General features: G+C 36.8%; 41 protein-coding genes, 1 pseudogene and 1 riboswitch. Of the genes and pseudogenes, 36 read left to right on the forward strand and 6 right to left on the reverse strand.

All coding sequences use genetic code 11. From position 1 onward, the window contains the following. The first annotated feature begins 304 nt into the window (after positions 1-304). The 6 genes from AMS59_RS11850 to AMS59_RS11875 all read left to right on the forward strand — a co-directional run bounded on the left by AMS59_RS11850 (position 305) and on the right by AMS59_RS11875 (position 8,278). Positions 305-1,240, forward strand: coding sequence for an LCP family protein (locus tag AMS59_RS11850; protein WP_053483947.1), 936 nt, complete (start codon positions 305-307; stop codon positions 1,238-1,240). A 334-nt stretch (positions 1,241-1,574) separates the two neighbouring features. Further along, entirely contained in the window at positions 1,575-1,685 is a 111-nt protein-coding gene (locus AMS59_RS11855) for a hypothetical protein (RefSeq protein WP_053483948.1), read from the forward strand. A 414-nt stretch (positions 1,686-2,099) separates the two neighbouring features. Beyond that, a complete protein-coding gene (gene lepB, locus AMS59_RS11860; RefSeq protein ID WP_053483949.1) occupies positions 2,100-2,657 on the forward strand; it encodes a signal peptidase I in 558 nt (185 codons plus the stop codon). Between the two features lie 482 nt (positions 2,658-3,139). Then, a riboswitch (purine riboswitch) is annotated at positions 3,140-3,239 on the forward strand. Positions 3,240-3,305: 66 nt separating this feature from the next. Further along, entirely contained in the window at positions 3,306-4,496 is a 1,191-nt protein-coding gene (locus AMS59_RS11865) for an MFS transporter (RefSeq protein ID WP_053483950.1), read from the forward strand. Between the two features lie 182 nt (positions 4,497-4,678). Continuing rightward, positions 4,679-4,960, forward strand: a complete 282-nt coding sequence (locus AMS59_RS11870; protein ID WP_053483951.1) for a hypothetical protein — start codon at positions 4,679-4,681, stop codon at positions 4,958-4,960. A 711-nt stretch (positions 4,961-5,671) separates the two neighbouring features. Further along, a complete protein-coding gene (locus AMS59_RS11875; RefSeq protein ID WP_053483952.1) occupies positions 5,672-8,278 on the forward strand; it encodes a cation-translocating P-type ATPase in 2,607 nt (868 codons plus the stop codon). Between the two features lie 55 nt (positions 8,279-8,333). On the opposite strand, the gene AMS59_RS11880 is transcribed toward AMS59_RS11875, so the two are convergent. The 3 genes from AMS59_RS11880 to AMS59_RS11890 form a co-directional block, all read right to left on the reverse strand. Then, positions 8,334-8,819 carry a DUF3231 family protein gene (locus AMS59_RS11880; protein ID WP_053483953.1) on the reverse strand — a complete coding sequence of 162 codons (486 nt, stop codon included), beginning with the start codon at positions 8,817-8,819 and terminating at the stop codon, positions 8,334-8,336. Between the two features lie 395 nt (positions 8,820-9,214). Beyond that, the gene (locus AMS59_RS11885) at positions 9,215-9,502 is read right to left on the reverse strand and encodes a hypothetical protein (RefSeq protein WP_053483954.1); all 288 of its coding nucleotides are present in this window, start codon (positions 9,500-9,502) and stop codon (positions 9,215-9,217) included. Between the two features lie 153 nt (positions 9,503-9,655). Continuing rightward, on the reverse strand, positions 9,656-10,351 hold the full coding sequence (locus AMS59_RS11890) for a cupin domain-containing protein (RefSeq protein ID WP_053483955.1): 696 nt from the start codon (positions 10,349-10,351) through the stop codon (positions 9,656-9,658). Positions 10,352-10,669: 318 nt separating this feature from the next. On the opposite strand from AMS59_RS11890, the gene AMS59_RS11895 reads away from it, so the two are divergent. The 3 genes from AMS59_RS11895 to AMS59_RS26990 all read left to right on the forward strand — a co-directional run bounded on the left by AMS59_RS11895 (position 10,670) and on the right by AMS59_RS26990 (position 11,341). After that, a complete protein-coding gene (locus tag AMS59_RS11895; RefSeq protein ID WP_053483956.1) occupies positions 10,670-10,891 on the forward strand; it encodes a transcriptional regulator in 222 nt (73 codons plus the stop codon). Positions 10,892-10,982: 91 nt separating this feature from the next. Continuing rightward, a complete protein-coding gene (locus AMS59_RS25830; RefSeq protein WP_234007750.1) occupies positions 10,983-11,120 on the forward strand; it encodes a hypothetical protein in 138 nt (45 codons plus the stop codon). Between the two features lie 92 nt (positions 11,121-11,212). After that, complete coding sequence (locus tag AMS59_RS26990; protein WP_369814325.1) at positions 11,213-11,341, forward strand: hypothetical protein; 129 nt, start codon at positions 11,213-11,215, stop codon at positions 11,339-11,341. Here AMS59_RS26990 and AMS59_RS26290 read toward each other — a convergent pair. Beyond that, positions 11,340-11,494: pseudogene (locus AMS59_RS26290) on the reverse strand (transposase); the annotation flags it as partial. The gene AMS59_RS26990 and the pseudogene AMS59_RS26290 sit on opposite strands and share 2 nt — an antisense overlap. Before the next feature lie 309 nt (positions 11,495-11,803). Here AMS59_RS26290 and AMS59_RS11900 point away from each other — a divergent pair. The 7 genes from AMS59_RS11900 to AMS59_RS26680 all read left to right on the forward strand — a co-directional run bounded on the left by AMS59_RS11900 (position 11,804) and on the right by AMS59_RS26680 (position 17,108). After that, positions 11,804-12,163 carry a BlaI/MecI/CopY family transcriptional regulator gene (locus tag AMS59_RS11900; RefSeq protein WP_049664645.1) on the forward strand — a complete coding sequence of 120 codons (360 nt, stop codon included), beginning with the start codon at positions 11,804-11,806 and terminating at the stop codon, positions 12,161-12,163. Positions 12,164-12,174: 11 nt separating this feature from the next. Continuing rightward, positions 12,175-13,392, forward strand: a complete 1,218-nt coding sequence (locus AMS59_RS11905; protein WP_053483957.1) for a M56 family metallopeptidase — start codon at positions 12,175-12,177, stop codon at positions 13,390-13,392. A 418-nt stretch (positions 13,393-13,810) separates the two neighbouring features. Continuing rightward, positions 13,811-14,032, forward strand: a complete 222-nt coding sequence (locus tag AMS59_RS11910; RefSeq protein ID WP_053483958.1) for a transcriptional regulator — start codon at positions 13,811-13,813, stop codon at positions 14,030-14,032. 39 nt (positions 14,033-14,071) lie between these two features. Further along, a complete protein-coding gene (locus AMS59_RS11915) occupies positions 14,072-14,269 on the forward strand; it encodes a hypothetical protein (protein ID WP_053483959.1) in 198 nt (65 codons plus the stop codon). An 895-nt stretch (positions 14,270-15,164) separates the two neighbouring features. Then, on the forward strand, positions 15,165-16,376 hold the full coding sequence (locus AMS59_RS11920) for a benzoate/H(+) symporter BenE family transporter (RefSeq protein WP_234007751.1): 1,212 nt from the start codon (positions 15,165-15,167) through the stop codon (positions 16,374-16,376). Between the two features lie 19 nt (positions 16,377-16,395). Beyond that, positions 16,396-16,671 (forward strand): FAD-dependent oxidoreductase, encoded by a 276-nt coding sequence (locus AMS59_RS26675; protein WP_053483960.1) that lies wholly within the window; start codon positions 16,396-16,398, stop codon positions 16,669-16,671. A 17-nt stretch (positions 16,672-16,688) separates the two neighbouring features. Continuing rightward, positions 16,689-17,108, forward strand: a complete 420-nt coding sequence (locus AMS59_RS26680; RefSeq protein WP_255350015.1) for an FAD-binding oxidoreductase — start codon at positions 16,689-16,691, stop codon at positions 17,106-17,108. A 776-nt stretch (positions 17,109-17,884) separates the two neighbouring features. Here the strand turns inward: AMS59_RS26680 and AMS59_RS11935 are convergent. Next, positions 17,885-19,939 (reverse strand): sigma-54-dependent Fis family transcriptional regulator, encoded by a 2,055-nt coding sequence (locus AMS59_RS11935; protein WP_053483962.1) that lies wholly within the window; start codon positions 19,937-19,939, stop codon positions 17,885-17,887. A 282-nt stretch (positions 19,940-20,221) separates the two neighbouring features. Between AMS59_RS11935 and AMS59_RS11940 the strand changes: the two genes are divergently transcribed. The 20 genes from AMS59_RS11940 (at position 20,222) to AMS59_RS12030 (ending at position 41,338) form a co-directional block, all read left to right on the forward strand. Continuing rightward, positions 20,222-21,751, forward strand: coding sequence for an acyl-CoA carboxylase subunit beta (locus AMS59_RS11940; protein WP_053483963.1), 1,530 nt, complete (start codon positions 20,222-20,224; stop codon positions 21,749-21,751). Positions 21,752-21,762: 11 nt separating this feature from the next. After that, the gene (locus AMS59_RS11945) at positions 21,763-22,548 is read left to right on the forward strand and encodes an enoyl-CoA hydratase/isomerase family protein (RefSeq protein WP_053483964.1); all 786 of its coding nucleotides are present in this window, start codon (positions 21,763-21,765) and stop codon (positions 22,546-22,548) included. Positions 22,549-22,720: 172 nt separating this feature from the next. Then, positions 22,721-24,085: an acyclic terpene utilization AtuA family protein gene (locus AMS59_RS11950; RefSeq protein ID WP_053483965.1), complete on the forward strand. Its 1,365-nt coding sequence runs from the start codon at positions 22,721-22,723 to the stop codon at positions 24,083-24,085. Then, on the forward strand, positions 24,082-24,396 hold the full coding sequence (locus tag AMS59_RS11955) for a hypothetical protein (protein ID WP_053483966.1): 315 nt from the start codon (positions 24,082-24,084) through the stop codon (positions 24,394-24,396). The genes AMS59_RS11950 and AMS59_RS11955 overlap by 4 nt, the downstream gene beginning before the upstream one ends. A 260-nt stretch (positions 24,397-24,656) precedes the next feature. Continuing rightward, on the forward strand, positions 24,657-24,869 hold the full coding sequence (locus AMS59_RS11960; RefSeq protein WP_053483967.1) for an acetyl-CoA carboxylase biotin carboxyl carrier protein subunit: 213 nt from the start codon (positions 24,657-24,659) through the stop codon (positions 24,867-24,869). Between the two features lie 212 nt (positions 24,870-25,081). Beyond that, a complete protein-coding gene (locus tag AMS59_RS11965; protein ID WP_053483968.1) occupies positions 25,082-26,230 on the forward strand; it encodes an acyl-CoA dehydrogenase family protein in 1,149 nt (382 codons plus the stop codon). A gap of 23 nt (positions 26,231-26,253) precedes the next feature. After that, positions 26,254-27,408: an acyl-CoA dehydrogenase family protein gene (locus AMS59_RS11970; RefSeq protein WP_053483969.1), complete on the forward strand. Its 1,155-nt coding sequence runs from the start codon at positions 26,254-26,256 to the stop codon at positions 27,406-27,408. A 211-nt stretch (positions 27,409-27,619) separates the two neighbouring features. Next, positions 27,620-29,131, forward strand: a complete 1,512-nt coding sequence (locus tag AMS59_RS11975) for a long-chain fatty acid--CoA ligase (RefSeq protein WP_053483970.1) — start codon at positions 27,620-27,622, stop codon at positions 29,129-29,131. A 36-nt stretch (positions 29,132-29,167) separates the two neighbouring features. Further along, entirely contained in the window at positions 29,168-29,605 is a 438-nt protein-coding gene (locus AMS59_RS11980) for a MaoC/PaaZ C-terminal domain-containing protein (protein ID WP_053483971.1), read from the forward strand. A gap of 936 nt (positions 29,606-30,541) precedes the next feature. Beyond that, positions 30,542-30,922 (forward strand): hypothetical protein, encoded by a 381-nt coding sequence (locus tag AMS59_RS11985; RefSeq protein ID WP_053483972.1) that lies wholly within the window; start codon positions 30,542-30,544, stop codon positions 30,920-30,922. Positions 30,923-30,965: 43 nt separating this feature from the next. Beyond that, positions 30,966-32,432 (forward strand): hypothetical protein, encoded by a 1,467-nt coding sequence (locus AMS59_RS11990; protein WP_053483973.1) that lies wholly within the window; start codon positions 30,966-30,968, stop codon positions 32,430-32,432. Positions 32,433-32,453: 21 nt separating this feature from the next. Next, positions 32,454-33,140 carry an AMP-binding protein gene (locus AMS59_RS26685; RefSeq protein WP_255350010.1) on the forward strand — a complete coding sequence of 229 codons (687 nt, stop codon included), beginning with the start codon at positions 32,454-32,456 and terminating at the stop codon, positions 33,138-33,140. Continuing rightward, entirely contained in the window at positions 33,038-33,997 is a 960-nt protein-coding gene (locus AMS59_RS26690) for a class I adenylate-forming enzyme family protein (protein WP_255350011.1), read from the forward strand. The genes AMS59_RS26685 and AMS59_RS26690 overlap by 103 nt, the downstream gene beginning before the upstream one ends. A 124-nt stretch (positions 33,998-34,121) precedes the next feature. After that, positions 34,122-35,681: an AMP-binding protein gene (locus tag AMS59_RS12000; protein ID WP_053483974.1), complete on the forward strand. Its 1,560-nt coding sequence runs from the start codon at positions 34,122-34,124 to the stop codon at positions 35,679-35,681. After that, a complete protein-coding gene (locus AMS59_RS12005) occupies positions 35,681-36,454 on the forward strand; it encodes an enoyl-CoA hydratase/isomerase family protein (protein ID WP_053483975.1) in 774 nt (257 codons plus the stop codon). The genes AMS59_RS12000 and AMS59_RS12005 overlap by 1 nt, the downstream gene beginning before the upstream one ends. A 65-nt stretch (positions 36,455-36,519) precedes the next feature. Continuing rightward, positions 36,520-36,891: an acyl-CoA dehydrogenase family protein gene (locus tag AMS59_RS12010; protein ID WP_199777734.1), complete on the forward strand. Its 372-nt coding sequence runs from the start codon at positions 36,520-36,522 to the stop codon at positions 36,889-36,891. A gap of 244 nt (positions 36,892-37,135) precedes the next feature. Continuing rightward, positions 37,136-38,680 carry a class I adenylate-forming enzyme family protein gene (locus tag AMS59_RS12015; protein WP_053483977.1) on the forward strand — a complete coding sequence of 515 codons (1,545 nt, stop codon included), beginning with the start codon at positions 37,136-37,138 and terminating at the stop codon, positions 38,678-38,680. Positions 38,681-39,345: 665 nt separating this feature from the next. Continuing rightward, a complete protein-coding gene (locus tag AMS59_RS12020; protein ID WP_053483978.1) occupies positions 39,346-40,602 on the forward strand; it encodes a UV damage repair protein UvrX in 1,257 nt (418 codons plus the stop codon). A gap of 57 nt (positions 40,603-40,659) precedes the next feature. Next, complete coding sequence (locus AMS59_RS12025; RefSeq protein ID WP_053483979.1) at positions 40,660-40,998, forward strand: YolD-like family protein; 339 nt, start codon at positions 40,660-40,662, stop codon at positions 40,996-40,998. Beyond that, positions 40,991-41,338, forward strand: a complete 348-nt coding sequence (locus tag AMS59_RS12030) for a hypothetical protein (protein WP_053483980.1) — start codon at positions 40,991-40,993, stop codon at positions 41,336-41,338. Before AMS59_RS12025 ends, AMS59_RS12030 begins: the two co-directional genes overlap by 8 nt. A 101-nt stretch (positions 41,339-41,439) precedes the next feature. Here AMS59_RS12030 and AMS59_RS12035 read toward each other — a convergent pair whose 3' ends face one another. Beyond that, the gene (locus tag AMS59_RS12035) at positions 41,440-42,336 is read right to left on the reverse strand and encodes a PhzF family phenazine biosynthesis protein (protein ID WP_053483981.1); all 897 of its coding nucleotides are present in this window, start codon (positions 42,334-42,336) and stop codon (positions 41,440-41,442) included. Between the last annotated feature and the right edge of the window lie 262 nt (positions 42,337-42,598).

Below are 42,598 nucleotides of genomic sequence, written 5' to 3' on the forward strand. Positions count from 1 at the left end.
TTTTCACTTTTTTTCTATACTTTAATGGAAATTTATTGAATTTTTTTATGGTCAACCCCAAGTTATGGTGATGAGCCGAATTTCGTACAAACATAGTGGAATTATGGAAGTCGCTTTTTCATAAATTTAGCTGACACTAATAAATGTGGGATTATTTACATATCAAGGAATACTTTATCGTACATTGAGTAAATACTAGTGTACGTCTTTTTTTCGTCCAATATGCATATAATTAGACATATTAACTTTTTTCCAACTTAAAACGTCAAAAAGAGGGGTAAATTTTGCAAGAGAGGACTTATGTATGGAAAAAAATACGAAACGCTCTAAGGAAAAAAAGAGCAAGAAGAAAATTTGGCTTTGGATAGTAAGTAGCTTATTAACAATTTTTTTAATTTTTATAGGTACTGCTTATTACACTATCCAAAAAACGATGAATAAAATAAATACACCATTACTTGAAACGACAGGTGATGACAATAAAGAACAAAAAGTAGTTACGAAGAAAGACCCGTTTTCTGTGTTAATGCTTGGAGTGGATGAACGTAAAAATGACATTGGGCGTTCAGACACGATGATTGTTATTACGGTGAACCCTGAAAAACACACGATGAAGATGCTCAGTATACCTCGAGATACACGTACAGAAATTATTGGTCATAATTCCGTCGATAAAATCAACCATGCCTATGCATTTGGGGGCGTCCCAATGGCGGTGAACACGGTGAAGCATTTTTTAGATATACCAATTGATTATTATGTGTATGTTAATATGGAGGGATTCCTGCAAATTATCGACACGATTGGTGGGGTAACAATTGATAATGACATGGATTTAACTTATGACTCCTACCATTATCCGAAGGGTGAGATAACTTTAAACGGTGATAAGGCACTGATTTTTTCACGTATTCGCTATGAAGATCCCCGTGGTGATTTTGGTCGTCAAATTCGTCAACGACAAATTATTGAAGCGGTTCTGAAAAAAGCCTCTTCAACACCTTCTATATTATTAAAGGCTACAGATATGCTTGATGTAGTAGGAGATAATGTCCGTATGAATTTTACGATGAAGGACTTAATCCAACTACAAAGTATTTATAAAAAAATGGATGGTAATATTGAGCAGTTGTCGTTTAAAGAGGGAAATGGCAAAAAGATTGACCGAATATGGTATTTCATCCCTGAAGAGACAGAGCTAGAAAAAATCAAATCGGAATTAAAAGCCAGTTTGCAATAAATACTAAAGAGTAACAATTTGAGTGATAGCTGTAAATATTTTGACAATGAAGGGAGGAAGAAAAATGAATGGGAGGACCCAGGTGCTTAGGTATACAGCTCTAAATAATTGCATGCAAAGCTATGTGCCTAAGCGTAAAGTTCAAAAAAAACCAGTCAGTTCAGCTATACGTCATTTACAACTATTTTGCTTAAAAATTTTCATGTAAAACATAAAAAATCATTCAGGTAGGGTGCATGCCTAGTTGAATGATTTTTTTATTTTATTCAACTGTTTGAAATATCAGAAAATTTAGTGTATAATTGCATTAGAAATGGTTGAGGGAGTGATTGTGATGATCATAGGCACATTTTTATTAGCAGTTGCATTACATATCGGTATTGTTTTAGCAGTAGACTTAATGAATGAGCAGCAACACTCTACTACGCAAAGTAACCATTTATAATTTAAAAACAAAAGAATAGAATACATCTAGGCAAAGCTATTAAGTAGCTTTGTCTATTTTTTTGTGGCTCGTCACCTAAAATTGGGGATGGCATTTATCTGCGGATTTTAGCCAGACCGGACCAGTTTTCTTTCGGACCTGAGCGTTTCTTTGGCTAATGGTTTTCACATGGACTCCAGCGTAGCAGATGAGACCTTGGAGCGAAGAGAGTAGGGGAATCGCCTTCGTAACCAACATCCTTTTGGCTCAAGCGCCTCATCCGACGCCCCCAGAAAAGCGCCTAGTCGGAACGGAAATCAACCTGACATTTTGGTGATGAGCTATTTTGGTAAACTTGAAACAATTTATGTGATTAATTCGTCAATATACTGTAGAAAATGTTATACTATAAAAAAACAGTATCGGGGAATGAGCATGCAACAAGAGAGAACAAGTTTCAAAAAAGAATTAATATCCTATCTTAAAATTATTGTGATTACAGCTATTATTGTTTTAGGCTGTAAGCAATTTTTATTTGCACCGATTAAAGTGCAAGGGGCTTCTATGTACCCAACTTATCATGATAAGGATCTTATTATTGTAAGTAAAATGAGTAAAATTGACCGCTTTGATCAAATTGTCTTTCAATCACCAACAGAAGATGAACTATATATTAAACGAGTAATTGGTCTGCCAGGTGATACAGTTGAAATGAAAGATGATGTTTTGTATGTAAATGGCAAAGCTTATAAAGAAGATTATGTGAATCGCCAAACGGATGATCCTAATCAATTACGTATTACAGAAAATTTCACATTAGAGCAATTAGTAAATGAAAAAAAGGTTCCTGAAGGTAAGTATTTTGTACTTGGGGACAACCGTTTAAAAAGTTCTGATAGCCGTCATTATGGCTTAATTTCTAAAGATGCCATCTATGGTGAAGCTAAATTAACAATATATCCGTTTAGTCGTTTCCATATCGGTCCAAAATAAAATAAATTGGGACTTTCAGTAAAAAAAGAGGCACTAGTGTCCTCTTTTTTTACTTTTTTAGTTTGGTGAGAATGCTTTGCAAACTTTATAAGTGGGGTAATAGACACAAACTGTTGAATTTTCAACAGTTTCTTTTATGGGGACTTGCTGTTTGCTCAGACTAGGAGAAATGATTGCTGGTTTATCGATTGAGAGCTCTTCTACTAATGGTTCTACACCATAAAACAACAATAAAAAATAGCATACTAAACCTACTATACGCAAACAATCACCTCGCAATGTTCCTGTTATATTAGTATGTATGGTCAAACTTTAAAAAATATAAGCAAAATCTAAAATTTCTCTCTCTTGAAATGATTTTTTATTAGGTAAGCGTTTGCATTTCAATGATTGAAAGTGCTATAGTGAACCGATTTTATGGATGATAAGGAAGAGAGACTAATAAAAAAATTGTTGTCATGCAAAATTCAATATGCTAATATATCTAACGTAAATATTTAATCTGTATAACCTCAATGATATGGATTGAGGGTCTCTACCAGGAACCATAAAATCCTGACTACAAAAATTTTGCTTCATTTTTGTAGTCAGGATTTTTTTCTTTTAAATCGCCTACAAAAATGCAAGTGTAATAGAAGGGTGATTACTATGAATTGGAGAGTGTATATTCTTGCCGTTACAACCTTTGCGGTAGGATTGGTGGAATTAATTGTAGGTGGTATATTGCCAACAATTGCAGAGGATTTAAATGTGTCTTTAGCAACAGCGGGACAATTAATTACACTATTTGCTCTTGTCTATGCAATATCTGCGCCTGTCCTTTTATCATTAACCGCAAAAGTGGAAAGGAAGCGTCTTTATCTTATTTCTTTATTTATTTTTACTTTAGGTAATCTAATGACGTATTTTAGTACGACGTTCTTGATCGTCATGATTGCTAGAATTTTCACAGCGATGAGTACTGCATTGGTCATCGTTTTATCCTTAACAATTACAACAAAGATTGTTGAACCAAGACATCGTGCAAAAGCTTTAGGGCTTGTGTTCATGGGTGTCAGTTCTGCACTTGTCATCGGTGTCCCAATGGGGATATTTGTGGCAGAAACGTTTGGGTGGCGAGCTGTGTTCCTAGGAATAGCGCTTCTTTCAACTGTATCTATGATTCTTATTGCGTTACTACTTGAAAAAATGCCAGTTGTAGAAGTCGTCCCATTAAAGGCTCAAATAAAATCATTAGCCAATTTAAAAATCTTAAGTGCACAATTAATAACACTATTTATGCTGGCTGGTCATTACATGCTTTACGCATATTTAACACCATTTTTAGTAGAAGCATTTGATATGAGTGCCTCTTGGATTAGTATCTGTTATCTAATCTTCGGCATCGCGTCTGTCAGTGGGAATGCTTTAGGTGGTTGGCTAGGTGACAAAATTGGTACTGGTAAAGCCATTCTATTGATTGTCTCTTCATTCGCCGTTGTATTATTTAGTATTCCTTACACGATTGTTGCTTTACCTCTCTTTTTAGTCGTAACAGTTTTATGGGGTGCACTTAGCTGGGCTCTTACACCGCCATTACAAAATTATTTAATTCAAACTGATCCAAAAACATCTGATATTCAACAAAGCTTAAATACGGCTGCATTACAAATCGGTATATCCATAGGTTCAGCTGTCGGTGGAGCTATGTTTGCTGTTACAGGATCGGTTATGCATTTAGCTAGCTTCGGTGCCATTTTAGTTTTATGTGCTCTAGGCTGTGCTATTTTCTCTCTAAAAAGAGTGCCAGTTTCACATGGGGCTGAACTAGAGCTGAAATCCGCTCACAACAACTCATAGTTTGGAGTGGCTCATCAGATGCTCCCCAGGAAAGCACTCGGTTGGAACTGAAATCAACCCACGTTATGGTGATGAGCTTTTAGAGTAGAATTTTTGGATTAAATACCCAGAAAATACTGCTGAAAAAGAAGGACAATGATATATAGAGAGAGAATGTAAGTTTAGAGGAGGTTGGTAAATACATGCAGATAGATTTAACAGAAATTAAAGGAAATGTGAAAGTTGTCGCAACGATTGACCAGACGCTTTACCGAAATGTGGGTGCTATTATTTTATATGAAGAGGATTCACACACTTTATCTGTACGAAAACTAAAACGAAAAATCGCTGATCAATATATACCAACAGACGAACTCGAAAACTTTATGTTTGACTCGCAGGCAGATGCTATAAAATTTACTCATAAGCTTACTAGAATGAGTGCACTCGATTATTTATTAGTTGCAAATAAAGAGAGACAATAAAATAATTGCAAGACTGGCCTATAGGGGGTCTACGCATGTAAGGGCATTTGGAGTAGCCATATTCCAAATGTCTTTTTTTGTGCTCATAGCTAGCAAGAAGATTATTTGTGTCTAAATTGGCTTAATAGTCATCGCGATTTATCTCGCAGGAACTACCCATAAAATACGATTGATGGAGAACTAGTAGGGATGAAGAAAATACCACTGATTTAAGTTTCACTCTATATCAGGCGTGTTGATTAGGAAAAACTAGGTTTATTATTGAGCGATAAAAGGATTTTTTTGTTGCTATTTTGCTAATATATTCCCATTCTAACTGATTGTAGCGTAGGGCTACTCGACTCCCGCGGGAAAGCGAGTAGCCCGTAGCGGAAATCAGAGCCTTCTAATTAATCGATATGGATAAAAATGGTTAATCGACACACCTGACTTTATATATAATTTCACCTATAAACAAATATTTAATTTCTATATCGATTATTATCATACTGGAATAGGACAAGGAATAGATTGTTGTAGTTAAAGTATTTTAGGGGCTCGAGTAGATAGAGAGTCTGATGATTCAATACTATTTTTAGGATATATAAGTTTCTCTCTGCCTAAGATAGATAATTCAAAGGAGTCTACTGATGGGAATCTAACTTATTAACTAATAATAACAGTTATGAATTAGCATGATTGTCTAATAATTTCAAATGGAGGGGGAATCGAATGTCAGACTATCATCAACAATCATCAGCTGAAGTAATGAAAACTTTGAACGTGACAGATCAAGGATTGAGTGATTATGACGTTCAAAAGAGGCAAGAAGTGTACGGCTATAATGTATTAGAGGAAGGAAAAAAAACAAGTGCATTTGCCGTTTTCTTTGGACAATTTAAAGATTTATTAGTCATTATTTTAATCATTGCTGCTTTCGTTTCATTTCTATTAGGGGAAGTAGGAAGCACGATTGTGATTATGGTTGTCGTTATATTGAACGCTATCCTAGGCACTGTACAGCATGTCAAGGCAGAACAGTCTTTGGATAATTTAAAAGCCTTAACCTCTCCGATTGCCAAAGTAATGCGAAATAATCAGCTCATAGAGATTTCTTCGGAAGATATAGTCGTCGGAGATCTTCTGTATTTGGAGGCTGGCGACTATATAAATGCAGATGGGAGATTATTAGAAAGTCATAATTTGCATATCAATGAAAGCTCGCTGACAGGTGAATCAATCGCTGTAGCGAAAAGTATCGATCCTATTAAGGAAGGCAATGTAACGGTTGCTGATAAAAAGAACATGGTATACTCTGGAAGCTATGTGACAACTGGTCGCGGTATTGTCATGGTGACAGCTATCGGAATGCAAACTGAAATCGGCAAAATTGCAAATTTACTCGATACTGCAAAAGAGAAGAAAACACCTTTACAAGTAAGTTTGGATAATTTCGGAGAAAAATTAGCTTTAGGGATTACATTACTCTGTTTAGCGATTTTCGTGATTGACCTTGTTAGAGGGCGTGCACTAGTAGAATCGTTTATGTTTGCTGTTTCACTTGCCGTTGCAGCAATTCCAGAAGCATTAAGCTCCATTGTTACCATTGTGCTAGCTTTTGGAACACAAAAAATGGCAAAGGAAAATGCCATTATTCGAAAGCTTTATGCTGTTGAAAGTCTTGGCAGTGTATCTGTCATTTGTTCAGATAAAACAGGAACATTAACTGAAAATAAAATGGTTGTACAAGAGGTATATGTGGATGAAAAAGTTATTCCACATGATCAGCTACACACTGGAAATGCAGTTGAGAAAAATCTTATGTTAAAGGCAATATTATGTAATGATGCTGTAGGAAGGGACGATAAGGAAATCGGTGATCCTACTGAGATTGCACTCGTAAAACTAGGGAAGCAATATGGTTTTGACGAATTACAGGTAAGAGATCATTATCCAAGAGTAGCCGAAATCCCTTTTGATTCAGATAGAAAGCTCATGAGTACTGTAAATACTATCAATCAGCAACCTATTTTGATTACAAAAGGAGCACTAGATGTCCTTCTTCCTAAAATTATAAAAATTGAAACTTCACAAGGTATAGTTAATATTACAAAACAACAACGCCAAAAAATCGAAGCGGTAAATCGTGATTTTTCTATGAATGGGTTGAGAGTGCTAGCAGTTGCCTACAAAGAGGTAAAGGGAAATCAAGCGATCGATGCAAGAGCTGAAAAAGATTTAATCTTTGTTGGTTTAGTCGCGATGATGGATCCGCCAAGAAAAGAATCTAAAGGTGCGGTTGAAAAATGTATAAAAGCTGGTATCAAACCGGTGATGATTACAGGGGATCATAAAATTACCGCAACGGCTATTGCCAATCAAATCGGGATTTTAAATGATCCCTCTGAAGCGATTGAAGGGCATGAAATAGAAGGCCTCACAGATCAGCAGCTTCAAGAAAAGGTTAATGATTTTTCTGTTTATGCCCGAGTAACACCAGCTCAAAAAATTCGTATCGTGAAAGCGTGGCAGGAAAAAGGACATGTCGTCGCCATGACAGGAGATGGTGTTAATGATGGCCCTGCTTTAAAACAGTCTGATATTGGTGTGGCGATGGGCATCACTGGTACAGAGGTCGCAAAAGATGCCTCCTCTATGATACTAACAGATGATAATTTTTCAACGATTGTTAAGGCTATTGCAAACGGTAGGAGTATTTATACGAATATTAAAAACGCTATTTTGTTTTTATTATCAGGGAATGCAGGTGCTATTTTTGTTGTTTTATATGCAACAATATTAGGTTTACCAGTTCCTTTTGCGGCTGTGCATCTATTATTTATTAACTTACTAACGGATAGTTTACCAGCGATTGCAATCGGTTTAGAGCCGAATAATAAAAAAACAATGAAGGACAAGCCCCGAAATATTCATACACCATTATTAAATAAAGCATTTACTACTCAAGTGGTGCTCGAAGGCTTACTAATTGCCATTTCTACAACTATTGCTTTTGAAATCGGATTGTCAACGGGAGATACTTTAACGGCGAGCACTATGGCATTTACAACATTATGCTTGTCACGATTAGTGCATGGCTTCAACTCTAGAGCTAAAGAATCTATCTTCGCCATTGGATTATTTTCGAATAAATATACTTGGCTTGCATTCTTAATCGGTTTTTTAAGTTTACACGCAGTATTGTTTATTCCAATGCTTACAAGTGTGTTTGAAGTTGCCACATTAAGTACCGCACAATTAGGCTTTATTTACAGCTTGTCTGTGCTACCGTTCATCGTGAATCAGTGGTACAAGCTGTTGTTCGTGAGAAGTCGATAATAATGAGTAAAAAACATTGAAGCTCTCGTTTTGTTGAAACGAGAGCTTCTTAACATTACATTGTAGTAGGGGCTAGTAGCCAGCCTTTGTCATTACTAAGCCGTACTAGTTTTGCGCCAAGTAGGGCATACCTCATATGAAGTTCTCCATATTTTGCTGTATGCTTCTTCTTAACAGATATTTCTAAAGCTTGACTAACTGAAATAAGTGAAGAAGCTATATTCATCGATAAAATGGCGCTAATTTCTGTATCATTAATGGCTTTTTTACCTCGGACATTGCCCATTTTCAACTGTCTGTAGTCGATTGATGTAGTAGGAGCAAGTAGCCCATTTTCCTTTAATAACACTGTTAGCTGTTTATTTTCCTCTTTTAAACATTGCACAAAATCCACGATAATCGCCTTCAATTTTTTATCAACGGCGTGCTTAAAAAATGCATGATTTGAAGCTATATAGCCATTATTAACGCCAATCTGTGTCCATATCTTAAAAATTTCCCTATAGCGTAATGATGCTAGATTTCCATTTACCAATTCCATAGTTACACATCCTAATCATGTTCTCGTTCATTTATTTGAGATTAGGATGTGCTAATGAATGAAATTCTAATCATTTTTTACAATAAAAGGATCTCTTCGCGGAAAAGTGATCGGATCAGCCGAAGAACTGCTCGGGTTCAAGAGAAAAGTGATCGGGTTAGCCGAAGAACTGCTCGGGTCTAAGAGAAAAGTGATCGGGTTTGCCGAAGAACTGCTCGGGTCCTAAAGAAAACTGCTCAGGTGAGTTCGAAATCCGCTCAGGTTCTATCGAAAACTGCTCAGGTTAGCCCGAAATTCGCTCAGGTCCTAGCAAAACTGCTCAGGTGAGTCCGAAATCCGCTCATACGTTTTAGCAAATATCATCCCGAACTTTGGGTGGTGAACTAGTGAAAGGTTTATTCCTTTAATTTCTTACTTTTAAAGCTATTAATAGTTGTTTTTAATGCGGCAAAGTTTCCAATAGCTGCATAACCATAAAAAAAGCCCATAAATATTCCTGCAATAAGATTGTGTCTATGGCTAATGAAGATAGAAATAATCAAGCCAATAGCAAGGGCGATCGCGGGAACATATTTAGGCTGAATATGCATAAATACCTTAATTAGCTGTGTAATAAGTAACACAGCTGGAACGGCTATTACAGCATCCCAAAAATTTGTATGGATAACTGGAAATAATTCCATTTTCTACACCTCTTTTAGTAATAACGAAGCTATGACTTAAAATATAGATTTTCCTTTTTATTTAATTTTTATGCGATGAAAGGTGTAGAGCTTACGATATCGAGTCATACACTCGTATGAACGATTACGATTTTTCCGTTTTTTGACTATTACTTAATAATATGAGCCATAAGGATTCATATAAGGGTTCATATTTGGATATTGATATGGTGGATATGGGTTCATAAATTGTGAAGGTTTATACTTGTTTTTATGTTTATGATGAGGATCTTTTTGCTCCTTTTGATCTTTTTGATTTTCCGAAGTTGATTTTACACGGTTACAGTCTTTAGGTGGACCAATATATGTTGATGGCGCAATGGGCGCAATTGTTTTCTTCCACTGAGTTTCATCTAAACAATACGTGTGAGCCATAACATTGGAAGGTGTAAATTTCAATATATCTGAACCTAAAATAACTTCAGGTGTTGGAGCATCAAAAATAGCCAGTAAATGTGTGTCATTCTCAGTAGCAATTTCATAATGCCACCATCCTTGCGGTACATTGGCGACTTGGCCAGGCTCGATAGGATAGTTTTGAATCTCTTTTGTAAAGGGATTAAATATAGAAACAATGGCAGCACCAGAAATACAATAAACAAGTTCTGCTGCATTTTGATGATAGTGAGGCTCTATCACCTTATTCCTACTTAGAAAAATATCAAGCAAAGATATATTTTCTAACGTATTTAATTGTTCTACACCTAGAATATTTATAAAATTCCGATCATCTCTTTTAAAGAGAGTACTGTCATTTACATCAGAAGTGAACTGGGTTGATGATGAAGTATAGTCAATCTTCGAGCTAATAATTACATCCTTTCTAATTAATTTTCAATACATGTCTTAAGCACAGAATATGTATAAAGCTATTATAGGCTTACACGAACGCCCATGTCTAAATACAACAAATGTTTTCTGTGCGAAAGCGAAGCGACAGCACAACAATTAGGCCAAGGCGTAATTGATTTATTTATCCCCTAAAGACTCCTTAAAAATTAGCTGAAATTCCCTCTTATAATCAAGAACGTACGTGCGTATAATATGAAAAAACATTTGTTCTGTTTTTAAGAACAGCTCTGTTGTGCTCAATGCATGTAACAGAGCTAGTGAAAAGGAGCAACTAAGATGAAAGAACAGTTAATAAAAGCAATGCAGCGTCAACAAGTAGTTAGCGTGATGTACGTAGCCAAGTCGGGTGCCATTACGAAAAGGCGTGTGAAAATCATAAAGATGGTGGGTGATTCCTTTACTGCATTTTGCTTTACTAGGCAGGCAAAGCGTACGTTTATTATTAATAATGTTCTAGCAATACTCCCGGTTACCCATCGGAAGCGTGAGGTGATATGAATTACGACAATCTGCCGCATAAGGACATTTTTTGTATTGACATGAATGCTTTTACGCAAGCTGTATTGCAGTGCTAGAGGGATTAGATGTCTTGAAAGATCCCATTGCAGTTATTGGCAATTTTGAGCAACCCGGTAGTATCGTACTCGCAGCCTCACCGGTGATGAAGGAAAAATTTAAAATCAAAACGGGAAACCGTCGTTATGTTCATGTTTTTGTAGGAGATTAATTAAACAAGACTTATCTATCAATACTTATCTTATTTTTTCTCTAGAAAATTGATTCTTCAGTCCAGTACCCCCCATAATTTTACAAAAAGCTATTGGACATCAGATGATTTTTCCATTAGATTTCTACTCTCTTGATGAAATTAGTATTCTCCTCCTAGAACTTTCCGAGCTAGTATGTCAACGCACTCGATCGAAAGGATGGGTGGTAGTTTCGACATAATAAATTCTTTTACTTTCAAAGTGATCTTTTGAACGTTAGGGAAAAAGGTGTTATTAATAACAGACTCTTTCAACCAATTCCATAAGCCTTTGATCAGGTTAATGGGCTGTAGGGAGGCAGAAAAATGAGTTTAAGCCTGTCTTCGGACGTTTTTTTATTAGCAATATGCCTAATGTGAAAAAGAGTGCTAGGTTCTCATTGAATTCAGATTTGCTTTAGAACCTGCACTTAAAATTGTGTAGTGTGGCCGAGGCAAATTAAAAGAGCCAGCATCGGAGAAGACTTTATTAAACTTGTATTGAATTTTAAATGGGTTAGACACAGTATCCGTATATTTATGCCCTAAAAATGGATTTTTTTAACAGACTATCGCGATAGTCTTGACAATTTCGGACTACCGTAGTAGTATCAGTGTGTGGCAAACTATTGCAATAGTCCACTAAAGAAAAGGAGCATGCGCGTATGCAAGTTAAATTGTTTGATTCGGAATTACAAGTCATGAATATTTTATGGGAAGAAGGCGATTTGACAGCTAAACAGCTCTCACAAATGTTAAACGAACGAATAGGTTGGAATAAAAATACCACCTATACCGTCATAAAAAAATGTATAAAAAAAGAGGCCATTGAAAGAATTGAACCTAACTTTATCTGTCATCCAATCATTAGAAAAGAACAGATACAAGAACAAGAAACGACGGAATTGATTGATAAAATATTTAATGGTTCTAAATCTTTACTATTCGCATCCTTACTAGACAAGAAAAAAATGTCCGCGAGTGAGATCGAAAAATTAAAGCAAATTGTTAAAGATCTTGAGTGAGGAATTATGATATGAGTATTTTCAACATGAGTGTAGACGCATCTCTCCTCCTCATCATTGTGTTATTGATGAGAATGTTAGTAAGAAATAAAGTGCCAAAGCAAACATTTTTAATTCTTTGGGGAATCGTTGCATGTAAACTACTCATTCCCTACTCTTTTTATTCAAAGTTGAGCATACAGCCTATGCTGAAAAACTTATTTGTTACGCTCACTCACTCAAATGATTCGGAAAGTATGCACAATACAATTGCAATCGCACATACATCAAACACGTTCTATGATCAGCTTTTGCTTGTGATGACAAACGATTTCGTTCAGTACCTTTGGGCATGTGGGGGTATCGTGGTTTTGCTATTCTTTATAGTGGCTTATATTAGATTTTATAAAGAATTTCAAACAGCCATCCCAGTGAAGAATAATGAGTATCTCGTTCAATGGCTAAACGATCATAAGTTAAAAAGAACGATTCAAATTGCAGTATCAGATAGAATTAAAACCCCGTTAACATATGGAATCTTTAAACCAGTCATCTTATTGCCGAAATCAACAAATTGGGAAGACGCTGCAAGTATTCAGTTTATTCTCACGCATGAATTAATTCATATTAAACGCTTTGACGTTTTGTGGAAAGTAATTTTAACGATTATGGTAGCTTTGCATTGGTTTAATCCATTAGTTTGGTTTATGTATTTTTTAGTAAACAGAGACATTGAATTGTCTTGCGACGAAAGGGTTATTAGACAGTTTGGAGATAAGGCAAAGTCAGCATATGCACTATCTCTCATCAATATGGCAGATGAAACCTATACGGTTACGCCGCTTTGTAATCATTTTAGTAAAAACGGGATTGAAGAAAGGATAGTGTCCATTATGACCTTAAAGAAAAAGTCAGTTTTAGGAACAGCATTAGCATGTACATTAGTCATTGGAGGGATGACTGTCTTTGCGGCAACTGGCCAAGAGCCACCAACGTTGAAAGAAGGCAAAGAACGAAATGCAGTTATTGTTACTGATGCATCAAATAGTACGACGGAACCACAGGTAATCGCAACAAATAAAGGCAAAGAACGAAATGCAGTTATTGTTACTGATGCATCAAATAGTACGACGGAACCGCAGGTAATCGCAACAAATAAAGGTAAAGAACGAAATGTAGTTATTGTTACTGATGCGTCAAATAGTACGACGGAACCACAGGTAATCGCAACAAATAAAGGCGAAAAATGAAATGTAATTATTGTTACTGATGCATCAAATAGTACGACGGAACCACGTTTAATCGCAACAAATGAAGAATAAATAAGTTGCTCCAAAGACTAGTCCTGAAATCCGGGACTAGTTTTTTCACTTACTCCATCATTTTTTCATAATAAAACTCAAATGCCTTCCACTTTGTTGGTCTTGCCAATAGCGGCATAATTGATTACCTGTCTTAAGCGCAGAATATGTACAAAGCTATTATAGGCTTACACGAACGCCCACTTGATCGATCCCCTAAAAACCTCCTTAAAAATTAGCTAAAATTTCCTCTTCTAATTAAGAACGTATGTGCGTATAATATGAATACAAACATTTGTTCTGTTTTGAAGAACAGCTCTGTTGTGCTCAATGCATGTAACAGAGCTAGTGAAAAGGAGCAACTAAGATGAAAGAACAGTTAATAAAAGCAATGCAGCGTCAACAAGTAGTTAGCATGATGTATGTAGCCAAGTCGGGTGCCATTACGAAAAGGCGTGTGAAAATCATAAAGATGGTGGGTGATTCCTTTACTGCATTTTGCTTTACTAGGCAGGCAAAGCGTACGTTTATTATTAACAATGTTCTAGCAATACTCCCGGTTACACATCGGAAGCGTGAGGTGATATGAATTACGACAATCTGCCGCACAAGGACATTTTTTATTGATATGAAATGCTTTTACGCTAGTTGCATGGCAATGCTTGAAGGTTTAGACGTCACGACAACCCCAATCGCCATCGTAGCTAATTTCACTCAACCTGGTAGCGTAGTCTTAGCTGAATCGCTACCTATGAAGGAGCGATTCAAGATGAAAACAGGAAATAGTTGTTATGTTTATGAATTTTTCGGAGATAAATTAGAATAATTTTGTTTATCAATACTTATCTTAATTTTCCTCTAGAAGATAAAATAATTAGCGGGAAATTAACTTAAAGGGGGCAGAGTGTGCCTAAAATCTTGACATAGATCCAGTTTCACTCAATTTAAGTAATGTAGATATATTTGGGTTGCGTAAATTTTTTACTCAACTATGTATGGACACGAAGTAAAAAAATCTAAAGTAAATTTAGAATAGTAGTAAGCGTTTCAAATGTATTCACATCCACTGATGCTGTCATTGCACCTTATAAGAGCCTTTCTACAATAAAATGTAGCAAGGCTCTTATATTTTTATATCGAAAATAAAAAACTTAATTATCCCTTTACCCAAATTATGTAATTCGTAAAGATAAATTGTTAAATTCTATTATATCGAAGTGCGAAAGTCAATTAATTGTAAGAAAAATCTTTTATAAGAAAAGAATAAAATTATTCTTTTAAATAGACAAATTTGAAACACAATAATACTTTAATCTGGTAAAGCTATAGCTTGATAACAATTTAAATAATTAAAGTATCCATCTCTAAAACTTGAAAATAGTTAAATAGATAAACAACTTTCCAAATATGTTTATAGAATAATTTTTTTCTATCTGAGGAAACAAGCTAATCCTTAAGTGAATTTTATGTATTTAGAAGTGTCTTTAGATATAAAACTATAACAATGATGTTAATAGAGATATTTCATTTCTGTTTTTTTAGGATAATATAAGTTTGATTTTATAAAAACAAGGAAGTTTTATAAAAAGTTACAGAAAAACGAACGTGGAAAAAAATGGTTTTTAATGATGGGTTGTTGTGTTAGTATAAAAAACATAAAAAAGCGAGGTGATAAAGGAATATAAATTTATAAAGGCAGAAACTGGAGGAAGGGTTGCCTTGTGTTAAAGATTTCAAAACACTTCTTTAATATGGGAATGTTAAAAGAAGATTTATCAATATCATCTGTAGTTGTCGGATTAATAGCCACAATGGTATCTTATGCTGGGCCTTTAGTAATTGTTTTTCAAGCTGCTAAAGTAGCCGAGTTAAGTGATTCTCATTTGTCCTCGTGGATATGGGCGATCTCGATAGGTAGTGGGATAACCTGTATTTTGCTGAGTATTTGGTTTAAAGCCCCAATTATAACAGCATGGTCCACACCAGGAGTGGTTTTACTCGTTTCAAGCTGGTCAATTTATTCCTATACAGATGCGATAGGAGCGTTCATATTTTCAGCTGTCATTATTACACTCCTAGGATGTACAGGGATATTTGAGAAAATCATGAATCGAATACCTTATTCCATCACAACTGCTATGCTTGCCGGAATTCTTTTGGATTTTGGAGTTGAAGTTTTCACATCATTAAAAAACCTACCTGTATTGGTTTTTCCAATGATACTGTGTTATCTACTATTTAAAAGATTTTCACCACGTTATACGGTTGTAATTACATTGTTTTTAGGTTTATTGATTACTTATTTTACAGGAAATCTAAAGACGGGAAGTATTGAACTATCTTTAGTGAACCCTATTTTTACAGTTCCTACATTTTCATTAGATGCGTTGATTGGGATTGGCATTCCGTTATGTATTGTAACGATGGCATCTCAAAATGCTCCTGGCATTGGGGTACTAAGAGCGGATGGATATAATGTTCCAATAAGTCCTTTAGTTACAACAACGGGTATTTTTTCTATTTTACTTGCACCATTTGGTTCTCATGCTATTAATTTAGCGGCAATTACTGCTGCAATTTGTACTGGAAAAGAAGCTCATGAAGATAAAAATAAACGATATATTGCGGGTATTTCATGTGGATTATTTTATTTAATCTTCGGTATGTTTGGAGCTGCCATTGCATCGATTTTTCAAGCGCTTCCTAGTGAGTTTATAGCAGCTATAGCTGGTTTGGCTCTATTTGCTTCACTTAGTAGTAGCTTAACATCAGCGATGGAGGGTACTCAAAAGGAAAGTGCATTAATTACTTTTCTAGTAACTATATCAGGTATCTCCTTTTTCGGTATTGGGGCTGCTTTTTGGGGATTAATAGCTGGCATTCTAACAAATTCAATTTTTCAAATGAAGTTTAACATTCTCGCTAAAAAATAAATAAAAGGGATGATATCTAATGAGGGATCAATCCGGAGATTATTTGATTATTGGTGCCGGCATTGCAGGTGCATCGGCAGCATATGAACTGGCTAAGGACGCTAATGTAATCCTTATAGAAAAAGAGACTCGATTAGCCTACCATTCCACAGGGCGTTCTGCAGCAATATACATGCAAGCATATGGTAATGAAACAGTAAGAGGATTAACAAAGAAAAGCTATGAGTTTTATACTAATCCTCCAAAAGGATTTAGTGATAAACCTTTATTAAGAAAAGAGGGGCAATTTTTTTAGCAACAAAAGAACAGAAGATATTAGCAGAACAACATTATGAAGAAATGAAAAATGAAGTAAATAATTTGCAACTACTAGAAGGTGATGAGTTACGAAGTCTTGTTCCAGTCATTGATACTGATATTTATACATCGGGTATATTTGAAAAAGATGCAATGGATATTGATACACATGCTGTTCATCAGGGATATATCAATGGATTTTTAGGAAAAGGTGGGACTTTATTTACTAATTGTAATGTGAATTCAATAACACGTCATAATAATATTTGGTGTGTAGATACAACCCAAGGTAAGATTTTCGTACCGATGATTATCAACGCGGCAGGTGCATGGGCTGACCAGGTAGCTAGTTTAGTAAAGGTTGGAAATATTAACCTAGAACCAAAGAAGAGAACGTATTGTAATTGTGATCTGTTTTTCCATAGTGGTGTTTAATAAAATTTGTAGCAGGATGTACTTTAAAAAAGTTAGTTTTTGTATCTTCCACAACTATAGTTGCATATTCTACTTTATAGTCCAAATCTAAATCTACACTTGCTTTTTTAACACTAAATTTAATACCCTCATAATAGTAATCCATATTTCCCCCCTTAAAAATCTAATAGACTTCTTACTATTTGAAAACTCTTAAAAGTATCCAAGTTTTCCTAAAAATATTAATCTCTAAAAATATAATTATGAGATAAATTAATTTTATGTCATAAATACCGGTGAAACAATCTTAATATTGAGAATTTTTGATATGAATCTAATTATCAGAAAAACCACCCACATAATCATCATTTTGAAATACCAAAGCATCGAGGCTGGGACAAAAGGATTTTAGCCAATAAAAAAACCCGAACTATATTACAAAACGCTCATTTAGTGTTTCGTATTAGTTCGGGTTTTTTGTTTATATTGCTTTGTAAATTTAAAAATTATCCGGCTTTCATAATGGACAAATTAGTTATGTCCCAGCCTCTTTATTATCCTGTAAACTGGAAAGTATTTTATTTCAAAGTATAATCTTGAAAGCCTTGTATCTTAATCTGGCTAGTGGATGATGTTAGTTCTTCAAGAGAACATCCAATTTTTCCTGCGAACTATAAAGAAGTTAATCCACCTACAAAAAAGTGGACATGCACAGTGAATTCTTCACTCTCTGAATGGAAGGGATTATTTCTTTATAACTCAGTATTTTCTCTATACTGAAATATACGTTTTTTTAGCTATGAAATATTATATTTATTGCATTTATAGTAAAATGTCGAACGGCTAATGCCAAGTAGCTTGGCGGCCTTCGATTTATTGCCATTTGCCGATTTAATGGCCTGTACAATAACACGGCGTTCTGTTTCATTAATTTTATCCTTATGCAGTGAAGGACTACATTCATCATGTGGACGAATAATTGGGCTAATCATAATATGCTCCTGTGTGATCATTGTGTGCGGTGATAAGGAGATAGCACGCTCTAAAATATTTTCTAGCTCACGAATATTGCCGACAAAATCATAGTGCAATAATAACTGTAGTGCATGCTGGTCGATTCTATAGGGTGGTAGCTGATGCTTAATCGAAATTTTGTGTAGTAATGCCTCGACAAGAAGTGGAATATCTCCCTTTCGTTCTCGTAGTGGTGGGATGTGTAATGGAATAACGTGAATACGATAGTATAAGTCCTCACGAAAACTACCTTCCTGAATGAGCGTTGGCAAGTGCTTATTTGTTGCTGCGATAATGCGTACATCTGCCTTTTTCACTTTTGTATCACCAAGCCGTTCATATTCTCGCTCCTGTAACACGCGTAATAGCTTTACCTGAATGGGTAATGGCATATCACCAATCTCATCTAAAAATAATGTTCCGCCTTCCGCAAGCTCAAACTTTCCAGGCTTGCCGCCACGCTTTGCTCCCGTAAAAGCCCCGTCCGAATAGCCAAAAAGCTCGGATTCAATGAGTTGTTCAGGAATAGCAGCGCAGTTAATTTTAATGAATGCGCCGCTTCGTCCAGACGCTTGATGAATGCCGTTTGCGAATAATTCCTTACCTGTACCACTTTCCCCTGTAATTAAAATGGTCGACAAAGATTTGGCTACATTAAAGGCTTGTTGCTTGAGTTGAATAAGCTGCAGATCATTTGTAACAATTAAGTTAAAAGGATCATCATGCCTAGCTGCTTTCACAAGCTCCCCACGATAAAAGGATAGCTCATCTTCTAATTGGTCAATTTGCCCAAGTAATTCTTTCCAAACATGTAGTTGCTGAAATACAAATTTATAAAGCATACCAACAAGCTGTCCTTCTTGTTGAATCGAAATACTTGAGACAATTCCCCGTTGTTCTTTTAATGTAAGTACCATGCCTTTAAAGGCGTTTGGAAATGGTGGTAGCATAGGGAAAATAGAAGAAATAGATTCATAAAGTACCTGCTTTTCATTTCGTTCGATCAGGTGTAAAAGTGAATCATTAATGCGTGTAATTTGTCCGTGGCTATTTGTTATGACAACGCCATCATACGACGCGTCTAAAGCATTTTGTAGTACAACTTCCATTTTCTTTGTCGTCTCTAATTCGGAGGCGATTTTTTCTAATTTTGTTAAGTCCTTTAGCACGATAATAACGCCAGTTGTTACGTTCAACATAGTCATCGGAAGGATGGAAGCTAGACAAGAAAAACGATGTATGAGCATCTTTTGCTCTAACATTTTTTTTGTATGTAGCACACGTTGAATTAAGGGAAGAAAATCTGGAAAATAGGCTGTTAATAATTCGTTCTCTTCTAATTTTTCAGTATGAAAAGTTTCTTTGCAGGATTTATTGATAAAGGTAATCTGCATATGCTCATTTACGGTAATCACCGCGTCATGTAAGTAGTTTAAAATATTGCGTTGCTGTTGCGTATGTGAATCTAACTCATGTATAAAGCCTGTAATGATTTCATTTTTAGAAATTACACCAGTTACTTGATGTTGTTCATTAATGACGACAACATTACTTAGCTTTTGCATTCGCAAGGTATGGCGCCCGCCATAGAGCAGATCGTTTTCATTTATCGTAAAAACATCTTCAATAATTGCTTCTGTAATTACTTGTTGGAGGGAATTTGTATGCAATAACAGGCGATATAAAGAGTATTTGGTGACAATACCGATGAACTGTTCGTGTTGAAAAACGATTGCAAGATCTTGTTTTTGTTCTTCAAATAGCTGTATCACTTCCTTAATGGTTGCTGTTGGTGTAACGCGAATAAATGATGTTGACATAAACTCGTGAATAAACAAAAAATCGCCCCCTTAAAAAGGTGTACAAACTGTTCGGACAAGTGTCTTAAAAACCAAACAATTTTACTGTAAATTGTACCTTAAGTAGAAATATACGGCAAACAATAGTTTATTTTAGTTTTTTTGTGTAGGGAGAGAGAATGGCTTAGATACACTTAAGGAGGTTACCTATAATCTGTGAAAATTTTAAAATTGCTGCAGAAAAAAGAGCATATATAATAATTATTTTTCAATTTGGCACGCAAATTGCTTATATAAAAAGTAAGAAGGAGGGGAAAGATTATGCGTGATGACTTTCAAGTTTTTCAAGAACAAAAACAGCGAATATTAAAAGGTGGTAAAACAATACGACATAAGGCCAATGAGGCACAGGGTAAATTATTTGTACGGAATCGTTTAGCAAAGCTTTTTGATGAGGGAACTATTATTGAGGATAATATTTTTGCTGAAGCTTTAGATCCATCGCTCCCATGTGATGCAACGATAACTGGTATTGGTAAGATTGATGGAAAACCTGTATGTTTTATTGCCGCAGATTCGACGGTGAAAGCAGGTTCATGGGGAGCAAAATCCGTTGAAAAAAACATTCGTTTACAGGAAAAGGCCATGTCTTTAAAGTATCCGATTTTGTATTTAATTGACTCAGCTGGTGGACGCATTACCGACCAGTTAGAGGTATTTCCAGGGCGCCGTCATGGAGGACGTATTTTTTATAATCAAATTCAATTGTCAGGTGTTGTGCCGCAAATTACGATTTTATTTGGTCCATCTCCAGCTGGAGCTGCGTATGTACCAGCGTTTTCGGATTTAGTCATTATGATTGAAGGGCAATCGAGCGCATATTTAGGTTCACCACGAATGGTTGAGATGGCCATTGGTGAAAAAGTGTCCATGGAGGATATGGGTGGTGCTGTAATGCATTGTGCGACAAGTGGCTTAGGGGATGTGCTTGTGCAATCTGAGCAAGAGGCCATTGAGGCGTGTAAAGCATATTTACAGTTGATGCCGACGAATTGGGAGAAGAAGCCACCAACAGCGGAGGCAAAACCTCCAATTAAGGGACGAAGTATTGAAGAGATTATTCCATTAAGTCAAAATACACCTTTTGATATGTATGAACTAATTGATCAGCTAATTGATGAGGGCTCATGGTTTGAATATAAAAAATTATTTGCAAAGGAGCTAATTACCGGATTTGCTCGTATGAAGGGCAGTGTTGTCGGGATTATTGCTAATCAGCCAAAAGTGAAAGGTGGAACATTATTTATCGATTCGCCAGACAAAGCGGCGCGCTTTATTATGATTTGCAATGCTTATAACATTCCACTTTTATATGTTGCTGATGTACCGGGCTATATGATCGGCTCAAAGGTTGAACAGGGTGGCATCATTCGTCACGGTGCGAAAATGATTTCAGCTTTATCCGAGGCAACGGTACCGATTATTTCGCTAATTGCGCGAAAATGCTACGGTGCAGGTTTATATGCGATGGCAGGTCCGGCATTTGGTGCAGATATTGTCCTAGCATTGCCGAGCGCGCAAATTGCCATTATGGGACCAGAGGCAGCTGTTAACGCAGTTTATGCAGGAAAAATTGCCGAGCTTCCAGAGGAGGAAAGAGCAGATTTTATTAGCCAAAAGCGTCAGCAATATAGTGAGAATATTGATATTTATAAATTAGCATCGCAAATGATTATTGATGATGTAATAGGCTTTGATGAGGTGCGCGAGCAGGTAACGGCGCGCTTTGCGTATTATGAGACAAAGCAAACTTATACATTGCCAAAACGAAATGCCGTGAAGCCTGTATAGGAGGTGGGGTCATGATATATGAAAAAATAGTCTGGCAGGAAGATGGCGCGATTGTAACGATTACACTCAATGATCCAACGTCACATAATGCATTATCTACGCAATTAACAGAAGAGCTTGTACATGCATTTGAGACGGCAAATGAACTTTCATATATTGCGGCGATTATTATTACCGGCGCTGGCAAGAGCTTTTGTGCAGGTGGCGATTTAGCAGAGTTTCAGTCTTTTTTAGAAATGGATGTGCCAACGTTGTATGAGGATGGCTTACAAAGCACACGGCTCTTTCAACTACGAGATGTGATGAAGAAGCCGATTATTGGCGCCATTAATGGAGCAGCACTTGGTGGTGGAACTGGTATTGCGGCGCTTTGTCATATCGCTATTGGTAGTGAACACGCTAAACTTGGCCTAACAGAGCTTAAGCTAGGACTTGTACCATATGTAATTTTACCGCTAGTACGCCGAGCTGTTGGTGAACGTCAAATGATGGAGTTAATGCTAAGTGCACGTGTATTATCTGCCGAGGAGGCACTTCGCTACGGGTTATTGCACGAAGTCGTTCCAGCAGAAGAGCTACAACAACGGGCTCTAAATTGGGCGAAAAAGTTAGCTAGTTATAGTCCACTTGCTGTGAAAATGGCACTAACAGCATTTGAAAAAACAGCACAAATGGATGTAGGTGATGCGATGACCTATTTAGCGACTATGCGTCTAGTGAGCTTTAAAAGTGCAGATTTAAAGGAAGGTGCACAAGCATTTTTGCAGAAACGACAACCAAATTGGACAGGAAAATAAAAGGAGTAGTTAACTATGAATATTTTATCTCCAATTAGTGAAGTTGTTTGGAAGTTAGCAGTTGCTGTAGGAATTCCGATTGAATCTGAGTAAAGGAGATCCGGATAAAGCCAGAAGACTTCGTACAAGAAGATGACATCTTACTTAGAATCGAATAAAAGAGGGTGAAGCAATGAGAAAAGTTCGAATTGGTGCAGCGCAAGGCTTCTATGGTGATACGATCGAGCCTGCTATTTTAACAGCAAAATATGGTGACGTACAATATTTATGTTTCGATTGTTTAGCCGAGCTGACAATGGCCATTTTAGCGAAGGATCATGCTAAAAATCCATCACATGGTTATACAAAAGATTTAACGAATTCTATAACATGCCTTTTACCGTTTGTGAAGGAAAAAGGTATCAAGCTACTAACGAATGCTGGGGGCATTAATCCAATAGCTGCGAAAGATGAGGTTATGCGGATTGCCAAGGAGCTTGGGATGGACGGCTTAAAGATTGCTGTGGTGACGGGGGATAATGTACTAGAGACATTGCCTGCTTGGTATGAGCAAGGCATGGATTTATCTCATGCAGATACAAAAGAGCCATTAGTATTAGAAGATAAAAACTGGCTCTTTGCAAATGCCTATTTAGGTGTTTGGCCAATTGTAGAGGCCTTACAGGAAGGGGCGCAAATTGTTATTACCGGTCGCACAACTGACCCTGCTCAGTTTTTAGCACCGCTTATTTATGAATTCGGTTGGACTAAGGATGAATGGGATAAGCTAGCGGCTGGCATTATGATGGGGCATCTACTTGAATGCTCTGCGCAATCGACGGGAGGCAATTACAGTGGTGATTGGGAAGGGATTCCTAGCATGGAATCTATCGGTTACCCAATTGCAGAAGTCGAGGAATCTGGCGAATTTATGATTACGAAGATAGAAGAAGCAGGTGGACTTGTGTCATTCGATACTGTTCGTGAGCAGCTACTGTATGAAATTCATGATCCGTCAGCTTATATAACACCGGATGTTGTTGTTGATTTATCAGAGGTTACGTTAACAGAAGTCGCGCCCAATACAGTACGTGTTACAGGTATTAAAGGGAAGCCTGCACCATCAACTTTAAAGGTGGTGATGGGCTATGAGGATGGTTTTTTAGGCCAATCTTTAATGGGCTATAGCTGGCCAGATGCCTATAAAAAAGCTCAAAAGGCGCAAGAAATCGTTATGCAAAAAATTGAAATGCAAGGCAATCCGTTTGAAAAGCTGCAATTTGATTATGTTGGCTATAATTCATTGCATGGACCCTTAGCGACGCCCCCGTCAGAGGATATAAATGAAATTTATTTGCGTATTGTCGTAAAGGCAAAATCAAGACCATTAGCGCAAGCGATTCAAAGGTATTTGCCGCCATTAGCATTAAATGGACCACCGTCATTAGCGGGCTTCTTTACGATTCCACCGAGACAATTGTTAGGCATGTGGTCAACGTTAGTGAATCGTCAACTAGTAGAGCAGCATGTGCAAGTGAAGCTGGAGGTGGTTTCATGACGATACAATTAAGAACAATCGCAAATGCCCGCTGTGGTGATAAAGGAAATAAGGTCAACATTGCTGTATTTGCGAAGGATGCAAAGGATTACGACATACTTCTTGATCAAGTAACACCAGAGCGAGTAGCAGCTCATTTTAAAGACCTTGTATTTGGTGAGGTTAAGCGTTATGAAGTACCAACAATTTATGGGTTAAATTTTGTATTAAGTGAAGCGCTAGATGGAGGAGGATCGGCATCGCTTCGTGTTGATAATTTAGGGAAGTGTTTTGCAAGTAATTTAATGCGTATGGAAATACGCGGGGGATAACAATGGGGTATTTTACAGCTGAACATGAAGAGTTACATCAAGAGGTAAGCGCATTTGTGGCAACAGAAATTACACTATTTGTTCAAGAACGGCTTAGAGGCTTATTTTAATACAGAGCAAATGGATTTTATGAAGTCTTTCGATTATTTATCGACATTGAGGATGAGTATCTTTCTAAAGTAAAGATTTAAAAGAAGATGCATTCGCATTTTTAGAAAGAAGAAAACCCGAATGGATTGGAAAATAAGGGGGAGAAACTAATGGAAATAGTATCACCGATGAGCGGAAGTGTCTGGAAAATAGAAGTTTGTGAAGGCAATACAGTATCAATAGGGGACGTACTAATTATTTTAGAGTCAATGAAAATGGAAATTCCAATCGAAGCAACAGTAACTGGAGTCGTCAAAGAAATCAAAGTGGCCGAAGGTGACTTCGTGCAAGAACAAGAGGTTGTAATTCTCCTTGGAAATTAGTTAAAAAGTTCTTTATCTACATGACATAACTTTGAATTGAGCTTAGGAGAAGGTTGTGTAGCTGAAGTCGTTTGTTTTTTTGCTTCACTGAGGAATCGACAATCAGCAGAAATGATAAAAGTGGAGATTGTTTTTACTAACTAGCTTGGGCTGGCAATCAAAATATTAAATTAGATGCTGAATTTAAGTAATTGAGAATGGGAGGTCTAGGTATGGCATATGAACCTTACTTTACCGAAGAACATGAACTGCTCCGTAAAACTATCCGTAATTTCGTAGATAAAGAGGTTAAACCATTTGTTGAAGAATGGGAATCTGCGGGTGAATTTCCAATAGAAATATTAAAACGGATGGGTGATCTCGGTTTTCTTGGACTACGTTATTCTGAGGAAGTTGGAGGACAAGGCGGAGACTATTTTACTAGTATTGTATTTGCAGAAGAACTTGCAAAATGCGGCTGTGGGGGTTTCCCAATGGCAATCGCAGTGCAAACTGACATGGCGACACCTCCAATTGCTCAATTTGGAAGTGCCGATCAAAAAGAACGATTTCTAAAACCAGCGATAAAAGGTGATAAGCTTGCTGCGATTGGGATAACTGAGCCAAATCATGGTTCAGACGTTGCTTCCATAGAGACACGGGCACGAAAGGAAGGCAACGAATGGATAATAAATGGCTCTAAAATGTTTATAACGAATGGTACACGTGCTGATTTTATTACACTCGTTACAAGAACGTCAGATGAACCGGGTTATAAAGGAATCAGTTTATTTTTAGTGGATCTTGACAGTCCTGGTGTTTCTGTTAGTAAAAAGCTTGACAAAGTGGGCATGCGCTCATCAGATACTGCCGAACTGATTTTTGACAATGTTAGAGTACCTGATGCTAATTTACTTGGAGAAGAAGGTAAGGGCTTCTCTTATATTATGTGGGAGCTACAAGGGGAACGAATGATTTCTGCTGCAGGATCAATCGGTATGGCGGAATATGCATATAATCTTGCATATCAATATGCAAAAACGAGACGGCAGTTTAAACAACCAATCGCTAATTTTCAAGTGATTGCCCATCTACTCGTAGAAATGAAAACGGAAATAGAAATATGCAAGGAATTGACATATGCGACGGCATATCGTTTTGCAAATGGTGAAGTACCGAGTAAAGAAATTTCAATGTCAAAACTTGCAGCCGCGCAAATGGCTCATTGGGTAGCAGATAGAGCGCTCCAAATATTTGGTGGAAATGGCTATATGTCAGAATATCCTATTCAACGGATTTGGCGTGACACTAGACTTCATCGTATTGGTGCTGGAGCAGATGAGATTATGAAAGAAATCATATCGAAACAAATAGGCCTGTAAGTTAGAAAAAAGGGAGTGATAATATGGCCCACTGGATGTTTAATGAAGAACATAACATGTTTCGTAATTCAATAAGGAAATTTGTAGAAAGGGAAATCGTTCCATTTGTTGGCGAATGGGAAGTAGCGGGAGAGGTTCCGAGAAGTATATTTGAAAGACTGGGGCAATTAGGGTACTTGGGGACTAAGTTTCCAGTAGAGTACGGAGGTGCAGGGTCCGATCTTATAATGGATGCTATTTTTAATGAAGAGCTAACGAAGTGCGGATCGAGTGGGATAGGTGCTTCAATTGTTGCTCATATCGGGATTGCATTAACTCCTCTTTGGCGTTTTGGTAATGATGAGCAGAAGATAAAATACTTGAAACCTGGAATTGAAGGAAAAAAAATTGCCGCATTAGGTATAACTGAGCCGAATTCTGGAAGTGATGTGTCTTCAATAACTACAAGAGCGGTAGATAAAGGTGATCATTATCTCTTAAATGGTTCAAAAACTTTTATTACAAATGGGGTTAACGCTGACTATGTAATTGTAGCTGCAAAAACTGCTGATGGTCCAGGGCATCGTAGTATGAGCCTTTTAATAGTAGAAACAGATTGGGAAGGTTTCTCTGTAGGAAAGAAACTTGAAAAATTGGGCTGGCATGGATCTGATACGGGTGAATTGTTTTTTGAAAATATAAAAGTACCTAAAGAGAATTTGATTGGTACTGTGAATGAAGGATTTAAATATGTAATGATTAATTTCCAATGGGAAAGATTAACGATGGCTCTTTCTAGTATTACACTAGCCGAAAAAGCACTAGAAGAGACTATTCGATATAGTAAAGAGCGATTACAATTCGGCGGACCACTAACTCAATTTCAAGTACTTCGACATAAGATGGTAGATATGGCCGTTGAAATTGAAAAAGCAAGACATATTACGTATCGAGCGATTTATCAATATGACAAAGGCAACGATGTAACAACTGAAGCAACAATGGCAAAAGCATATGCGGCAGAAATGGTAAGTAGAGTATGTGACCAAGCCCTTCAAATTCACGGCGGAAATGGTTATATGATGGATTATCCTATTCAACGCTATTGGCGTGATGCACGCATTCAATCTATCGGAGGAGGAACAACACAAATCATGAATGAAATATTAACAAAAAAACTTCAAATTACGTCGAATTAAAAAAGTATAGTACATGAAAACGCTGGAAGATTTTTCTGTAGATAATCGTGCTATCAACTGTTTCACTAAGTATTTAATTGGTTGTGATTGTTCACCGACTTTCCAATGTCAACAAAGCGGAATGTCAAAAACAAAAACTACGTAAACAATTTGAAGCGTTATTTATAGGGATAAATCTGATGTAATAGTAGAAAGGGGAATTATATATTTTATGATAAATGGCATCGGTTCTTGGCTTGTTAAGCATAGTGAGTGCAAAGCAGAAAAAACTGCAATCATCTACAATGACAAACGATTTACTTATCGAGAATTGAATGACAGAGTGAATAGATTGGCCAATTCCCTAGTGAATCTCGGCGTAAGAAAGGGTGATCGAGTTAATGCATTGCTCTTTAACAGAAATGAATTAATGGAAGCGATGTTTGCTTGTGCAAAAATAGGTGCGATTTTTGTACCGATTAATTACCGATTAAGTGTTGATGAAGTCGAATATGTTGTTCATGATTCAGGTGGGATTATTTTTATTTATGATGATCGACTTGAAACTATTGTGGATGGGCTGAAATCAAGGACATCGCAAATACATTTTTTTATTCGCGTTGGCGAAAATCAAACTGAAAAGGACTTAGATTTTGAAAAACTTCTCATTCAAGCAAATAACGATGAGACAGAGTATGTAATAGGTTTAAATGATGCACATATGATGATGTATACATCAGGAACGACTGGAAGACCAAAAGGAGCAGTTTTAACACATGGTAATACACAATGGAATGCTATAAATTGTCTCAATAGCTTACCGATTGGTGAAGATTTGATTACTTTAGGAGTAGCACCATTGTTTCACATCGGCGGGATGAATATATTTACTACACCCTTATTGTATAGAGGTGGGACGGTAGTATTGCAGGACAAATTTGATCCGCAATCTACGTTAGAGGTCATTGAACGAGAAAAAATAACATCATTGTTTCTAGTCCCTGCAATGTGGCTTGCCATTACACAATACACGAAATTAGATCAATATGATTTAAGTTCTTTAAAATTTAATATCTCGGGTGGGGCACCTTGTCCACTCACAATTATTGAATTTTTCCAGAAGCGAGGCATCCCATTCTTTGAAGGATTCGGGTTAACAGAAACGGCCCCTATGGTCTGCGTACTTGATAGTGATAATAGTATGAGGAAAAATGGTTCAGTAGGAAAAGCTCCGATGCATACGGATATTAAAATTGTAGATATATTTGATAAAGAGGTACCGGTTGGGCAAGTTGGAGAGTTAATTGTGAAGGGACCTAATATCTTTATCGAATATTGGAATAAGCCGAAAGCAACAAGAGATGCAATTAGAAATGGGTGGTTTTATACTGGGGATCTTGCTAAACAGGATGAAGAGGGCTTTCTCTATATCGTAGATCGTATGAAAGATATGATAATTACTGGAGGAGAAAATGTCTATCCTATTGAGGTTGAGCAAGTATTATTCCGTCATCCAAATATAAAAGAGGTAGCTGTTGTAGGATATCCAGATGAAAAATGGGGTGAATCTGTGAAAGCGGTTATTGCTTTGAAGAACACGAATGAGCAAATGAGTTTACTGGATGTACGCAAATTTTGCGAAGGAAAGTTGGCCCATTTTAAAATTCCAAAGCAAATTGAATTGGTTGAGGAATTACCTAGAAATGCAACTGGAAAAGTATTAAAAACAAATTTACGAATTTAGAAAACTGAAAATTCGGAAATAAAGGGAGCTGATAAAATGTTTAATAAAAAATTTGAACACTTTGAAGTTAATGAAACATGGTGCTCTAGAGGTCGTACTATAACGGAATCAGATATCGTAATGTTTTCTGCATTTAGCGGAGATTGGTACCCGCTTCATACTGATAAGGAATATGCGGAAAAGAACACTCCTTTTAAACAAAGGATTGCGCATGGAATGCTTATTTTATCAGTTGCAACTGGGCTTCAAGTAATGGACCCGGATATCATAGTCGCTTTTTATGGGATAGAAAATCTTCGTTTTATTCATCCAACATTCATAGATGATACGATTCATGTAGAACTAGAAGTAACTGATTTACTAGACAAAGGAAATGGTACAGGTGTTGTAACATGTAATCAAAAAATTGTTAAACAAACAGGTGAGCCTGTGACGACTGGGGTAATAAAGGTGTTGGTAAATAAAGAGAGATAGTTAGGGGGAAAATATTGGTGTTAAATGGGGAGATGTAGTCGAGGGTTTGGTAAAAGGATTGGAAGAGTTAGAAAGGTTAAGTCAACAATCCTGTTCCAAAATATAGGATTCAAATAGATGCTCGAAGTGGTCTTGAAGCAAGCTACGGGAAGTAAAAAGAGTATTTCAGATAAGAATATAGCTAGATGAATTGGAAAAATGAACGAAGGATTTTAAAAATATGAATCTCGATTATATGGATGTTAATGGTAATGATGAAGTATGGAATATAAGGGCTGAAATATAGTTAAAAGAGCCCTTATTTATTATTGACTTTATAGGCGGATAATAAGTAACTTTCGAATAATGGAATCTTATTTGAGGAGGTTCTAAGTACCGATGACACCTAGAATATCGAGTCATTAACAAACTATCATTTTATTAAATATCTTGCATATGGAGAAATCGGTGAAGTAATTAGAAATGAGTTATCAGGCGTGTTGATTAGGAAAAAATAGGTTTATTATTGAGCGATAAAAGGATTTTTCCATTACCACTTTGCCAATATATTTCCATTTTAACTGATTGTAGCGTAGGGCTACTCGACTCCCGCGGGAAAGCGATAGAGGAACGAAGGCTAAAACCATCACATCCTGTGATAACGCCTTCGTGACCAACATCGTGCTGGCCCGAGACCCTGCACGGAGCGAAGCGGAGGAAGCGGCTCGACGCTCGCCCGCAGGAAGCTTTGCTCTGTGCGAAAGCGAAGCGTCAGCAACAAAGCGAGTAGCCCGTAGCGGAAATCAACCTCTTCGAATGTATAAAAATGGTTAATCAATACACCTGATGAGTTATGTCATTCATGTTAAAAAAGTATTTATCGGACCACAAACTTTGTTGAAAAACATTTATGATGGATAATTTTTGATTTGTAAAAATACGAGGAGGGTTCGAAATATGTCTTTTATCGATAAGCTCATCTACACACTTCTAAGTCTTGTAATTATAACTTTTATTGGGACGATAACAGGTTCATGGCGATTCATTCTTTACCCCTATTTAATCGTAATTGGCATTGCTATTTTATTTGGGATTTTGAAAAATGTAAAACAAAATCCTCGGAAAATGTGGATTCCAGTGTCAGTTGTAATTGTATATATCATTTTATATGCATGGTTGGATATTATGACAATCGACACACCTACAGGAGGAAGTAAATATATATTTGGACTAACTCCAAGTATGGCTTTATATATACTTGGTATTTGGCCGTTAGCAAATTTAATTTGTTTATTATACGCATGGACCTTCTCAAAAGAGGAAACGTTAAACAATTAATATTACATTGGGTTGGCGAATCTGACAATAAGGGGTGGGAGAAGTGAATAGTACAATTATTATTATTGCAGTTATATATTTACTAATTTGCGTTTTGATTGGGGTTTGGGCTACTGGAAAGACCAAAACAACTAGTGATTTTTTAATTGCAGGCAAAAACCTTGGAATGTTCGTCATGGCTATTGCTGCATTTTCTTCTATTCAAAGTGGTTTTGGAATGTTAGGTGGGACAGGGTTAACATTCTCTGGAGGAATGGGGTTTCTAGCTGGGGTCGGAATTGCAGCTCCTTTAGGCTTTGCATTAACTTGGTTTTTAGTTGGAAAAAGAATGTGGAAAGTTGGAGAACTAGGAGAAATATATACACTTGGTGATGTAGTGGAAAGAAGATATAACAGTAAAGCCGTAAGGGGATGGATTGGATTAGCAGTTACTCTTGGAGTAATTGGCTATCTTGGAACACAAGTTCAGGCGATGGGCATTATTATGCATACGATATTTGGTGTAACTCCAATAGTTGGAGCTTTGATTGGACTTGCCATTTTAGGATTCTACTGCGTAGGTGGAGGCATTTTAGCAGGTGTATATACGGATCTATTTCAAGGGGTCATTATGGTTGTTGTTTCCGTCTTTATTTTTTTCATGGCACTAAATGTAGGTGGCGGTGTTCAGAGTATTACTGAGAATTTAAAAAGCTTCGATCCATTATTGGCTTCTCCATTTGGAACTTTTTCAATGGTTTCTATTGCTTGCTGGATCTTTTTATTTAGTTTTGGAGCCGCTGGTCAACCCCATTTTATAACAAAGTTTTTAATGGTAAGAGATCAGAAGCAATTAAAATGGGGAGCATTCACAGCGGGGTTTGCCTATACACTTAGTACTCTATTAGTTATAGGAATTGGGCTATCTGCTCGTTCTCTTTATGTTAAAGGGGATTTTCCGGAATTAACCTCACCAGATGAGGCATTAACAGTATTTATTACACATTTTACTTCTCCGGTTGTAGGTGGTCTAGTAATTGCAGGATTACTGGCAGCCATCATGTCTACCGGTTCAAGTTTTGTAACTTTAGGTGCTTCGAGTTTAACAAGAGATATACCAAAAGCATTTAATATTAAAGTGAAAAATGAATTGTTATGGAATAGAATAGCGGTGGTTGGTTTACTTGTTATTTCAACTCTATTCTCTTTTTATATGGATACATTGGTAGCGTTATTAGGGGTATTTGGTTGGGGAACTTTCGCATCTGCCATTTTCCCTGCTGTAGTATTGGGACTAATTTGGAAAAAGGCAACGAAATATGGAGCTGTCTCAAGTATAAGCGTTGGATTGGTATTAAATTTTGTATTAGAGATTTGCGCGAAATATGGGGTTATCTTACTCCCACCTGGGGTAATCATTGGTGCAGTTGCATTTTCCGTGTCAATTATTGTATTTATCACCGTTTCTCTAATGACTCAACAGTCAAATGTGGAGTTAGATAAAGAGTTGCTCGATGCTATGGAAGGCTAATTGAATAGGAGGGATTTCAAAATGAACGTAGGCTATTTAGTTAATAGAGTTGAAAGTAGGATTCAAACAATATCTCCTGAAAAAATCGCATTAAAATTAGAGTCCAATGAAACTTGGACATATGGTGATCTAAATCGAATTTCAAATCAATATGCTCATTCACTACAACAAATGGGCATTGTAAAAGGTGATAGAGTAGGGATCCTTTTATATAACTGCCTCGAGTATTTTGCTCTTTATTTTGCAACCGCAAAGCTAGGTGCAATCGCAGTTAGAATAAATTTTAGATTATCTAGTGAAGAGTTTAAATATATTTTAAATGATTCTGGAACTAAAATCCTTTGTCTTCATTCAAGTCTTCAAGACAAAATAGAACTTATTAAAAGTTCAATTAAAGTAAGAGAGTATGTATGCCTTGAAAATGAGAATATTACTTCCGCAAACTGGACAAATAGTTGGGATGTATTAGAAAAAGGTAGTCCATCCGAAGTTATAGGAATAGACATTGATAAATCTGATCCGGTCATGTTGATGTATACATCAGGTACTACAGGTCGACCTAAAGGTCGCTTTGGTCACATGAAAATACGTTATGGTTTGCAAATATGCAAATACTCAAATGGGGAATTAATGAACAATCTATCACAATGTCAACGGGACCTCTTTATCATGTTGGAGCGATGGAAGATATTTCGTTATCCGTTTTAGTGATGGGCGGAACAGTGATACTAACAAGTAGTGGGGGATTTGATATTGAGAGAGTATTGTCTACTGTCGAACAAGAAAAAGTGACAGATATTTTACTTTTTCCCTTTATGGTATATAACATGCTAAATGTAAGGGATCTTTCTATTTATGATTTTACAAGCTTGAAGCGGATTTTTTCAGGGGGAGACCCCGTTGTACCTTGGGCAATTGAACAATTACATGACTTATTTCCACATATTGATTTTGTGCAAGTTTATGGGCTTACAGAGGGGACCCCTGTAGCAGCATCGTTAGATCCACAAGATGTGGAATTGAAAGGACATTCAGTAGGGAAGCCAATGCCGTTCACAGAAATTAAAATTGTGGATGATCAAGGAAATGTTTTGAGTCATGGAAATGTAGGAGAAGTTTGCATTAAGAGTCCGTCAGTATCAATGGGATACTGGGGGAAACCAGAAGAGACAGCGAGTACATTTGTGAATGGGTGGTGTCATACTGGAGACTTAGGATATTTGGATAAGGATGGATACTTAACTATATCTGGCCGAAAAAAAGATATGATTCGCAGCGGTGGTGAAAATATTTATGCGGTAGAGGTTGAAGACGTACTAATTCGGCATACGGCTATACATGATGTAGCTGTAATTGGTATTCCAGATCCAAAATATATCGAGGTAGTATGCGCAATAATCGTTTTACAACAAGGTGAGGTAGTAACTGAAAAAGAAATTTTAGCATTTATAGATGAAAAAATCGCAGGTTACAAAAAACCAAAGCAAATTATTTTTGTAGATGAACTTCCTAGAACTCCTTCAGGGAAAATTCAAAAGTTTATATTGAGAGAACAATTTAGTTGAATTTTTATAGTTATTCAAAATGAGTATATGGAGATTTAATTTTAGCAAAGGGAATATTTACTTTTCGTGAGGTTGTTTTATATATGTTCCATTGTAAAGGAGAAAGAAAAAGGAGGTTAAAAAATTGTATCAAATAAATCAATTATTAGATTATCATGCTAGTCATACACCAAATAAAGAGTATTTATTTACGAGTAGTGAGACTTTGACCTATAAAGATTTGTATGAACGTGTGAACGCTTTAACGTATTCACTTTATTCCATAGGTATTACTAAAGGGGATAGGGTGGCTTTGTATCTTCGAAATAAACCGGAGTTTTTATATACTTGGTTTGCCTTAAATCGAATTGGCGCAATTATGGTCCCTATCAATACTTCACTAAAAAAAACGGAAGTTTCTTTTATCTTGAATGATAGTGAAGTTGTAGGTTTAATTGGTGAGGATGATGCTATAAAAGAAGTATTAAATCCAGCGGTATCAGAATGTCAGTCGATAATATTTACTATTACTACAGGTGCATCTCAAAATGGCTGGATTTCTATGGAAAGTTTATTAGAGAAAACGAGTTATTTGGATTGTGAAATACCTGACGAAAATGATTTGTCCTCAATTTTATATACATCAGGCACTACAGGTAATCCGAAAGGGGTTATGTGCCCACATAGATACTACTTTCATTTGGCAAAGTCCGCAGTTGAGGCAGTGAAGTTTAATGAAACAGATCGCCTATTAACCTACTTACCTCTCTTTCACATGAACGCTCAAATACTTACCGTAACTGCATCCCTCGTTTCAGGTTCGAGTATTGTTCTTTTAGATAAATTTCAACCGAACTTATTTTGGCAAGAGATAGATAAATTTAAAGCAACCGTTTTCTTTTATTTAGGATCTATTTTACCATTATTATCAAAATTGACAGTCTCTGAAGAGGAAAAGCATAACACACTACGTTTAGCGGTAGGAGCACAGGCGAACCCTAAAAAGATAGAAGAATATGAAACTAGATGGGGTTTGGAAATGATTGAGTTGTTCGGCATGACAGAAGGTGCTGGAACAATTAACCGAGTTGGAAATCGCAAAATTGGATCCTGTGGAAAAACGTTTGAAAACCATAAAGTCATGATTGTGGATGAATTAGGTACCCCTCAATTGCCACTTAAGTCAGGAGAAATCATTTTCACGGGTCCATCACTGACACTCGGGTACTGGAATAATGTAGAAGAAACTCAAAAGGCTTATCGAAATGGTTGGATGTATTCAGGTGATATAGGATATATGGATTCGGATGGATATTTGTATTTTCTAGACAGAAAAAAAGATATCATCCGACGTAATGGGGAAAATATATCTTCGGCTGAAATAGAACAGGTATTATTATCGCATCCTGAGATTTGGGAAGTAGCTGCAATTCCTATTCCTGATGACGATCGTGGTGAAGAAATTAAAGTTTTTATCGTCACTAACCCGGGAGTACAAATAAAACCGGAAAAAATCATTCAGTGGTGTGAGACTACGATGGCTAAATATAAAATCCCGCGGTACATCGAATTTCGAGATAGTTTACCTAAAACCACAACACAAAAGATTCAAAAGTCGATTTTGAAAAAAGAATATAGTGACGTAAGTATAAATACGTGGGACCGACGAAAAAAATCACTGAATGAAGTGGGGGAAGAGTATTGATGAAACCTGTCTTATTTGAGAAAAAAGGTGTTAAAGCATATATTACGTTTAACCGACCTGAAGCGATGAATTCAATGACACCAGAGGGTTTTCAATTACTTGCAGAATACTTCAAAGAGGCTCAAGCAGACGATAATATAAGAGTCATAATTTTAACAGGTGCGGGTGACAAGGCTTTTTGCTCTGGGGCGGATTTGAAAAAGACTATTCCGCTTATATCTGATGGGCAACTCGATTTCGAATTGTTAAATGATGCTGTTCTAAAAAACGTGCCAATCTGGAAACCAATCATTGCAGCCGTAAACGGTTATTGTTTAGCTGGGGGGACTGAAATTTTACAGGCTACAGATATTCGTATTGCAAGTGAAGATGCAATATTTGGGTTACCAGAGCCAAAATGGTCGATTATGGCTGCTGCTGGATCTCTTGTTCGTTTAGCTAGACAAATACCATATTGTCAAGCTATGGAAATACTATTGACTGGGGAACAACTTACAGCAGAGAAAGCTGAAAAAATTGGTCTCATCAATAAAGTAGTCCCTAAAGAAGAGTTAATGAATGAAGTAGAAAGATATGCTGATATTATTTGTCAGAATGGTCCACTAGCAATTCAAAACACAAAAAAAGCAGTAATTGAGCTACTAAATTTACCCATAGAAGAAGCCTTTCATAAAGAAATTTTGTATGCTAAAGCGGTTTTTGAAAGTTCGGATGCAAAAGAAGGTGTTGCGGCATTTGCAGAAAAAAGGGAGCCACAATTTAGAGGATCATAAGGTTAAAATATATCGGAATGAATTTTCGGAATTATGTGAATAATTCGGCGGCGAGTTATGCCTTATTGCAAGATCATATAACTTCGACAATTTATGTTGTAAATTTGGAAAATATCGGTGTAACACATAGGAAAAAAGTGTATCGACTCGGTTGGCGTACGGCGAATCTAGCAAATATAAACATTGACCGTGTAGAACCTATTCAATTGATTCATATTGACGAATCGAAACAGGAGATTTGGAGAGCTAGTCATGATGTATTAGACAGCGTCATTGCCTATGGAACGGTTCAATGTGCCTTTGAACGTGTGACAAGCTATACGCAGCAACGGTTTCAGTTTGGCGGACCATTAACGCAGTTTCAGGTTGTACGTCATAAATTAGTCGATATAGCGATTGAGAGAGAAAACTTAAACACTTTATCTATCGCGTATTAGATGAATATGGCAGGGAGGATTTCAGTTTGTTAGCATCGCTACTTAAGGTTAGTACAAAAGAGATACTTCCATTTGTGACTGACACAGCTTAGCAGGTGCACGGTGGCAATGGTTATATGATGGAGTATGATGTTCAGCGTTTGTGGCGTGATAAAGAAATGTATTGCACGATTGAAACAGATTGTTCAGATGATTTTCACGTAATTGGGAAGCAGCTTATCGGAAAAAACAAGGAGGCGATAAGGTGAAAGAACAAATTTCGATTATCAATAGAGTAGCAATTGGTGATGTAATACGACGAACAGCGAGTAAGTTTGGAAACAAAGAGGCGGTTATTGACGGTGACAAACGCTACACATATAAAAATATGTATACACATACAAATCAAGTCGCAAATTATTTATCAGAAAATCTTGGTTTGGAAAAAGGAGATAAAGTTGCAACGCTGTGCTTAAATTCATATGAGCATATAATTGCGATGTATGGCATTCAAAAAGCTGGCTTGGTATGGGTTCCCATAAACCCAGGCTTAACAACAACAGAAGTTGATTATATTTTACAAGAAGCCAATGTACGTCTTGTAATTGGTGATGCTATGTTACTAAAGATGCATGCATCCATTATGAGTCCTTATGAACAACTTGTGACACCACGCTCAGATGGGGCATCTTGTTTTACAAAGGCCTATAGCTCTGCCTCTATGGATGAGCCTAATGTTCATATTGAAGACCGTGACATTGCTCAAATTATGTTTACAAGTGGTACAACAGGTAATCCTAAAGGTGTTTGTATTTCTCACATAGCTGTGCATATGTCTAGTATGGCAAATGCATTAGAAATGAAGGTAGAAGCTAATGATGGAATAATAGCGGTTATGCCTTATTTTCACTGTGCACAACATGCATTTTTACAAACGTTTTTACTAGTAGGTGGTAAAATTGTCGTATCGCAAAAGTTCGACCCAATCGTCTTTTTTGAAACGATTCAATCTGAGAAGATTACGTTTATTTTTGCATTACCAATTATGTACCGTGCGCTTATTTTCCATCCAAATCGTTCAAAATATGATTTATCTTCCTTAAATAAATGCTTATATGCGATGGCTCCGATGGATCAAACGACTTTGCGTACGGGAATTGAACAATTGAATGCTGAATTTTTCCTAGGTACTGGACAAACAGAAATGTACCCAGCAACGGTTGTGTTTAAGCCACAATATCAGCTCACAAAAGTAGGGAGTTACTGGGGCGAGCCAAGTCTCATTAATGATGCTGCGATTATGGATGAAGAGGGTCATATACTAGGAAAGCATATGGTAGGTGAAATTGTTCATCGTGGTCCAAATGTCATGAGCTGTTATTTGAATAATCCGCATGCCACAGCGGAAGTACGAAAATTCGGCTGGCATCATACAGGAGATTTAGGTTATATGGATGATGATGGACTTATTGTTTTCGTTGATCGTAAGAAGGATATGATTAAAACAGGTGGAGAAAACGTAGCTTCTATTCAAATCGAGCAAGTGCTGTTGAATTGTGAGCATGTTGAAAATGCTGTTGTTGTTGGTCTTCCGCATCCTGTATGGATTGAAGCAGTCACATCCTTTGTGAAGGTGAAAGACGGCGTAACGAAGGAAATGATTCATGCTTACTGTAAAGCGAATTTAGCTGGTTTTCAAGTTCCAAAGGAAATTATTTTAGTAGATGAGTTCCCGATGACCTCTACAGGGAAAATTCAAAAGCAAAAGCTACGTGCAATGTATGACAAAATTTATTTGACAGTGAAATAATACGAAGTCTTAGTAGGAGCAATAAAAACACCTTTTCTCTATCTGTTTCACTAACCTTATTTTATATGGCAATATAAAACACTTTTCACGCAGGTCTATGATGTAATCTTGAACGAGGGATTGACAACATGACAGCATATAAAACGACATAATGGCGTCGTTCGAAGTTTTGTATTATGTGAGTTCTCAATCTACGAATCGTTTCTATATCTTAAAATAAAGAATGGATAGAATAATAGAAAAAGGGCTAGCAAACTATTCGCTAGCCCTCTATTTTCATCTTTTCGTTTGCTGTTTTTGCTCTGCCCGTTGTTCTAATTTTGCACCATTCGCCTTGCTGTAGCGTTGTGTTGCTTATTCAATATCAGTTCTCGATCAATTAAAAGGACCGATCTAAAAATTACCACTTCTAAAACAGAACGTTTGTGCGTATAATATATACGAACGAACGTTCTTTTTGTTGCAGAGGGAGAGTGAAAACAATGAAAGATCAGTTAATAAAAGGATGCAACACAATCAGTTAGTAAATATGATGTACATTTCAAAGTCTGGAGTCATCACGAAAAGGTGTATCAAAATAATTAAGAGAGTCAACAGCGTACTTTTATTCTCGATAATGTTCTTGCTATTGTTTCAGTTGTCTATAAAAAGCGAGGGATCATTTAATGCATGAAAATCTGCCTGAACGTTCCATTATATGTATTGACATGAAAAGCTTTTACGCTAGTTGCATGGCAATGCTTGAAGGTTTAGATGTCATGACAACCCCAATCGCCATCGTAGCTAATTTCACTCAACCTGGTAGCGTTGTCTTAGCTGCATCGCCACCTATGAAGGAGCGATTCAAGATAAAAACAGGAAATCGTCGTTTTGAAATACCAAAGCATCCAGACATAAAACTTTTTGAACCGAAGATGAGTTTTTTCATTGAAATGTCTATGGCTATCACTCGTCTTATTTCAAAGTATGTGCCGCCAGAGTGCATCCATATTTATAGTGTCGATGAAAGTTGGGTGGACCTAACTGGAACAGAAAAGCTCTGGGGACCTCCTGAGGATACAGCAAAGGAAATTCAAAAAGCGATATATGATCAGTTTCGCATTCCAAGTGCTATTGGGATGGGCCCTAACATGCTGATGGCAAAACTTGCTTTAGACCTTGAAGCTAAAAAGTCAGGTTTTGCAAAGTGGACTTACGAGGATGTGCCAACGAAACTTTGGCCTGTGCGTCCTTTATCTGAGATGTGGGGTATCGGAAAACAGATGGAAGCCAAGTTAAATGCAATGGGGATATTAACAGTCGGTGGATTGGCAACTGCTGATTTAAATGAATTAGAGGGAAAATTCGGCATCATGGGTAATCAACTGTACCACCATGCGCATGGCATTGATCTTTCCACACTTGGAGAGCCTCTAGTTAAAAACTCAGCTCTAAGCTTTGGGAAAGGTCAGATGTTAATGCGTGACTACCACACAAGAAAAGAAATATCCGTGGCGTTACTTGAAATGTGTGAGGACGTGATGAGGCGAACGCGCGAAGCAGGGTATGTTGGCCGTACGATTAGCTTAGGGCTTTCCTATAGTCGCAATGCTATGACAAAAGGATTTCACCGCTCTAGAACGATTGCAGTACCAACAAGTGAAACGTTAGTTATGTATAAAATTTGTCTGGAATTACTGGATGAGCATTTTGCGGGTGAGCCAGCATGTCAATTGTCAGTTAGAATAACGAATCTAGAACCAGAGCACAGTATCCAATTGGATTTATTTGATGAGCGCAAGGAGCAACGCCAAGTAATTGGCCACGTTATGGATGCCATTCGAAGAAAATATGGAGCAGTGTCATTATTAAGGGCGGCTTCTTATACAAAGGCTGGCACAGCAATTACACGTAATCGCTTAGTAGGTGGGCACTTAGCGTAAGGGGGGAATGAGATAAGACGAGATAGAGGAACGATTAAAAATTCGAGGAGTGTTTAGATGATACGTGACCGTGGATCAATGAAGTGGACGGCGATGATGCTTCCTGAGCATCTTGGCCTCATTAAAGTGTGGAAGCAAGAGCAATTTTACGATAAAAAGAGAGAATTAACCGAGTGGGAACTAGAGGAAATAGAACAGACGATACAACGTGCTTTTAAAATGCAAAAACGGATCACATTAACGCTGTGGAACAACAATCATTTGCAAGGCGAAACAGGACTAATTACAGGAACTGATACAGTCAAAAAGGAATTGTTACTAGAGACGAATGTAGCTATCAAACGTATTGCATTTGATAAAATCCAAGACGCAAGGGTAGTGGACGTTGATGATTAATGGTGAGGATCGTAGTGTTTTGTATGAGTTTATTAAATTAGATATGGCCATCAGGTCATTACAACAAGACTATTCATCGCTCGAAAAGTTAAAAATGTCCAAAATCTACATCCATATTGTAGAGGATTTATTAAAAAATATAAGACATGATTTCTACAATAAAAGGCGAGTCTTAGCTAAGAAAAATATTGCCGTTGTAAAATGGGTTAAAATTGATGAATATTTCAGCGATGTAATCATCAAAACAGCAGGCGAAGATGAAGTGCTACGTTATGCCAATCAAGCTCTAAAAGCACAGGTAGAGGAGCTCATTCATAGCCGTTTAAACAAATGTGTGTAGAGATGGTTTGAAATCCTATCTCGGAAAATAAAGAAAATTGCAGAAGAGCCGATCAGCTTGAATAAGAAATATAAAAAAGTCTCAAATTCAAGCTGATATGTTTAGATAGTTAAAATACCTCGAATTGTGATGATAGCAGCTCCTGCAACTTTGATGACTGGTTCTGATTCTTTTGGAATAACAGTCACATAAAGAGTTCCAGGTCTTCCTATCGCATTTCCTTGAGCGATTGTAAGATGTGTTATTTCACCTTGAGGAATAATGCCTTCTAAATAGAGGAAGCCTGCTAATGCACCATTTGCTGCACCAGTTACAGGATCCTCAGGTATGCCAATCCCTGGTGCAAAATCTCTAGTATATAATTTATATTCTTGCAAGTTAGTAAAAGTATAGAGATGTGTCGTGCTGATATTATGTTCTTTATTATGCTTCCCTAACGCCGCTAAGTCAGGTACTGCATTGTCGATATCGATTTGATCTTTTATTGGAACGAGTAAATGCCAGTTTCCGGTATTTGCTAGCTTGATTGGATAAGTTAAATCAATGCTTTCGGAATGGACGCCGATTAGTCGACTAAGCTCTTCCACATCAATATTGATATCTTGTGTTTTGGGCGTTACTTGCGTCATTTCCACATCCATAACTTTTCCGTGTTCCTTATGCCATACAACCGGTACTCTACCGATATTCGTTCCAAGCACTATACCTTCCTTTTTCTCAGCAAGACTAAACTCAGTAGCCAAAAGCCACGTTAATCCAACAGTTGCATGTCCGCAAAAGTTGATTTCTTCAGTGGGAGTGAAATATTTTACTTTATAATCTATATCTTCATTATTGGAGGGTAGTAAAAATACGGTTTCCGGTAAATTTAATTCTTTTGCGATACTTTGCATCTCAACTTCGGATAATTTATCAGCATCTAGCACGACACCAGCAGTATTACCGCCAAATTTTTCTGTTGTAAAAGCATCTACATGATAAACTCTAATATCTCTCATCTTATTGACTCCTTTCTAAACTTTTATTGTTTCCTCCGTACGGTGATTTTGTTGTAAGTTTCTGAATTTTCTATCTTGTTGTATAATAAGAATACTATAGAATGCAATTAAGTAAAGGGTGAACTTTTTGTTAATTGTAGAATTCTAATCTGAATTAACGTTATAGCTTAATTTTGTCGAAAAACAGGTTCATCACCATAACTTGGGGTTGACCACAAAAAATTCAATAAATTTCCATTAAAGTATAGAAAAAAAGTGAAAA

This window comes from Lysinibacillus sp. FJAT-14745, from assembly GCF_001275675.1.
Taxonomy (GTDB): Bacteria; Bacillota; Bacilli; order Bacillales_A; family Planococcaceae; genus Lysinibacillus.

Coding starts and splice junctions, on each gene's coding strand:
- AMS59_RS11850 (WP_053483947.1), top strand. CDS start 305: ATGGAAAAAAATACGAAACGCTCTAAGGAAAAAAAGAGCAAGAAGAAA.
- AMS59_RS11855 (WP_053483948.1), top strand. CDS start 1,575: ATGATCATAGGCACATTTTTATTAGCAGTTGCATTACATATCGGTATT.
- lepB (WP_053483949.1), top strand. CDS start 2,100: ATGCAACAAGAGAGAACAAGTTTCAAAAAAGAATTAATATCCTATCTT.
- AMS59_RS11865 (WP_053483950.1), top strand. CDS start 3,306: ATGAATTGGAGAGTGTATATTCTTGCCGTTACAACCTTTGCGGTAGGA.
- AMS59_RS11870 (WP_053483951.1), top strand. CDS start 4,679: ATGCAGATAGATTTAACAGAAATTAAAGGAAATGTGAAAGTTGTCGCA.
- AMS59_RS11875 (WP_053483952.1), top strand. CDS start 5,672: ATGTCAGACTATCATCAACAATCATCAGCTGAAGTAATGAAAACTTTG.
- AMS59_RS11880 (WP_053483953.1), bottom strand. CDS start 8,819: ATGGAATTGGTAAATGGAAATCTAGCATCATTACGCTATAGGGAAATT.
- AMS59_RS11885 (WP_053483954.1), bottom strand. CDS start 9,502: ATGGAATTATTTCCAGTTATCCATACAAATTTTTGGGATGCTGTAATA.
- AMS59_RS11895 (WP_053483956.1), top strand. CDS start 10,670: ATGAAAGAACAGTTAATAAAAGCAATGCAGCGTCAACAAGTAGTTAGC.
- AMS59_RS11900 (WP_049664645.1), top strand. CDS start 11,804: ATGCAAGTTAAATTGTTTGATTCGGAATTACAAGTCATGAATATTTTA.
- AMS59_RS11905 (WP_053483957.1), top strand. CDS start 12,175: ATGAGTATTTTCAACATGAGTGTAGACGCATCTCTCCTCCTCATCATT.
- AMS59_RS11910 (WP_053483958.1), top strand. CDS start 13,811: ATGAAAGAACAGTTAATAAAAGCAATGCAGCGTCAACAAGTAGTTAGC.
- AMS59_RS11915 (WP_053483959.1), top strand. CDS start 14,072: ATGAAATGCTTTTACGCTAGTTGCATGGCAATGCTTGAAGGTTTAGAC.
- AMS59_RS26675 (WP_053483960.1), top strand. CDS start 16,396: ATGAGGGATCAATCCGGAGATTATTTGATTATTGGTGCCGGCATTGCA.
- AMS59_RS11940 (WP_053483963.1), top strand. CDS start 20,222: ATGCGTGATGACTTTCAAGTTTTTCAAGAACAAAAACAGCGAATATTA.
- AMS59_RS11945 (WP_053483964.1), top strand. CDS start 21,763: ATGATATATGAAAAAATAGTCTGGCAGGAAGATGGCGCGATTGTAACG.
- AMS59_RS11950 (WP_053483965.1), top strand. CDS start 22,721: ATGAGAAAAGTTCGAATTGGTGCAGCGCAAGGCTTCTATGGTGATACG.
- AMS59_RS11955 (WP_053483966.1), top strand. CDS start 24,082: ATGACGATACAATTAAGAACAATCGCAAATGCCCGCTGTGGTGATAAA.
- AMS59_RS11960 (WP_053483967.1), top strand. CDS start 24,657: ATGGAAATAGTATCACCGATGAGCGGAAGTGTCTGGAAAATAGAAGTT.
- AMS59_RS11965 (WP_053483968.1), top strand. CDS start 25,082: ATGGCATATGAACCTTACTTTACCGAAGAACATGAACTGCTCCGTAAA.
- AMS59_RS11970 (WP_053483969.1), top strand. CDS start 26,254: ATGGCCCACTGGATGTTTAATGAAGAACATAACATGTTTCGTAATTCA.
- AMS59_RS11975 (WP_053483970.1), top strand. CDS start 27,620: ATGATAAATGGCATCGGTTCTTGGCTTGTTAAGCATAGTGAGTGCAAA.
- AMS59_RS11980 (WP_053483971.1), top strand. CDS start 29,168: ATGTTTAATAAAAAATTTGAACACTTTGAAGTTAATGAAACATGGTGC.
- AMS59_RS11985 (WP_053483972.1), top strand. CDS start 30,542: ATGTCTTTTATCGATAAGCTCATCTACACACTTCTAAGTCTTGTAATT.
- AMS59_RS26685 (WP_255350010.1), top strand. CDS start 32,454: ATGAACGTAGGCTATTTAGTTAATAGAGTTGAAAGTAGGATTCAAACA.
- AMS59_RS26690 (WP_255350011.1), top strand. CDS start 33,038: ATGCAAATACTCAAATGGGGAATTAATGAACAATCTATCACAATGTCA.
- AMS59_RS12005 (WP_053483975.1), top strand. CDS start 35,681: ATGAAACCTGTCTTATTTGAGAAAAAAGGTGTTAAAGCATATATTACG.
- AMS59_RS12020 (WP_053483978.1), top strand. CDS start 39,346: ATGCATGAAAATCTGCCTGAACGTTCCATTATATGTATTGACATGAAA.
- AMS59_RS12025 (WP_053483979.1), top strand. CDS start 40,660: ATGATACGTGACCGTGGATCAATGAAGTGGACGGCGATGATGCTTCCT.
- AMS59_RS12030 (WP_053483980.1), top strand. CDS start 40,991: ATGATTAATGGTGAGGATCGTAGTGTTTTGTATGAGTTTATTAAATTA.
- AMS59_RS12035 (WP_053483981.1), bottom strand. CDS start 42,336: ATGAGAGATATTAGAGTTTATCATGTAGATGCTTTTACAACAGAAAAA.